The organism is Paenibacillus sp. FSL W7-1088, from assembly GCF_037969855.1.
In the GTDB taxonomy this organism is placed as follows: domain Bacteria; phylum Bacillota; class Bacilli; order Paenibacillales; family Paenibacillaceae; genus Paenibacillus.
Genome location: NZ_CP150216.1, coordinates 1,730,139 through 1,787,809 on the forward strand (window position 1 = coordinate 1,730,139; position 57,671 = coordinate 1,787,809).

Here is a 57,671-nt window from a genome sequence, read left to right on the forward strand (position 1 = left end):
AAGCCCGGAAAACTCTTGAGGAGTATGGATTGGGTAATGCTGCCGATCTGCTGTTATCTTCAAGTCGTTGGGGAATTCGCCTTGATGTATCGACAATCGATGAGTATCGCAGAACAGGAAATTCACGTGTAGGTGGAAATCCGGATCTGCCGAGCAACATGAAATGGCCTTTGACACAGGACGGGGTGCCCATGACGTTCCTTGCCCAGTTGAATCTCGTGGATTTGACGCCATATACGCCTAATGATGGGCGCGGGAGTTTGCCCGAACGGGGCATGTTATACTTCTTCATTGGTGTGGATGAACCTGCTTATCATATTGAGCATCGTGTGATTTATGAGCCGGATGCTCATAACCTGATAAGGCGAGAGCCTGATGGCGAAACCGCGCTGGGTAAGGATGATTTTGTAGCACATTCGGTAACAGTGCTGCCTAATCTCGAGTTTCCTACATATGCATACATTGATTCTCTGGCTCTGAATACAATCGCCGCCCCGCTATCTGGTGGAACGGTAGCTGTCGAAGGGGAGGAAGGTCTATATGACCGATACCTGGAATTTGAGTCCAGCTGGAATCATCCGAGTACGCAGAACTGGGGTGGCATGTTTGGATATCCTGACGGTCAGCATCCGGATGCAGAACACCAGGCGCTGTTACAGATCGTACTTGGTGAAGAGTATGCTTATGACGAGCAGGCGTGTGAGAGGAAGCTGACTGAACATTATGGCGGGGATGAGAAACGGACACAACAAGAGCTTGCGGATACCTTGCTTCTATTAAAAATTGATACGCATGACGCTATCGGTTTTCAATGGTGGGATTGTGGGGAACTGCAATTTTTCATTCGCAAGGCTGACTTGCTCGCGGGACGGTTCGATCAAACGTATTGTTCGTTATATTCAAGTTGAGTTCGTGTTTGTTATCATTAGAGCAACAAAATGTCCCAAATTCCGTCTATATGAGGGAGGAGGGACTTTTTTTGTTCGTCATTGTTGGTTTTCGAGCAAAGCTGGTTTATATATAAAGGGGGAATTTATAGTTGATTAGCGATCATATGTTCTATATAATGGGATAAAAAGGGAGTGTTACAGTTGATTCAGTCTGCATTTAAACATATTGATGTGGCAGTGACATCATTAATCCATTTATGTGACCAACTGTCGGAGCAGGACTTGGCTTTGACTCCGATTGAAGGCAAACGGCCGGTTGGAGAATTGCTTTCTCATCTATCCGTCATTTGTCGTGCAGATGTACATATTTCGGAGGGAGCTTCCGAAGAAGAAATGGCTTTGTTTTACGAGGAAAATCAGCCGAATTCACTGAGTGAGATTAGGGAAGCGTTGATTGCGAATCAGATGTACCTCTACCATCGATACAGACAGTTTAATACGGAGGAATTATTACAGGTGACTGACTCCTATTGGGGCGCGTCGTACAGTCGTCTGGAATGGCTGCTTGAGATCATGGGACATGTGTATCACCACAGGGGTCAACTGCATACGATGCTGACACTGACTGGTATTGAGCCCAAAGTAGCGTTATTTGAATAGATAGACCCAGGTCCATAATGCGAGGTTCTGCCTGAATATAGAGCTAGATTTAATAGAATACATAGAGCATGTTATCGGCAATAAGCAGCGGTTAAGCAAGGATTAGATCGACGATCCTATACGTTAATAATAGGGATTGCCGGATCAGCTACAAGTAAAGAAAACCAACGTCTCCAAATGCAACATTGTCAGTAGAAACTAAAATAGTAAGTTCGGAAAATCTTCTAGTAGGGACGTGTAAAATGAGTTTAAAAGAAAAGTTGATATTAATAAAAGAGAATGGCTACCAAGCGTCTCCCGATACATTCCAGTTGATACAAGAAATGATGGTTAACATCGGTTCTTTGGATGCCCAACTACGTGATGACCTAATTTATACAACCTTATCAAATTGGATTCCTGATAATACTTTAACAGTAAACGAACTAGAACAACTTCTAACCGTTGTTTTGGATAATAAGCATTTGCTTTTTAGGATTGGTGAAACCAATACAGACGCAGTCTTTACTCGATCGTTCTCTATGCTGGTTATCCCGCTCCTCCTCATGAGGCATAGAGAATCACCATATCTCTCAAGAGAGCATATTCATCAGATAAAAGAGAATGTTTTTTACAATGTACATAAAGAGCGAGATTATCGCGGGTATGACGAAGAAAAAGGTTGGGCGCATGCCATAGCGCATGCAGCAGATGCTTTAGACGAATTGGCCCAATGTTCCGAGCTGGATAAAAATGACCTCTTAACCATCCTCGATTTGGTTTACGAAAAGATGACCATCACTGATCGAGTTTACTCCGATGGGGAAGATGAAAGAATGGTAAAATCCATAATTAGTGTTTTAAATAGAAAAATACTTAGTCAGAATTATGTAGAGCAATGGATTCAACGTTTTGGTGATGTGGAGAAAAATCCAGAATTCCTTCCTGCCTTTAGGCAAAAAAATAATAAAAAGAACTTTTTGAAAAGTTTATACTTTCGAATCAAATTTCACAAAGTGGATGCTGATCTCTGCCCAACAATCGAGCATACTTTATATAAAATAGAAAAAGTATATTATTCCTGAAAAACAACGTTTTCTCTTCTTTCAAAGGCGATGATTTTTCGCAGATTCATCTCCTAATGGTATACTTTGATCAACAAATGATTCATGGAATGGAAAGGAATAATGCCGTGGCACAGCCAGCAACCATTCTGCTTGTGGATGATGAGCAGGATATTATTAAACTGATGGAGATTTATTTTGGCAATGAAGGATACCGGGTTCTGACAGCCAGTGATGGGATCGAGGCGCTTGAGCAATTGAAGAAAGAGCCAATTGATCTGATCATTCTGGATGTCATGATGCCGAATATGGACGGAATTGAAGCATGTATGAAAATTCGGGAAGAGCAGAAAATGCCGATCATTATGCTGTCCGCCAAAAGCATGGATATGGATAAAATCACAGGGCTGAGCATTGGTGCTGATGATTATGTGACCAAGCCGTTTAACCCGCTTGAACTTGTGGCACGGGCAAAGTCGCAGCTTCGCAGGTACCATACCTTCAATGAAGGCCGGGAGAACAAGGAACATGAGTGGGTGATTGACGATCTGGTCATTAACACCGATACGCATGAGGTCTGGCTGGATGAGCAGCCTGTTCGCTTGACTCCTCGTGAATTTGCCGTTCTGGAGCTGCTGGCGCGCCATCAAGGCTCTGTGCTGAGTATGGAGCAGATTTACAGGCAGGTCTGGAAAGAAGAGTTTATGGAGTCCAACAACACCGTCATGGTGCATATCCGCAAGATTCGTGAGAAAATCGAACTCGACAGCAAACATCCCAAGTTCATACAGACGGTATGGGGTGTTGGCTATAAGATGATCAAACCACAATAAGCACGTGCGTCTATAAGGTTTTTTGGATAAAGGGCGTAAGCAGGGAGTTCCGAGATGAATTCAAAATTAATTAACACAGTCCGGTGGAAATTTATCTACGCATTTCTGCTGAGTGGCATTTTGACGGCGGCTATCTTGTATGGGGGCAGCAAAGTTGCACACTCCATTCTGGCGGCTCAGACCTATCCTGATTATTCGATCCCTGCAAGGGGCATCAGGTGGCTGGTGAACAATATTGGGTCGGTGCCATTAATGATTATGGTTGCCATACTTGGCTTTGTGCTGTTCTTTTTCCTGTTCACGCGTAGGGTGATGCTGGTTCTGGACGAGATTACGGCGGGAATTCAGGAAGTTGCCAAAGGAGAGCTGTCTCATCGAATCGAGGTGAAGACATCGGATGAGTTTGGCGTTGTGGCTGCCAGTATTAATCAGATGGCTGAACAATTGCAACTGTCATTGCAGGAGGAGCGTAGTGCAGTTGCTGCCAAAAATGACTTGATCACGGGTATTTCTCATGATTTGAGGACTCCGCTAACCTCCATTCTCGGATTTTTGGAGTACATAGAGAAGGATCGGTACCAGGATGAAATTGAGATGCGCTATTACGTGAGCATAGCATACGAGAAATCATTGACATTAAGGAAGCTGATCGACGATTTGTTCGAATATACCCGTGTCAGTGGTGGGAGCCTGCCTTTGTCATTGACTTCCTTGAACCTGAATCCGTTTCTGATGCAGCTTGCGGAAGAATTCGCTCCGATGCTGGAAGAAGCGGGCATGACATATAAGATCATTGGTGGACATGAGCCTTTATGGATTCAGGCTGCTCCTGGCGAGCTTGTTCGTGCGTATGAGAACCTGTTCAGTAACGCGATCCGTTATGGAGCACAGGGGAAAGTGATGGAGATCGCGTTGTCACTTGAAGGTGAAGAAGCTGTGGTGCGCATCAGCAATTATGGTGAACCGATTCCGGCGCAGGATTTGCCGCATTTATTCGATCGATTTTACCGGGTGGACAAGTCCCGCTCGCGTGATACGGGCGGCACCGGACTGGGGCTGGCTATTGCCAAATCCATGATTGAATTACATCACGGGAGTATCGCTGCATATAGCGAGCAGGGCCGAACCGATTTTGTTACCCGTTTTCCGGTGACTGCTCCTCCGATGAACAGAGATACAGAGGAACGGTAACCTGGCAGAATTCTCTTCTAATTGTAAGAGAGCTTGCTTGATTCAACATGTAGGCATAATGCTGAATTAAGAAAATGATAAGAAGTTACCCACTTCCTCATTAAGAAATATTCTGTATTCTTAACCTCAATCGTACACATGAATCGCAAAATTGAGGAGGATACCGAATATGAGATTATTATTACGTACAGTCAGACTAAGATACATATATATCTGTGGAGCAAGCGCGTTACTTAGCGCAGCGCTCCTATTTGTCGTTTATCACATGTTACGTTTTGCCCACCATCATATCCTGTCAGAGACAACTGGTTTAACTCGAGTTATGTACTGGGTGATAAACCATATCGGTACAACGCCCTTCGTTATATTCATCGGGGGTGGTCTATTTGCTTTGTTTTTTTGGATTCGATCCCAGAAGATTGCAGATGACCTCAAGGTGATTGGTCGTGGAACTCATGAACTGGCCAATGGCCGAATTCCAGCACAGATAGAAGTGTTGAACGGAGGAGAGCTGCGTCAGATTGCAGCCGATCTGAATGACGTTGTGGTACGTATACAAGCGGAGCACATAAACAGTTCAGACCGGGAGTGGGTAAATAGAGAACCGAGTGGGGAAAACTGGTCCAGTCCTAGTGAGTATATGTATGGCGATGAAAGTAGCCGGGAACAAATGGTGTTAGAGAATGAGAGAAACCATAAGCAACGTAATCAAGAAGAGTGGGTTGGATCACAATCTGGTCGTATAAATGCCGATTTGCCGATTAAACTGACTCTCTACGGTGTTCGTTCTTCACTTGACACGATCATGGAAGGACGCTGCCGGGATGAATCGGAGATTCTGCACTGGGTCAAACTGGCGTATAAACAGACGTTAAGTCTGGAGCTTGCCCTGGATTCTATGGAAATGAAGCCACAGGAACATTCAGGCTCCAATCCACATGCATTTAGGAAACCTGAATGTTGAGATTCAGCATAAGGCGCGGAATTTATCACATATTTGATGCCTCTGTAGTAATCGTTATTTTGCTAGCGGTTGGCTATATCTATCTAGTTACTTACGGCGAAGGTGTGCTTCGCAATCATCCTGAGGCTATTTCAGTGGCCTCTTCCACCATCATTACCAATGCAGCTGGAACAGAAATTTCGAGATTACAAGTGCAAACCAAGGGATATATGGAGTATGCCGATTTGAAGGATATGCCGGATCTATTAAAGCAGGCGTTTCTGGCTACGGAAGATCGACGTTTCTATAACCACGATGGACTGGATTTTATCGGAATTGGCAGGGCGGTTGTGCAGGATGTTTTACATATGAACCTGAGTCAGGGAGGCAGCTCGATTACACAGCAACTAGCCAGAAATCTCTACTTGAACGGGGATAAAACGCTGGTCCGCAAGGTGAATGAAATGTCGATTGCCATGGCGATGGAAAAGAGATTTAGCAAGGATGAGCTATTGGAGCTGTATTTGAATCATATTTATATGGGACGCCAGCAATATGGGGTTAAAGCCGCGGCATGGCGATACTTCGGGATCAAGGATTTACATCAACTGGAGATCTGGCAAATGGCTACGCTGGCCGGAATTCCGAAGGGACCTTCCATATACAATCCGGTGGATCGGGAAGACCTGTCCAAAGAGAGGCGTTCTGTGGTTCTTGGCCTCATGCATGAGCAAGGAATCATCACCAAGAAACAGATGAATGAGGCGCGAAGTGTGGACTATACACCGCCTAATTTAACATCTGAATCGACTCCAGCCTCAACAGTGCCTGCCTACGTGTCTGCCTTGGATGCGGTAATCGAGGAGGCTTCCCGTCTGACAGGCAAGAGTGGAGCAGAGATTCAATCCGCAGGCTGGACCATTCGTACGGGATTGGATGATCAGGCGCAGCTGGCGATGGAGCAAGCATTCCGTGAATCTTCTCGATTCACCGATGATCGTGAGGATGAGCAAGTGCAGGCGAGCATGGTCATACTGGATCAGCATAACGGTGAAGTCAAAGCGATGATGGGCGGGCGAGACCCTGTAAAAGGAGGCATTAACCGGGCAACCACGGATGCAAGACAACCCGGTTCTGCATTTAAGCCCATTATTGTATATGGACCTGCATTGGAATCTGGTCGGTTTAAGCCAGAGAGTATACTACCTGATCAACGCATGAAATATGGGAGTTATCAACCAAGCAATTTGGGCGGGCGTTACAGAGGTACAGTTACGATGTCGCAAGCGATTGAACATTCCATCAATGCTCCAGCCGTATGGCTGCTGCATGAGACAGGGCTGGGACGGGCACATCAATTTGCAGGTCGATTGGGCATTGAACTGGGCAGGGAGGATCTCAATCTGTCGATCGCTTTGGGTGGTTTGCATGAAGGGGTGTCTCCACTGAAAATGTCTCAGGCATATTCCGTGTTTGCCAATAACGGCAAGTTCAATACGGCACATCTGATTCGTGAAATTACGGATTCACGCGGCCGGACAATCTATGCTTTTAAGCCAGAGAACAAACAGGTGATCTCCAACAGTACGGCGACGACCATGACCGGCATGCTCCAAGATGTGGTCAGTCAAGGTACCGGAAGTAGGGCACAACTGAGTCAGCATAAGGTAGCGGGGAAGACAGGAACAACGCAAGCTGCAATACCTGGTGTAAGCAAGGAGGCGAACAGGGATCTGTGGTTTGTAGGATATACCAGCAAGTGGACGGCTGCAGTCTGGATGGGATTTGATCGTACGGATGCAGAGCATTATATGAGATCCGGAAGTGGTGCCGCGGCGGATTTATTTGCGTCGGTGATGAAGCGTGCATTGCCATAGAAGAGAATGGTTTACCGTAATCCATTACTCAGGGATTTTTCAACATGGATCGCACAGTTATCGAACAAATGGATACAATGATGAAAACAAAACACCTCATATTAGATGATCACGGATCAATATTGTCTGGAAATATGGAAGACCCGTGAAGGACAGTATTTTACCCTGTCTCTAACGGGTCTTTATCGTTGTAATGATATTCATCTGCTGTTAGGGTTTTGCTCGCAAAGATTCAGGTATACGACGAATCATCTGGTTCAACACCTCGGACAATACAAGTCCGATCGCGATGGCACCGGATAACATGAGCGCTTTGGCAGCCATCTCCATGGCAGCACCGTAGTCATTTTGCACAAAATTACGCATCGCATTATAGGCCAGTCCACCGGGGACGAGCGGAATGATACCTGCCACGCTGAAGATAATGACGGGTGCGCGAAACATGCGGGAGAACAGCTGGCTTATGACACCAACCGCGATGGTCGCTGCCAAGGTAGCAGGAACAGCATCCGCGGCATATTCGAGCACAATATAGATGATCCAGCCGATCATGCCGACAAATCCACCGTGAAGCAGCATGCGCCGAGGAGCGTTAAAAATAATGCCAAAAGCGGCCGAGGCGACAAAGCTGGTCAGGGCTTGTTCAATAAAATGAAGCATAACCTGCAACTCCTCCGTCTTACGTAAAAAGTGAAAAAACAACAGCAATGCCTGTACCAATCGCAAAAGCCGTCAGAAACGCCTCGGCTCCCTTGGATAACCCGGACACGAGATGCCCGGCCATCAGGTCACGCACAGCATTAGTAATCAGCAGTCCCGGTACCAGGGGCATGACTGAGCCAATAATGATTTTGTCCCGTTCATGACCCGCGCCCATATAGACAAGCAAAAAGGCGAGCAGACCAATCACAAATGAAGCTGTCAGCTCGGCAAAAAACTTTACGAGTACCAGTCGATGGAAGGCAATGACCGCTGCATAGCCAATACCACCGCAGAGTACAGCAGGGAGAAAGTCGACCCAGCCTCCACCAAACATAATGGTAAAGCACCCACTGGATAACGCCGCCGCCGTAAGCCGTATAACCGCAGAATAGGAGGAGGGCTGTCCCTCAATTTGTTGTAACAATGCATAGGCATCCTCAACGGACAATTCCCCTTGTCCAATACGCCGGGAAACGGCATTCACTTCGGACACCTTGTGCAAATCCGTGGTTCGTTCAGAAATCCGTATCAGCTTGGCAGGCTCGGTTGCATCAACCGAGAAGAAGATGCCTGTGGGCACAACATAACTGTGCGAATGGGGAAGGCCCAGCGCGGCAGCCATGCGTTTCATCGTATCTTCCACACGATAGGTTTCACCGCCGCTTTGCAGCATGATTTTGCCTGCCAGTAGACAGATTGCAATCACGCGGGATTGTTCAGTATGATTTGTCCCAACCAGCTCCGTCTCAGACTGAGGCGCGGGTGGAGGATCATGAGGGATATATTCCAACCGGATCAAGCTCCGTTCATATGAGATAAGGCTTGGTGCCGACACCATTGTATCATATTTCACACGTTAACAAGGAAACATACCGCACGAACCACAGGTAGTCATCCAGGCTATAGAGACTATTGCTTACATTGACACCAAATTGATAACCCATTAACGCTTAAAACCCAAAAAAGGCTTCGCTCCCGCGGCCTGATGGTCAAAGGGAGGGAAGCTTCTTGGGCTAGGATCGATCGATACCAAAAACAACTACATCAACAGCGTAATGACTAACAGCTCATACAGCACGAGTGGCAGAATGGTTGGTCCAAACAAGGCACGTGGCTCGGGATATCCATGCATCGGCGTAACCTGGAGATACAAAATTCCCCGATCCGCGCTGATAATGACGCCTTCCCATACCTGACCATCGATATTCTGGACTTGCACCTTCTTGCCGACATGCTGCCGGGCTGTATGATGAAGCATATTCCGCACACTTTGCACGGATTGGAGCATTGGTTGATTGGCTTGGTATACGACCCGTGCGGATGGTGTGGATGTGGATTCAGACATGATGCACAACCCTTCCTCAAAATCATTTCTTACTTCAAGGTATGCATCTGCCTACAAAAGGTGATCACACAAATGCCATCTCAAGTCTTCCGCGCCCATTCTCATAAGCCACGCTGCCCAGTGCGCCATTCACAAAAGTTAATTGTGGCGGGATGTGGCCAAGATCCACGTCATACAAAACGGGTACATCCATATCTCCGAGAGCCGAAGACAGGGCATCGGTGAAATTGAAATCTCCTGTATCGGAATAACCAGCAGGTCGGCCAAACATGAAGCCTTTAACGCCAGCAAACCAGCCAGCCTGTCTCATCTGCCACAGATGACGGTAGATATCACCCGCATTCATCTCACAGCTTTCCAGATACCAGATCGTTCCTTCTTCTGCACAATACTGATCAAGATACGCTTCAACTGGTGCGTAAGGCGTGCCAATCAGACAGGTGATTGTATCCATGCAGCCGCCGATCAACCGACCTGAGAATGTAACCTGCGAGTCTGCTCCTTCGGGCTGCCCCAGCTGTTTCCAGTGAGAAGGAGTATCCAGATTGAACCTCGACAACTCCGGTTTCCATTCCGATTGATAGTGAGTGGAGGAAGATTGGGTAACCTGCCCTCCCTGGCCAGTCTGTAATACATCAATCCAGCGGGCGGTCACCGGATCGAGTTCATTGGATCTAAGGTCCACGTAGTTCGTACCGTGTGCCGAAGCTGTTCCGGTGATCAGGGTGTATGCGAATAAAAAGGTGCTGATATCCGAATATCCCATAACCCATTTGGGCGGCAAGGTTTTCAAAGTTTCCCAATCGAGCAGGGGCAGAATATCCATAAGGAACTCTCCACCCCACGGAGGGATAATAGCCTGAATCTCAGGGTCACGGAAAAATGCATTCATCTCGGCAGCGCGATCTTCCTTGGATGAACTTACACATTTGGCGTTATGCCGTAGAAATGGGCTTTCCTGAACACCAAAACCAAGTCGCTCCATGTTGTGCCTGCTCTCTTCAAGGTAATGATGCAAGGATTCACTTACACCGCTGGATGGCGCAGCCACACCAATGGTATTTCCCGGAGCGAGGGGTTGCGGGTAACGGATCGAACGCTTATTCATTGTGGAAACACCCTTTCTTGTGAACATATCGATTTAACGAAGATGTTTGATATTTTCATTTCATTATAGTACATGACTACTTCATGTGGCTTGTGATTATGGCTACTGACATTTCCTTTAGGGAGTCACCGGAATTTCAATGGAGAACGGTGCACGAATTTGATCAGGGTAAGAGTCTATTTCCATTGTCAGATTTCCTTTAGCTGCGGCTCCATTTTTAATGACAACCCTTGCTTCAAAAACGGAAGGGCTCCAGCCTACTTCATTAATTTCGAAAGGGTTCCCTTTATTGTCCTTGATATTGGTAAATGATAGCCCTGAAGTAGCATTTTGAGCGTTTGCGATTGAAAACTCGAGGATGAGATTTTTGCCCTGGGCCGTGCTTTTCAGGAATTTCAAACTCGATGGACCACCTTGTATTTCACCTGAAGATGGATCGATGCTGATAACCAGTTCATCCTTATCCACTGCTGAAAGGCCAGACCCTTGCAGCGTCAGCTTTTTCGGAGCGGAGAAGTACATGCTTTCGAAAAAGACAGAGCTTCCAGAGCCTGAGATGGAGGAGGAATCCGTTCGCCATGCTCGGCCTTGCTCATCTACCAACTGCAGATCACGAATTCCGAAGATTTTTTTGGTATTGTTCCGATCATATTCGATATCAAGAACAAGGCGAGTGGGATACAGAACGGCCTGTTTTACTTGAATACGCTGCCCGTCCACGGTCATTGTTTGGTTTACGGGAATGATTTTTTTCATGCCTTTCGTTAAGCTGCGATCCACTGGGAAGGTGACCTTCCACTTATTATTCGGTTCTTTACCTTGTTCCTTAAATACAACGGTCAGCTCTTGTGGTGGTAAAGACTCTGCGAATGAGACATCGATTTTATCCTCATAAATGCCACTTTCTGAAGCCGGCGTAGGAGAGAAGTAGCTAAACGCAACAGGCAGCTTTTTTCCATCCCTATCAAGCAAATCGATATCATATCGACCTTTCTCCAGATCTTTCATGCCTTTCATCGTGTAAAAAATGACCATACGTGACTCGTCTGTGATAATGCCTTCAACGGTCAAGGAAGCACCATCATGCTCATCGGTCACACCAACCTTCTGCAAGAGGGACTGATCGATGGCCATCATTAATCCTTTGTCCTGGCGAATCATGCTCACAATGCCTTCCATGCCGGGCAATTGCTCCACAAAGGACGCAAAGGCGGGGGAGACGCGGATACATCCCGTAAACACGAGGATGATCGCGGCTGCAGATATGGAGCTCATAACCCAGCGCAGCCGTGACTTGCGCTTGCGCGCAGCCTGACGGATTCCGGCCTGTACAGCCTGATATGCTTCGGCATCCGGTACAGATATGGCGTCGTATTCCGTTTTACGATCATTCAGACGCTGCTCAAGGGCTTCAAATGGCTTTATTTCATCGTTCATGATGTTATATCTCCTTTCGTTTCAAGTTGGTCCCGGAGCTGCCTAAGTGCCCGGTGCAATCGGGATTTTACGGTTCCGGTCGGGATTTTGAGAATATCAGCGACTTCTGTTAAGGAGAAACCTTCGAAATAGCTTAGAATAATAATTAGTTTGCAATCCGGATCCAGCGCAGAGACAGCTGCGGCCAGATCAGGGTCTGCGGTCTGGTCCCAGCTGCTAGGTTCATGAATTTCGGTAACGTGGCTGAACCGGCTCTTGCGTTTGCGTTCGTCCACACAGTAGTTCAGCAGAATGCGGATCAGCCAAGTGGCGAAATAGGAGGGTTCTTTTAATTTCTTGAGCTTTCGATAAGCTCTGTAGGTGCATTCCTGTATCGCTTCCAGCGCATCCTCCTCGCTGTGCAGATAGGCATAGGCGATCCGGTACAGTCGGCTCTGATGCATCTCCATTAAGGCTGCAAAAGCCTCGGCATCCCCTTTCTGTGCGGCGATGGTCAGTTGAGCAGGGGTCACATGGCTCCTCCTTTCATGGATGTTGTTGCGTATTAGACCGTGGAAAGGGCCAAACGGTTCTTGATTTTGGAAAAAAAGTTATGTATTCACGTACTGAGACTACCACCAAGAAGGAAATTGCGCAGAAACTGAAAACAACCGCCAAGCTCCCCCTTATGTTAGAGAGAGGAGTTCGGCGGCTGTTATTCATCATATGACTTGTCTGACCGTAATGAGATTCGTTTCTCCCGATTTCAATCTTCAGAATAAAGATGGAGTTTCTTCGCAGCTTCCAGACCAGGCACCGCGAAACTAGCGAGCGGCGATGGCAGATCATCCAACGGGAACCAACCGATCTCACCAATCGCTCCGCCTTCTTCGAGGTTACGAGCAATACCGCCAATAACTCGAGTTGAGTAGAGGACGGAAATCCAATGCTCCTGTTGTTCAGGTCGGATCGTCTCTGCGGTGCAGAGCAGCTTGTCGATGGCAATATCCAGATCGACTTCTTCCTTGATCTCTCGAATGACCGTCGTTTCAACGGATTCGTACGGGTCAACTTTGCCCCCAGGGATACTCCAGGTGTACTGTTCAGGCTGACGATTCCGCCAAACCAAAAGGACTTCATTACGTTCGTTGAGGATGACTGCTCCCACACCAATCCGAGGTTGGACAGGAGAGTTCTCTGTACCTTTGGTGTTAAGTAAGGACAACGCAGATCCTTCGGCAGCGACCAATCGTGAGTCTGAGTGATCTTCGTTCTGTTTAGCTCCTTGGGCATGAGTGGACTGAAACGCGAGCGGAAGTTTGGTCTGCGTTGACCATTCTTCTGCAAGAATACTCATCGAGATCAGATCATAATGCGTGCCATCCCGTAGAACGGCAGAACGCTGGCGGCCTTCCTCCCGAAATCCGGCTTTCAGATAGGCGCGTCGGGCAGTCTCATTGTATTCAATTACTTCCAGCGCAATCCGATTCAGATTCAATTCATGGAATCCATAACGAATAATCAGGGCGAGAGCATCACTGCCGTATCCTTTACCCCGATCTTTATCATCACCAATACCAATGGCCAGGCGTGCAGAGCGGTTATTCCATTCAATTCGGTAGAGAGCCGTGAATCCGATGAACCGATTATCCTCGAGAGTACGCAGCGCAAATTCAAAACCGTTGTCTCTGCGAACTGCGGATGACCCCGTCTCATCCGGCGTTAGCGGGACAGCAATATCGGTATCCAGATTACGCAAGTAATCATAACTGTCAGTGAAGCGGGAGAGCCGCATGCAGTCTTCTGGGCAAGGAGCGGCTAGCCGGATTTTGGAGCCTTGAAAAGCATTTAAATGACGTGGAGCCATGTTGCACCTCTTTTATTGGATATGAAATCATACATTTTATCTCATTATACTACGAAACAGAGAGGATACCGAAAAAGGGCAGAAGCAGGGGAGCATACCCTCCTGATTAGGAAAAGAAAAGCGACGCTAAATGCGGTTAATATAGATCCATATAATTCAATATAGATCATCTGGATATTTCCGAATGTAGCCAAAACAAAAAGCAGCCAAAGGGCTGCTCTACCATTCATTATTTCATATTCTGCAACAGGTTTTTCATTTTCTTGTAGTGCCCACTGACCCGATCAACCATGTAGTTATACATAAGCTGATTCTCCGAAAGGTTCGCCATTTCCTTGTCAATATCAACGTTATTGTTGTTATTATTCATGGAAGTTTCGTTGTTCTCGACAATCCGGTAGTTTACGATGGAGTCATTGGGATTACTGACCGGAAAGTGTTTCTCATGCGTCCGCTTCATGGCGAGCTGATCTGTTTTGCCATTCTCAATGATACGTCTGAGCTCTTCCTCAAACTCCACCGATTTCTTTTTGTAATTGGGTGTGTCTGCATTGGCAATATTTTCAGTGGTGACCTTGTGCTGCGCGTTCAGCGCTTGTAACAGGGATTCATTGCGTCTGGAAGTGTTCGTTTCAATCAACGGCTCAGTCTCCTTCAATGGAAATGCAATTGCTTTCATCATAAAAAAATGAGCTGCTGCCTGTCAAGTCAGGCAAAAGAAAAGGATAAGCGCATGCCGGAGGTTTCCATTAGGAAATCCTGCTTCATGACATCTTATCCTTGTCCCAGCCCGTATGAATCAGTCCTCACGAATCAGCTATTAAGAAGGACGATTGATGTTTTTGCCATAATAAATCTCATCCATCTCCAGCTTCAACCACTCCGTAATTTCCTGTTGCTCGACCTTGCTCAGTTTATCTTTGGTATAACCAAACAGATAGTTATCGAGATCGAATTCTTTCAGTTTGCACTTGGTGTGGAAAATGTTCTCCTGATAGACGTTCACGTCAATCATGTCGAAGCTGCTCTTGATCTCATCCGGAATGTAATTCTGGATCGAACCGATCTCATGATCAATGAACAGCTTGCGTCCACTCGTATCCCGTGTAAAACCACGTACCCGGTAGTCCATCGTCATGATATCCGTATCGAACGAGTGGATCAGATAGTTCAGTGCCTTTAGCGGCGAGATTTCACCACAGGTAGAGACGTCAATATCTGCCCGGAACGTACTGATGCCTTCGCTCGGGTGGAATTCGGGGTACGTATGAACGGTAATATGGCTTTTGTCGAGCTGCATGACGACATTATCGGGCAGGGGGCCGGGAGATTCATCGAAGGATTCCTCAGGGATCTCCACAATGGGGCCTTCCGACACAAGCATCGTCACACTTGCACCCTGGGGGACATAGTCCTGTTGGGCGACATTCAGCACATGGGCACCGATAATGTCAGACACGTTGTTCAGGATTTTGCTCAGCCGGGCAGCATTATATTGTTCATCAATATATTCAATGTAAGCTTCGCGTTCATCTTTGGTTTTCGTATAACAGATATCGTACATATTGAAACTCAGCGACTTGGTCAGGTTGTTGAATCCATGCAGTTGAATGCGCTGCTCTGGCGTTAATGTCATGGTTGCAGTTCCCCTTTGTCCCATACGACATGGTAATCGCAGTTTTACTACTACTTATACCCAACCTGCCGCCAAAAAAAACATATGTACGTCATTCTTTGCTGCTCCAGTCGTGTACAGATCAGAATGAAGGATCTTCGTAATCCCCGACATCGTTCATCCGTTCATCTTCGGCGACCGATTGAATATCCTCCGAGGTAATGCTGATGATGGTGTAATCTTCATTCTGCTGTTTTTTGACCGCTTTTTCCTTTATAAAACGGGGACTGCCATCCCCGGCATCTTCATCATACACGAGCAGAAGACCGTCGCTTTTACGCAGCAGCAAATCATCCCGCGCAGTGAACTGCCACGGCCCGATATACGGCTGATGACTAATCGCACCATAATAGTCCACACCTTGCAGAATGGAGCGATAATACTCCTGTTTGTCTTCCTTCCATTGTTCCTCAGGATTCTGAAAAGCGGTAATGATCGACAGCTTCAGATCCGGGAACGTCTTCTTCAGCTCAAGCACCACTTCACAGGCCCACAGGTCTACACCGTATTGGCCTGGTGTCAGCACCCATTCCAGCCCGTCTTCGACCAGTGGTGTAAGACGGGAGGCGATCGCCTTTTTGATGAAAGGAATTCCCTCATGCTTCTGTCCAAAAATCTGTAGTTCATGTGCACGATAACCGGTAATAAGCAAGTTTTTCAACATCGCTTCCTCCTTTCAGACGTGGTCAGGCCATCGGCCAGTTCCGGCACCGCGGCTTGTCCAGTATCGGCTGAAATCGTTGAGTCAGCGATGCCTGTTCTTTGAATCATCCCGTTAGTTCGCTGATGGAGCATCCGTGCGGAATGGATAGAGGAACTGTTTTGGAATATCGGTCTCAAATCTCATCAGCTCACCCGACGTTGGGTGGATGAACGAGAGTACCCGTGCATGCAGCCCCAGACGACCCAGTGTTTTGGTGTGAGCACCGTATTTTTTGTCGCCTGCGATGGGATGGCCCAGATCTTCCATATGCACACGAATCTGGTTTTTGCGTCCCGTTTCCAGACGGACTTCCAGCAGGGAGAATTCACGGTTCGATTGTAGACGTTTGTAGTGAGTAATGGCATGTTGTCCATCATTCGGGCGAGAACTGGAATACATTTTGAGCGTCTTGGTTTCTTTCAACCATGAGGAAATGGTGCCCTCTTCTTTTGCAACGGCGCCTTCCACAAGGGCAACATACACACGTTCCTGTACATTTTCTTTCCAGTTGTCCTGCAGCTTCTGCTGCACTTCTTCGCTCTTGGCGAACATCATGACACCTGACGTGTCGCGGTCCAGACGATGGACAATAAATATCCGGTTCAGCGCGTTGGTACGGCGAACATGCTCGGTCAACTGGCGATAAGCTGTAAGATCATCACTTTTGTCAGCGGCAATGGACAACAGTCCGGCTTCCTTGCGAATGACAATGATATCATCGTCTTCATGCAGAATGTTAATGCCCGTCAGCGAAGGAGCGGCAACAGCACCTTCTTTGCTAATCGTTACGATCTGCCCCGGCGTAAGCTCCAGATTAAACTTGGTCACCACTTTCTGATCAACGGATACCTGTCCGCGACCCAGAATGGATTTGACCGCATTACGGCCGGACTTCAAATGTTTCAGCAGGAAGCTGAGCAGCTCATCAGGTTCAGTAACCTTGTACGGACGTGGTGGTTCTTGCTTGCGATAATAGGAATTGCCCGAGCGTTTGGCTGCTTTGGGTTTGGGTGCTCCGGCTTTCTTGGGAGCCGCCGAGGTTTTGGCAGCTGCTGGCTTTTTCGCCGCTCCTGTATTGCGTGATGCGGATGGTCCTGATGATTTGGCGGAAGTAAAAGTGGACCGACCCGACCGCGCTGTGGACGAACCTGCGGATGTTTTCCCTTTGGCAGATGTATTGCCTGTTGGGCGTTTACGTTTATTCATAAATAGTAATCTCCTTCTGAACAGCCTGTACCGCTTGTGTGCATACGATCCGTTCATTTCGTTATGCAGTTCAATATACCATTAACCGGGGGCAAATAAAAATAGGTGGACTGAAACTGTTACCCATCCAATCCAAAGAGAGTCGAGATTCATAGAATAACGTATCCCATAGCATTGGAGGTGTTACTCATGGGTGTGTTTCTCGATATGAGAACTTCGATGAACTCGGGAACTGTAGGACAGCCCGGTTTGTCTCTGGGCCCATCACCAGAAGCGTTCGGCTCCATTGGTCTGCAGACCCTTGGTGTCCCAAACCCCATAATCACCTTGAATGGCACGGTTGGCGTTACCGGAGAAGTGGGAGATACGTTCGTTGTTGAGCTTGTACGGGGCAGTGTTTACGATCCGTTCTTTGTAATCTATCGCGCCGAAGGTACCATAGGTCAGAACGGTGGCGCTGAATTTCATTCGTTCACTGCACAGGATTTGTCCGCACCGCCTGCACTGGAAAGTGTGTATACCTCGTTCATTTCCGGGGTGTCCACATCTGTACGGACCGGACCTGAGGTGTTCTATGGTATTGCAGCCACCAATTGGTTCCTATGAACAAAAGGTTCAACAGAAAGAGTGTTTACGTTACGGCATCTTATGATTAGCAGAACAAAATCCCGGCTCCAAGGAGTCCGGGATTTTGGTTGTAGTATCTACTTTTAAAGGCTAGTTGGCGCGGCCTTTCAAAATAATGTTGTTGGCTTTGCCGAAGTCGATGGCGACTTTGCCTGCAAGTGCCGCTGTACGCTCCGCAAGGACAACCGCGTTCACGCCACAGGAGAAGAGAGCTACATCGAAGGTATCCTGATTCGTTTGAATCCACTCCAGTGTTTCCTGCATCTGATCCCAGCTGTCGAAGGGCAGCGCAGCTGTAATATTCAGGTGATACGGCTCCTGAACGAGTGTGGCTCGCAGCTGTTCAATCTCACGGGTAACGAGCAGTATCCGCTTGCCGGCAAGCATATTCCAGAAGCGGGGCACCTGCGCGAGTTCCCGATTGACACAGGCATGGCAAGTCAGCGCCGGAGAGATACCGAAATGTGCGAACACCGTATCGGTCAGCTGTCTTTTGAGATGCTCCGGGGCTTTGATGGTACTGTCCCCGTGAGGAAGAACACCTACGATATTCGCCCGCTGTAAGGAAGACGCAACCTCATCCCGGAGCTGCAGGTTGGGCAGACGCAGTCCTTTTTGCCCCAGATTAGCCTTGATGGCCCATCGCTCCTGCAAAACCTGTTCCGTGCTCCAGACCGTTTCCTGGGACATGACGATATTCTCCCCATCGCCTACACGGACCAGAGAGAAAGGACGTTGCTCTCTCACGGCGGCTTCAAGTTGATCCAACACACCATCCATTTCAAGATAGATTGCATTCATTCTGGTATAAAGCCTCCTTTGAAATTCAATTGCTCTATTCTATGTTGCGGCTTCGGCAACGTTTTGTGTGTTCGACCCGCAGGGCGCCCTTCTGGTGCATATCAAACTACTTCTTGAAGCATGTGAGGGGCTTAATGGGCTTATGTAAAATGCTCATTTATAGGAGAACCCGTGCAGGTGTCCGGACCGATTCTAGTATTTTTTCATACGGTATAGAGTCGGCTGGATTGGCGAGAGCTTCTGTATAGAGCTTCAGGCAGACAGGGATTTTTTTGTGTGGGAATGACTGTAAACGCTATGAAAACATTCTGAATTAAGTGAAAGAAAATCACAGACTTGATGAGGAGGAAGGGTATGTCCAGAAGAGTGGTTATTGAGATTAACTTCAACAATTATGGAATGGACCCGCAGCGCTTGACGAGAGAATGGTTGGAGCGGCGGATGGACATTTTTCGTAGATTCACCCTGAATTGCCTTAAAGCCCAGACGAATCAGGATTTCCTGGCTGTATTGAAGTTGTCCAAGGAATCGGGGGAACTCATAAAGGAGATTCTCTCGGAACAGGAGCCGCTACCTGCCAACATCCGGTTTGGGACGCATATCGAGAGTGTGCGGGCCATTCTGGCTTTTGCCGAGGAAGCAGAGGATATCTATATAGCCCGCCTGGATTCAGATGATCTGTATCACAAGACGTTTGTTCAACAGCTCTATGATGTGCAGCCACAGCCAGGAACGATGGCACTCATCAACCAGAATGGATATCTGTGGGACAGCGTGAATCATGAGATGGCGCCAGCTTTTCATCGTTCCCCGCAGTTCTATGTCTACCTATATAAAACGGCAGAGTATGCTGCGGGATATCGGGTGAAGCTGCCGGGCCGGGGAACACATGGCAATGTCATTGAGCTACCGCATGAACTGCTGGCTCCGCGCAATTACGTGAATATCGTGCATTCCAGCAATACATCCATCAAAAAAGTACCGCCCAAAGATCGGTTGAGCCGGGAAGAGATGGCTGCGGTATTACGCGAATTCATGATTTGAACAAGGAGGGATTCACCATGATTAAAGGACGAACGATTCTGATCACCGGAGGCACGGGCTCCTGGGGGCAAAAGCTGACCGAGGTACTGCTGGAGCAGAATCCAGCCGAAATTCGGATTCTCTCGCGTAATGAGTACGCCCAGATAACGATGCAGCGGGATTTCGCTCATGATGCACGTTTGCGTTTTGTCATCGGGGATATTCGCGACTATCGGGCAGTGGAGGAAGCCTGTCGCGGGGTGGATGTTCTTTTTCATCTGGCAGCACTGAAGCATGTTCCGGTATGCGAGGATCAGCCGGATGAAGCGTTCAAGACCAACGTCATCGGCACGCAGAACATTATTCGCGCTGCGATTCACATGCAGGTTGCCAAAGTCATTGACGTCTCCACCGACAAGGCGGTAGATCCGATTAACGTTTACGGCATGACCAAGGCTTTGGGTGAAAAGATGATGATTCGTGCTAATGGGCTGAGCGAGTCCACCCGTTTTGTATGTATTCGCGGGGGCAATGTGCTCGGGACCAGCGGCAGTGTTGTTCCATTGTTCCGTCGTCAGATTGATGAAGGCAAGAGCCTGACCATTACGGACAAAGGAATGACCCGCTTTTTCCTGACGCGGACGGAGGCCATTCATTTGTTGCTGAAGGCAGCTGAGGCAGCGGTGGGCGGTGAGACTTTTGTAATGAAAATGAAGGCCTGCAAGATGACAGATCTGGCTTCGGTCATGCTGGAACAGGCAGGTCGTCCTGCTCACGACTATACAGTAACCGGGATTCGACCGGGCGAAAAATTGCATGAAGTACTCATTTCTCCATTCGAGGCACCACGTACCTACAAATATGACGAGCAATATTATGTGATTTTGCCACAAGAACCGGAGAAAAGCCTGACAGATCGGTATAGTGGTCTGCCTGGTGTGACCTTTTCCGAGTATCGTTCGGACAGCGCGATGATGAACCGGTCAGCGATTGCCCAATTTTTGCGTGCAGGTGGCTTTATCGATTAATAGAAGGGAGGCGGACCGTTTGGAGGTGGAAGGAATGGTAGAGGGCAGCAAGTACGAAGGAAATAACAAAACACAGGAACGTACCACGCTTCAAAACATAAACAACCGCTCCCTGAAAGGCGCCGTCATTGGTCTCGGTTATGTCGGTTTACCTATGGCGGTGGAGATGGCGCAGGCTGGGTATCAGGTGCAAGGAATTGACATCGATGGAGCGAAGGTGGCTAAGCTGCGTGCCGGGAAATCGTATGTGATCGGCATTGAAGATAAGGTGGTGCAATCCCTTGCTCAGGCCGGGTTGTTCATCGCAGGCACGGATTTCGCAGCAGTGGCGCAGGCCGATGTCATTGTTATCTGTGTGCCTACGCCTTTAACTGCGGAGCACCAGCCGGACATTTCATTTATCGCTGCAGTGGTGGATGGCATAACGCCTTATCTTCAGGAGGGCTGCCTGGTCATATTGGAGAGTACCACGTATCCCGGCACCACCGAGGAGCGTGTAAAGCAGCCGATCGAAGCCGCGAAAGGGTGGAAAGTAGGGCAGCAGTTTCATGTCTGTTATTCTCCAGAGCGGGTAGATCCCGGAAGTGTGCATTATGGGGTGAAAAATACACCCAAGATCATTGGCGGCTCCACCCCGTCCTGTCTATCTTATGGAAAAGCATTCTATGGTTCGTTCCTGAACGAAATCGTTCCCGTTAGTTCAACGACAGTGGCAGAGACGGCAAAATTGTTCGAAAATACGTTTCGCAGCGTGAACATCGCGCTTGTGAACGAACTGACACCCGCTTGTGAGCAAATGGGCGTAAACATCTGGGAGGTGCTGGACGCTGCGGCAACCAAGCCGTTCGGTTATATGCCGTTCTATCCAGGTCCGGGCATTGGTGGACACTGCATTCCAATTGACCCGATCTATCTGTCCTGGGCCGCAGGCCGTCAGGGGTCGGAACTGAAATTCATTTCGCTTGCGGATGCAACCAATCGGGAAATGCCGGAAAGAGTGGTCAAGCGTGCCGCCGAGCTGCTCGAACAGAACGGTTCATCGTTGCAGCGAGCCCGAATTGTGCTGGCGGGTATGGCGTACAAAAAAGATATCGACGATCTGCGTGAATCGCCAGCGCTGGATGTCTATAGACTGCTTTGTGAAGCGGGGGCAGATGTGGTTTTTACCGATCCGATGGTGCCTGTATTCCGCAGGGATGATGGCACGGTTGCTCATGCTCAACCAGCATCACCAGCATTGTGGGCAGGGGCTGATCTGGTCATGATTACGACGGATCATACGGGCTTCGATTATCAGGAGATGGCGGATCATGCCAAGCTCATCTTCGACACACGTAATGCTACAGCCGGATGTGTCGGTGGAAATATCGTGGTGCTTGGACAGCCGATTCGACCGGAAGTGAACGTGCTGCAGGGTATGAAGGGAATACATGAGTTGCAAATTCACGAAAACATGCGAGTGTCTCAGAAGGTGGATGGGGATAGGCAGGGACATACCAATCCTATCGGTGCAGACCGACAAGCACACAGTGAACCACACCTCAAACACTCGCACGAAAATTGCGGAGGCAGCCATGGCGAATCATGACCGGGTCAACGAGCGTTATTATGGCGAGATCAATTCGGAGGAATCACATGAAGCCACACGTACCCGCATTCACTGGATGTGCCGGGAAGCGACAGGCAAACGAATTCTGGATATTGGATGCAGCCAGGGAGTTACCTCCATTTTGCTGGGGCGGGAAGGCTTTCGGGTGACCGGAATTGATCTGGAAGAAGAGAGTATACAGTACGCCCGCGAGGAACTGGCGAAGGAATCCAGACCCGTGCGGAACAATGTGGATTTTCGCCTGCTGGACATTACGCAATGGAAAACAAGAACCACCTTTGATACCGTATTGCTTGGTGAAGTGCTGGAGCATTTTGCCCATCCGGAGACGTTATTGCTGCAAATTCACCGACTGCTGCAGGAGGAGGGAACTCTTGTTGTGACCGTGCCGTATGGTTATCATCCCTTTTACGATCACAAGCAGACGTTCTATGCCGGGAATCTGGCGATGTGCTTGCTGCCGTATTTTGAAGTATTGAAGCTGGAAGTTCATCATAAATATCTATGTTGTGTGGCACGCAAAAGACGGAAAACGCAGCTGTATATGTCACCAACCCTGAACCAACTGACGGAATGGATGGAGCTGGATCACGTACAGTTTGCCGCTGTGGAGAAGAATCACCTTCGCCTGATGAATCAGCGCAAGAAAGCGTTGGACAATGCGGTGGAGCAGGTTAAACGTCTGCGCCGTCAGGAGACTGGGGAAGTGTAGCAGATGAGGCTGAGAAGAAAAAAACGCAATACGCGTAAGACAGGAAGGGGCTTAAACCGTGATCACTATCAGTCTGTGTATGATTGTGAAGAACGAACAACGCACACTTGCGCGCTGTCTCGACTCGGTCGCCGGCATCGCGGACGAGATCATTATTGTAGATACCGGTTCATCCGATCGTACGATGGAGATCGCTGCGCAATATACCGACCGGGTCTATACGTATGCGTGGAAAGATGATTTCGCCGCAGCGCGGAATTATTCATTCGATCGGGCCACACAGGAATATATCCTGTGGCTGGATGCGGATGATGTGCTGCTGCCTGCGGAACGGGCGAAGCTGGAAAGGTTGAAGCAGCAGCTGCCGTCCGGGGGAGAGACGGCGGCTGTGATCTTGAGCTATACGCTGGCCGAGGGGCCGGAGGGAAGTCCGCTCGTGACGGACCGACGGTTGCGCCTCGTCAAGCGGGAAGCGGGCTGCCGCTGGCATGGCCGGCTGCACGAGCAGTTAGGCTTCCCGCAGAGCGGTGTCATTACGGCAGACATTGCCGTCACGCACCGCCGCGAAGCGGGCCATCATTCGGCGCGAAACGTGCGCATACTGCGCAAATGGATCGCCGAAGAGGGCGCAGCCCAGGGACGCCTGCTGTTCTATTATGCAGGCGAATGTTACGACCGCCAGCGTTATGCGGCGGCGGTTCGGGCGTACGCGAAGCTGCTGCTGGAGCCGAGCGGTTATCGCGAGGATCGGCTCATCGCCTGCGCGCGGCTGGCGGAATGTTACGAACGGCTTGGCGATCCGGGCCGGAAGCTGGGGGCATTGTTACAGTCATTTCAATTCGACCTGCCGCATGCCGACTTCTGCTGCGCTATCGCTGCCTGCTTCCAGGAGCGGCAGGAGATTGTGTCCGCCATCTACTGGTATATGCAGGCGCTCGATGTCAGCAGCCGCGATCCGGGTCTGCGTCCGGTGCCAGCGGCATGCCGCACTTGGCTGCCCCACGCCCGACTCTCCCTTTGTTACGCTCACATGGGGAACTGGGAGCACGCGCTTCTGCATAACAGCAAAGCAAGAGAGTATCTGCCCAATGATCCCGGTCTGCTTGCCAATCGACAGAAGCTTGAAGCGGTGATGAGTAAGGGGAACAGTGAGCCGGAAGAAAGAGAGAAAGGGTAAGAGTAATTATAAGAATCATAGTAAGAGTAAGAGTAAGGGTGGTGTTGCTCCGCTCTAGAGGTGGAATAAGAGCAGCCCCGCTTGCCTTGAGATTCGGCGAGCGGGGCTGCTTATTTGTGTTTTTATTTTTCGGGTGCCAGGCAGCGAACGTACTGGTCCTTCATACGCAGGCTTTGGCATGCCCAGCCCCAACCGTCATAGATTTCTTCATCGATGTTTAGCGTAATGGTTTCATCTACATATTCATTCCCGTTTTCGATCCGGAGCGTGTGTTCATCTTCCCATTCCAGATGGTTATGTCCATGATACTCGGCGCGATAAATGGTTTTTACGGTGGATTCATTCGGATCATTTGTTTTCTTCACATCCACCCAGATGGTGACTCCACCTGCCGCACCACCATAAGGCACGCCGTAAATCTCGGCGGTATATTCTACGTTCCGTGAAGGCATGGAGTAGCTCAGATCTCCTTGTTGGGAACGATCAAACGTGGAGAAGTACGGGCGAAGCCAGAAATACAGCAATACGGCGGCGAACAGAGCCAGAATCAGTATCGAAAATGCGGTGAATATCGGATGTCGGTGTATCCACGATTTTGGTGATGAGATGTTTGAAGAGTCACTAGCATGTGCATGTTGTTTCGACATCAATAAAACGGCCCTCCTTTAATGGCAGTGGGATCAAACGATATACGGTAATGGATATGTAGGTATACAAATGTCTTTTCTGTAAGCTAATCATTAATTGATGGTAACATATTGTAGATATAATTAATAACAAATAAGTTAAAATAATCCTTAACCAAGCAAGAGCTTAATTAATTGGAGAAAGAGTGTCTTGTTAGCAAATTCAGGACTTGAAGAAGCAGTTGGAGGTAGTAGTTTGATGAGGAATGTTTAACTTGGATAATGGTGGTTGATGCTGCAATTAAGTATGCCAAGCATGGTATAATAGAAAGAAACGGAGTTGATGGTCAGATGTCTGATTTGCTCGATCCTCGAAACGATTTTGTTTTCAAGCGTATTTTTGGCAGTGAAGAAAATAAAGATGTACTGCTGGTTTTCTTGAACCGAACGTTTGCAGAATCGGGGGAACAGCCGCTGACGGAGATTGTACTCCTTAATCCGTATACCGATAAAGATGCTCCGCTGGATAAACAGTCCATATTTGATATTTGGGCGAAAACAGCTGAAGGTAAATTGATCAACATTGAGATGCAGTTATTTAATAAATACGATATTGAAAAACGGACCCTATACTATTGGAGCAAGCGTTATTCCAGTCAGTTGCAGGAAGGCCAAACGTACAAGGAACTGAAAAAGTGTGTGACAATTAATATTTTAAATTACTCGTTTATCGAAAATGAGCGTTATCATAATGTATTTCATCTGAGGGAAGACCATACTGGACTTGAATTGAGTGATGATCTCGAAGTTCATTTTATGGAGCTGTCCAAGCTGGATGATCAATCCGTTCCGATGGAAGGTGGTCTGATTAACTGGCTTTTGTTCCTGAAAGGTGCTGACAAATCCAATTGGGAGGTGTTGCAAATGAATGAACCTACATTGAAGAAAGCGATGGATACGCTTGAGTTTCTGAGTCAGGATCGTGAAGCACGTCGTTTGTATGAAGAGCGGCAGAAGTATTTGCACGATGAAGCCTCGATGATTGAGTGGGCTACGGAGAAGGGCATTGCTAAAGGTATAGTGGAAGGCGAACAAAAGAAGGCGATCGAAATTGCAAAAAATATGCTTTCATTCGGCATCGAAGTTTCGGTCATTGCCAAAACAAGTGGTCTAACCGAGTCTGAGGTTGAGGCATTGAAAGATTAGCAACGCAACCCACAGAAAAAAACTCGCTCCCACAAACAATGAGAGGTGCTGCAAATGAATGAACCTACATTGAAGAAAGCGATGGATACGCTTGAGTTTCTGAGTCAGGATCGTGAAGCACGTCGCTTGGATGAAGAGCGGCAAAAGTATTTGCATGATGAAGCCTCGATGATTGAGTGGGCTACGGAAAAGGGATTAGCGGAAGGTGAAAAAAGAAAGGCGATTGAAATAGCTAAAAATATGCTTTCATTCGGCATCGAAGTATCTGTCATCGCCAAAACAAGTGGTCTAACCGAGTCTGAAGTTGAGGCGCTAAAAGATTAGCAAATGCACTTTAAATCCAAACAATCGTCTTGTTCCCAAAAGGGCAGGCGGTTGTTTTTTTATTTGACCTAGAATGTTCAATCACACCAGATTCTATTTGTAATCTTTCTGATCACTTAGGTTATACCGCTGTTACACAGTTGCCGAAGATCGTTTTACATGAAAACGCGGTTGCTCATTCGGGTCTGGGCCGTTAAACTAAAGGGAGCGGCGTTTGCTTGACGGACAAGTCATGAGAACGCCATTTTGTTGTCAAGGATGCGGTATAAGCCGCTTTCGGATGTCTGAATCGGATCGGACCAAGCTGGTGGAAGAACACCGGTGATAAGTAAGGAGTCTTTACATGAGTGTGCAAACACCTACATTAGAAGAAGCGCAGGGTCTCCTGCAAAAATATTATGGCTACCCCGACTTTCGTGAGGGACAGAAAAAAATCGTAGCCAGCCTGCTCGAACGCGAAGATACACTGGGCATTATGCCAACCGGAGGCGGGAAATCGATCTGTTATCAGATCCCCGCTTTGTTATATTCGGGTCTGACGCTTGTCGTCTCCCCGCTGATCTCATTAATGAAGGACCAGGTCGATGCGTTGACGACCGCCGGAATTGCTGCCGCGTATATTAATAGTACACTTAGCGGCAAAGAAGTGAATGATCGCATCCGCGCGGCGCAGCGCGGTGAGCTGAAGCTGCTCTATGTCGCGCCTGAGCGACTGGAGCTGGACTGGTTCCGCGAGGAGATGGGCTACTTGCCTATCTCGTGCGTTGCTGTGGATGAGGCCCACTGTGTGTCACAGTGGGGGCATGATTTTCGGACGAGCTACCTGGCGGTAGCGCCGTTTGTGGACAGTTTGCCGGAGCGGCCGGTGGTTGCGGCCTTCACGGCGACAGCGACGCCCGAGGTCATGGGCGATATTCTGCGGCTACTGCGTTTGCAGGACCCGCAGACGTATGTGACCGGACTTGGGCGGGATAATCTGGCTTTTAGCGTGCTGCGCGGCGAGAGCAAGAAGGACTTTGTCCTGAATTACGCGCGCGAGCATGCCAGCGAGCCGGGTATTGTATACGCCGCGACCCGTAAGGACGTGGACGATCTGCATCAGCGTTTATTGCAGGCAGGCTTGCCAGCAGGACGCTACCATGCCGGGATGACGGACGATGAACGAGCCCAGAGCCAGGAAGCTTTTTTGTACGATGATATCCGGGTAATGGTGGCGACCAATGCGTTCGGGATGGGGATTGATAAATCCAACGTGCGTTATGTCTTGCATTACAGCATGCCGAAGAACATGGAAGCGTATGTGCAGGAAGCCGGTCGTGCGGGACGGGACGGAGAGCCGAGCCAGTGCATTTTGTTATTCGGGGCACAGGACATTATCACCCAGAAGTTCCTGATCGAGCAGAACCCGATGGAGGGCGACCGCAAGCAGAACGACTACAGGAAGCTGCAACAGATGGTGGATTATTGTTATACGACGCGTTGTCTGCGCAGTGCACAGCTGGATTATTTCGGTGAGGTGCATGAGGATAAGCCGTGCGGTATATGCAGTTCATGTACGGACGATCGCGAGCTGGTGGATATGACGATTGATGCGCAGAAAATATTCAGCTGCATTCACCGGATGCGTGAACGGTATGGGGTATCGCTGGTCGCTTCGGTGCTCAAAGGCTCCCGTGCCAAAAAAGTGCTCGATTACGGCTTCAACTCCCTGCCAACCTATGGCGTGATGGGTAATCGTACGGAACGTGAGATCGCGGAGATCATCAACGTCATGGTATCGGAAGGGTATCTGATGCTGTCCGAGGGGCAGTATCCAGTTGTTCGTTTGCAGCCACTGGCGGTGGAAGTGCTCAAAGGTCAGCGTGAAGTGATGCAGCGGGTGGTCCGCAAGACGGCGGCGACGGCTTCGGGTACGAACTATGGCGGACGTCGTGGACGCGATGCAATGCCATCTGCGGTTAACGAGACGGTATTTGAGCAGCTTCGTCTGATCCGTCGTGATCTGGCGGCGAAAGAACATGTGCCGTCGTACATTATTTTCAATGACGCGACCTTGCGCGAGATGAGTGTGGTATGTCCACAGACAGAACGTGACATGCTGGATATTAAAGGGGTCGGTGAGGTTAAGTACCGCAAGTATGGATTGCCTTTCCTCGAGTTTTTCCAGAAGCAAACGGGCGAAGACGTGGATACGGATGACGATGCGTTTTACGAGTATGATTGAGTGTGGATTTTGCATTGTGAATTGATGAATTCGCGCTTTCCAATATTTGAAGTTCATGTGCGCAAAGCTAAATGTTCGAAAAGATGATAGATATGTATTTAGAGGGGATCTTAGTACCTGCCGAAAGCCGGAGTACAATTGAGTGTCAGGAGCGGAACATGGAGCGGAAAAGCTAACGAATCTGTGACGTCTTATTAAGGGATTTGAAGTACCCACAGTAATCTAAGGAATCTGACACACGCTATATTGGTATAAACAGCCCTTTACAGCGTATTTGTCAGGTGATTTTGGTCAATAACGTGTCTGATATTCCTTACAAAATAAAAGGAGGACCCGAACGGCCAAATAAGTCGTCCACGGTTCCTTAGAAAATGGTCTGGACAATTCTCCAGATTATCCAGACTGGACTTCAAGGTGGCTTGGACCCTGGTATTCTTTTAACGTATCTCTTGGCTGAGTTTGAAAACACACCCTAGTAAGAGCTCGAAGGTTCGTCCATGATACGGGGGAGTGTCTGGCACAGGTTCGAGGCTAAAGCCTTAAGTCTCAAGGCAGTAATATGGGATAACGAATTGTGGATGGAATGCGAATGAGGTCTTTTACAGGTTGAAGTTGAGTTTGAAGTTGATTATGGTGTCTCTGCATTGTGGACAAAAAACGGCGGATTGTCTTTCAAAGGATGGACAGTGCGTTAGAAATGGCCGACAGCATCGTATACAGCATGTAGTTTGATTAAATGGATTTTTATACTGTATGTTGTGCTTTGGGTTTGGCGGGGTGTATATGTCTTTTTGAAAAGAGTGTCCACTCTTTGAAAGACAAAAGTTAGATATGTCCATGAGACGTGGAATGGCAATCCATAGAGGTTTGCATGAACAGCATCCGGGTCAGGATGGCTGTAGAGCTTTACTTTTACCAAAAAAATATGGTCTGGGTGTCCAGGCAAAGGTTGTGAACCATGAAGGTTATTCTTTCTACATTAAATGCAAAGTACATCCATACCTCTTTGGCCTTGCGTTGTCTGAAGGCGTACAGTGAGAAGGATTTTGATATTGACCTGGCGGAGTATACGATCAAGGACCCGGTGATGAATATTGTGTCTGATCTGTACCAGCGCGGCGCGGACGTGATTGGTTTCTCGTGTTACATTTGGAACATTGAAGAGACGATCAAGGTCATTGATAATCTGAAGAAGGTTATGCCTGACGTGAAAATTTTGCTGGGCGGGCCGGAAGTGTCCTACGACACGGAATATTGGATGAACCGGATTCCCAATGTTGATTTCATCGTAATGGGTGAAGGGGAAGAGACGCTGCATCAGCTTTTGACGGAGCTGGAAGGAAGCAAGAAGTTCCACTTTGTCTATGGACTGGCGTATCGCAAGGGGGAAGAAGTCATTCTCATGCCAGGACGGCCAAAGGCAGATCTGAACGATCTGCCGTCACCGCATCGATTTGAAGAGGATATCCCGGAGCTTGGGAAACGGGTTGTTTATTTTGAGACCAGCCGTGGATGTCCGTTCAGTTGTCAGTTCTGTCTGTCCAGTATTGAGGTCGGCGTGCGGTATTACGATATTGAGCGGACGAAGTCGGACATTCTGTACCTGATTGAGAAGGGTGCGAAGCTGATCAAGTTTGTGGACCGGACGTTTAACATCAAGCGGGATTATGCGCTCGAAATGTTCAAATTCCTGATCGAGAATCATCAGGGGACGGTGTTCCAGTTTGAAATTACGGCGGATATCATGCGTCCCGAGGTACTCGACTATCTGGCAGAGAATGCGCCGCCGGGTACATTCCGCTTCGAAATTGGGGTACAGTCCACGAATGATCCGACGAATGAACTGGTGAAACGCCGCCAGAACTTTACGAAGCTGAGTCGTACGGTGAACAAGGTCAAAGCCAGCGGCAAAATCGACCAGCATTTGGATCTCATCGCCGGACTGCCGGAGGAAGATTACAATACGTTCCGCAAAACGTTTAACGATGTATTTGCCCTGGGGCCTGAAGAGCTTCAGCTCGGATTTCTCAAAATGCTGCGTGGTACGGGGCTTCGTCTGGATGCGGAGAAGTATAACTACACGTATATGGATCACGCGCCGTATGAGATTCTGGGCAGTGACGTGCTGCCGTTCAGCGACATCGTGCGCTTGAAGCGGCTGGAAGATGTACTTGAGAAATACTGGAACGCACACCGAATGGACCATACGCTGAAGTATCTGATGGAGCAGGAGTTCGATTCGCCATTTGACTTCTTCCAGGCATTCGGGGATTATTGGGAGGGTCAGGGTTGGCAGAAGATTGGTCATCAGCTGGAGGATCTGTTTACTCGTTTGCACAGCTTCCTGGAGTCGCGGAATACGCCGCATATGGATGTTGTGCTTGGCCTGATGAAGCTGGACTATTTCCTCGGCCACAAGTACAAACCACGCAAAATCTGGTGGGAAGATCCGCTCCAGAAGGACCAGTGGGCGGGTTATATGAAAACGCTGGCTGAACGTCCGGAAGACGTTCGCCTGCCGCGTGTTGCCGGTGCCGCTGGCTCGGCATGGCTGGAAAGCAGCGGCACGAGTGCGATTGCCGCTGTGGGAAATGCGGCTGCTGCCGGGGAAGACTCTGCCGTAGATGCGGCGGGTGTGACCGGCAGCGATGGTGCGGCGTCGCTCTCTGCAGGCGACGCAACAGGGTCCGCCGCGGATGGAGCGGCGGACGGGGTGGACGGCAACGCTTCGCGTGCGTTGCCGATGACCTCAGCCATGACCGCACAGACGGTCATGGGTGCCCGTGCTTTCGCCGACCTCGGTCTCGGCGAAAAGGAACTGCAGAAGCACACCGTACTGGATGTGCTTCCGTTCCGGCTTGAGCGTGTGCTAGCTGGCGCCAGCCCGCTTGCCGCGAAAGGCCGGACGCTGCTGGTCGTTGTATACCAGCAGCATGAAGGGCAGCAGGCGCAGTATTACACGCTGCCGCTGGGAGAAGAAGCCGCTGCCATGTAGGTTGCAGCGGCATTGGGGAGCTGCATGGCCGATGGCTGCATGCAGTGGGGGAAGCACCATGGCTTTGCCGTTCTGGTGCAACAACAGTGAGCACCGCGGTTATGGATGCGGTCCAATCCCGTGAGGTGCTGCCCCATTGGGAGCAGCACCTCACCCTTACGCGGCTTGCCACTGCACAAGCCGCGCTCCGCTTCACCTTTTATCTAAACATATATGTTCCGAAAGCATCGGAAGGTCGTCTGATTCCCTAGTGGATGAAGAAGGGCCTTCCTTTTTGTTTTTCAGGTATAACAACTTCAAGCAAAGGAGAGCTTCAGATGACTAATAAGGCTACAACCAAGGAAACGATAACTATAACAGTAGGTTCCACTGATTCACTGCACATTCGCATCCCATACAACCTCGCATATATTCAGTGCATTCGCCAGATTACGGCCAGACGTTGGGAGCCCCAACTGAAAGTGTGGATCATCCCTTACACTATTGATGCTGTACAGGAGTTCATAAGCTAGTTCGATCCAAATGACGTTCATATTACCCCGGAGTTATGGATTGAGAGCGAAGATCTACAGCGCTGGAAAGCGAGTAGAGGAAACAATAACTCATGGAGCAAAGAACCATTGCAGAAGGCACTAAAGTTACGAGGATACAGCCGCAAAACAATTAAAGCGTATTGTAATCAGGTCGAACGTTTTCTGAAACATACTCCTTTTGAAAAAACGGATGTCACGACATCTAATTTACAGACGTATTGTCTAGACTTGCTTGAGCGAGGGATATCCCATTTAAGCGTGAATCAGACAATTAGCGCGCTACGTTTCTATTGTAAACATGTACTTCATCACCCTACGGATATCCAGTATATTCGTCCCAAAAAGCAGACCAAGCTTCCACAAGTATTGTCGGAAAAGGAAGTCGCTCAATTGCTCAAATCCGTAACCAATCCTAAACATAAGGCCATATTGTTTCTAACCTATTCTTCTGGACTTCGTGTAAGTGAAGTTGTGCGTTTGCGGTGCAGCGATCTTGATATTGAAAGGCAAACACTCATCTTGAGACAGGGGGAGGGGCAAAAGGATCGGAGAACGATCCTATCGAGTCTAGCGTGGGGTATGGTGCAGAAATACGTCACTGAATATAGACCAACTCGATGGCTCTTTCCAGGGCAATCTTCTGATCGGCATCTTACGGAGCGGAGTGTGCAGAAGGTTCTTGAAGAAGCCAGACAACGTGCAGGCATTGTGAAGAAGGTTAGTATTCATGTCTTAAGACACTCTTTCGCCACGCATTTACTGGAAAACGGAACAGACCTGCGCTATATCCAAGAGCTGCTTGGTCACACGAGTGCACGAACAACACAGCGATATACGCATGTTAGTACGAAGAATATTCAGCGTATTCAGAGCCCGCTGGATCGTTTGGATCTGGGAGATTGAGTGTTGCTATAAATCTACCTTTTTCACCAAATTTTTCTTCGCAAATACTGCACCATAGGTTATCATATACGTAGTTCACATATCATGCAGGGTGTGTGGTATTTACGAAGTACATAAATTAGATGTTATAGGAAATCAGCGCAATATGTTAAAAATCAACTAGCAGACAATATTAAATGTCTCTAAAAGGGGGATCAATAGTGCAAGGGTATAATGTGCTCATGATTTACAGCAAAGATATGGATAAATTACTTATGTGCAAGCGATCAAGGAATCCATATAAGGGTTTAAGTAATCTTGTTGGCGGTAAAATTGAACACGGAGAATCCGGCATTATGGCGGCATATAGAGAATTATTTGAAGAGACTGGCATATCTAATAAAGATATTATTCTACATCATTTAATGGACTTCAAATACTATATTCAAGAATGTTACGTGGAAGTTTATTTTGGCGAGTTAAATTATCATGTAGACGTCTACGGGGATGAAAATGAATTATACTGGTCCGATTTAAATAAGGATTTTTTCGATATGTCATTGTTTGCAGGTGAGGGTAATATTGGGCATATGATTGAACAAGTTAAGATGAGTAAGGATAAGATTCTTAAAGAAATTACTCTATAAGTTAACAAGGAATAAAAGACCTTTTGCATGTGAATCGAAGAAGGCGCTGACATCCTATAACACAAGTTTCACGCAGTGGACAATCGTCCTTGGTTGGAAGATGTCAATACAATAGAAGTAAATCACCAACACAGACTTCATCCTAAGATAAGAGCTATATAAGGATGAAGCCCGTCGTGAACCTTTGAACGTTATATGCAATTCCTGAGAAATATGTACAAGTTAACACAATAGCCGTGTTAAAATAAATTTAGCTAGATAGCTAACTAGAAAGGGTGCTAATTTTTGAGTAGAAAAGATTATTATTATGACAATAACGCTCCTAAGCCAAATTCTATTATTGCAGCAGCTTCGGCCATTGTGACTAATAGTGAAAATCAAATATTACTTCATAGAAGAAGAGACAATAATTCTTGGTCTCTACTTGGAGGAGCAATGGAGTATGGAGAAAATATTGAGAGAACTGTGATAAGAGAAGTGAAAGAGGAGTCTGGTTTAGAAGTTCGAGTAGAAAAACTTATTGGCATATATTCAGATCCCAATCATATAATCGAGTATTCAAATGGAGAGATCAGACAACAATTTTCAATTTGTTTTCATTGCATTTTAGAATCAGGTGAAATTAGTGTTAGCAATGAGTCTTACGAAGTTAGATTTTTTGAAAAAGAAGAAGTGTTTAAAGTGAATATGCATCCAGCACAAAAAATTAGGTTAGAGGATTTCTTCTCGAACTCTTCAAAATCAATGATTAGGTAGGGATTGGAATTGGAAAAAAATAAAAATGAATTGCTCGTATATATTGTTGTTTTACTTTTAGGGGTTATTGCTATTGTAAGTGGCCAATTCTTAGGAAACACTATCAATGGTATTTTCACTAGTATTGGAACATCTATACTTGCCTCGGCTATCATATATTTTTTGTTGAATCATTTCGTAGGTAGTCCTATTCTTCCTATAGTTTCGAGTTTGCAAAAGTTGGATTTGAGTTTGAAAGAGTCGGTGGAACTCTTAAATCAAACATCCAAAGTAGGTTTGATAGGGATATGGAGCAGAAGGATGTCAATAGATAACGAGATATGGATAAAGAAAATTAAAGAATCTAAGTCGACTATAGATATTTTAGGATATGCTGTTCATTTCCTTCCAGAGCATTATGAGTTCAATGAGCTGATTGAAACTAAAAACAAAGAAGGATGTCGTATAAGAATTTTATTAGGTAAGCCTGATGGCTACTACATAAAAGCAAGAAACGAAGAAGAGAAGAACGAAGGATCTATTTCTGACCGAATTAAAACAACGTTGGCCAGATTAAGTCCTTTACTAGAACAAGGATTTATAGAAATTAGACTACATGATGCACCACTCTACAATTCAATTTATAAATTCGATTCAGAAATGTTAGTGACTCCTCATCTTTATGGATTGAGAGGAGCTGCTGCTCCCTTAATGAATTTAAAGGAGATTGATAAAGGGATTTTTGAAATATACAATAAGCATTTTGAAGATATATGGTCTATTTCGGAAGATTATTCGCTATCAAAACAAGATTAAGAGATATTGATTTTGAAATAAGGACTTAGCGAAGAGTAGAATAAACTCTAGGCTGAGTCCTTATGTCAATGAAATATACTTCATGATAAATAAACCATTCAATTTATAACTTATTGAACCCAGGAACAGCATATAACATAATATTCATGCTGCGGACCTACGTCCTTGATCCGGCATTCGCCGGACACCCAGCACACGCTGGGTCGTGAATACAGGGACGTTATGAGATAGTGATGTAGAGGGGGATTATTCTAAATGATTCGAAATACAGTAAGAGCATTGATTATTCAGAAAGACAATCTTTTATTAATAAAGAAAAAGAGAGCAAATATAGGTGTTTATTATGTACTACCTGGAGGAGCTCAAGAAGAGAATGAAACATTGGAACAGGCTTTAAGTCGCGAGTGTATGGAAGAACTGGGTATCGAAATATCGAGTAGTAGGTTAGTTTGTGTAAGAGAATACATATCGCGCAATCATGAATACTCTTTCATAATGAAGGAGGTTCATTCTATTGATTTTATTTATGAGTGCAGCACTCATTTCCTAAATAATGAATTAAGAAGCCTACAAGCTGATGTTGGACAGGTTGGGATTGAATGGTTACCCATTAATGAAATTAAGAGGACAGTGTATAGGCTAGAAGAATCTTTAGAACATTGTAAATTTCCTAGAACAACTAATGAATTCTTTAAAGAATATTTTTCGGATCAAGTAATAAAACCATATTCTAGCGTAATATTTGAAAGTAATCCATAGAAAACATCATCATCTCATAACAACATATTCACGCATCGGGCATTCGCCCTCGGTCGCTAGGGAGGGATTTCGGGGGAGCTGAATCAGGCGACAACCCTGCACTGGCTAAGTCCGTCGACCCGCGCTTACGCGCTTAAGCCAGTGAGGGTTCGTGAATACACAACGTTATGTGAAACCTATGCAAAAGCAATTTACAATTATATATAATCTGATTCTAACAAAAAAAAATAACTTAAGAGGTGTTTTTATGAGTAAGCACAGTGACAATATTTTCTGTGAGTATACGATTAATTCATGGGAAGACTGCAGAAAGTTATTTAGAAGCATTGAAAAGTGGGTATTTAGGGGACAATCAAATAGTCAATGGTCATTACAAACTACATTAGAAAGAGGAGCTAAAATCAATAACTCTAATATTAGAGATATTCCAATGATTGAAAGAAAAATTATTGAAAAATTTCAACGTAGAGCTTTTCATTACTTGGAAAAGCCTCCAGAAGTAGAGAATGTTTTAGAGTGGTTATCTTTAATACAACATCATGGAGGACCAACGAGATTATTAGACTTTTCCTATTCATACTTTGTGGCTTTGTTTTTTTCAATTGATCAGGCATTGCAAGAATCTACTGTCTTCTGCCTAAATAAAAAGTTAATCAATGCGAAGGGTCTTGAAACAGAAAAATGGAGAGGTTTAGAGGATGAGAAGTATTTTGGGACAAGAAAATATTGTAATGAAAAATTAATTGAACAAACTTCAAGCCCACTTGTAATGTTAATTGAGCCCTTTAATATACATGAGCGACTCTCCAGTCAGCAAGGTCTATTCGCTATTCCATTTGAAGGACATCAAGCATTTGAATACAATCTGTCCTTAACTGTAAATAGATTTAGAAAGGAATTACCAATAAGTAAGATAATTGATAATCATGATGAAGATTTAATAGAGTTATTGAATCAGGAATGTGCATTGCTTAAAGTGAATATTCCAAAAGATTTTCATAATGAAATTAGAAGAGAATTAAAGTTAATGAATATATCTAGTGAAACTATTTATCCAGGAATTGATGGCTTTACAAAATCATTATATGGTGAATTTGATATAAATTATCGATCTTAACCTTGTAGTAATTCTAGATGGCATAGTAATTACATAACACGGTGTTAACGCATCGGGCATTCGCCCTCGATCTGGCAGAGGGAATTCGGAGAAGAGAGCAGCCAGACACATCCGCATCGACTTAGCGCATCGCGCCCGGCCACGTTGTGGCCTTAAGTCGGTGGGACGTCGTGAACACGTGAACGTTATGTGAAAAACCGAATCATTTGAAAATCTGTATAAACTTTAAAAAAAGTGTTCACAGCTACTAAATAATTATTTTAAGAAATGTGGTAGAAACATATGTCAAGAAAAAATAACAACCCTGGGAAAAAAGTAAGTGAAAATTGGAAGGTTCTATTGAGAAACACTATACTAACAGCCCTGACAACAAGTCTAATTACTACAATTTTATCCTTTTCATTATGGAACTGGCAGTTTGATAAAACTAAAGAACAAGAAAAATGGGATAAGAAGTTTGGGATATTTTCAAGACTTACAGATGACCTTGCTATGCATCATACTTTGCTAAGTGCAAAACTAAAATTTAATCTTGAACTTCATTCAAGAACAAAAGGAAAAAAATTTGCTTCTATGGAAGAAAAAAGAAGAATAGAAGATGAGTTGGAAGAGTATTTGCCATATGAATATGAAGGCTTAGTTGAGTATGATAAAAATAAACCTAAATTAATCGGTTCTTTTTTTATTGCAGAAGCTACATTCGGAGATAAGACAGATAAAGCAATACTGGATTATCTAAACAACATAATTAACAAAAGACCTCAAGAACATATTGATACATATCTTGCAAGATTGAACAAAAAAGAAGCAACAATCAATATACAGGACTTAGTAGATAGTATATATATTGATGCTGATATATTAAGACAGAATATACTTGAACAAATGAAGAATGAGTTAGGGTTGTAATATTTTCTTAGGAGATGAAAACGAAATGAATATATTTTCCGAGGATGTCAGGCTAATCACATAACATAATATTCACGCTGCGGGCATACGCCCTGGGTCCGGCATTCGCCAGACACTCAGCTACTCTGAGTCGTGAATACAGAAACGTTATAGGAAATCTGTAAGAACTATCAATTAAAAGATATAGAAGAATATTAAATGATTATTGGAGGGAAGAAAATGATTTCAAAAATTGATGTTTTATTTGAAGAACTTTTTGGATTCAAGCCTAAAAAAGTGGAGAAGCATATGAGAAAATTTCAGCCGCTGTTATGAAATTGCTATACAAAGAGAGCAAGGTAACGCATGATGAAAAACTTAGAGGAGAGTTTAGTAACACATTATATCAAATAGATGTGATGCTAGAAGATAAATCCAAAAAAAGAATGAGCGAGGCAAAGGATTATACTGTAAAGGGAGCAAAAGTGGGTAGAGGAGATATTCAAAAGTTAAGTGGAGCTTTAGTGGACCTAAATGAAGTAACAGGTGGAGCATTCTTTTCTGCAACGGATTATACAAAGCCAGCTATGGAATATGCAGAAGCAAGTTCGAAGATGTTTGGGAAGGATATACAATTGTATAATTTAAGGCCGTCAACAGAGTTAGATGAAGAAGGAAGAATAACGAAGATTCTTATAACTATAAGTATCTTTACGCCCAAAGATAATGAGATTGTCTATACACCAATTTTTTCGGAGAATGGAAAAGAGAAGATTGATCAATTGATAAAAGAAGGAAAATTAGTAGAAGGTAAAGTTCAAGTTCTTATAGAAAATTTTTATGATGAGAATAGAAATGTTATTACTTCGTTAAGTGAATTAGCATCCACTAATATACATAAAGGCTTTGAGGATATGGCACAAGGTTCTTTTTACTTGAAAGGGCAATTTCTTGAGATTTCTGGTCATTTGATTGAATTGTTAGGATTATCATATTGTGTTCCATTTTTAAAGACTGATGAAACAATTGAAGTTAATCCTTATGGAAAGCATAAATTATTAATTAGAAATCAAGACGGAAGTATTAATAAATTGATTACTGATGAAGAGATTAAAAAAAGCATAAAGGGCATCAACTGAATATATTATAAACTTTTAAAGCACCGACATCCTATAACATAATATTCACGCTGCAGACATTCGTCCTTGGTACGGCATTCGCCAGACACCCGACATACGTCGGGTCGTGAATACGGGATCGTTATACGCAATTTCTGGATTTTGTTTTTTTTGTAGTTCAAAGGAGTGCAATTAAGTGATAAATAAGATTTTAGTCGAGAACATGAAAAGTAAATATGTAAAAGAAGCTCATCCAATCATTTATGTTGATGGAAAGCCTTTGGATCATATTTTGAATGAATTATATCCTGATGATTTGTTTTTGGGGTTAATTCCAACGATAGTTGACTGGATGAGTGTTGATGAGGAGTCCAACATAGTTGAGAACACATTTAACGCAACAGACGAAGTTAAGATAGTACCAATCTTAATGTGCCCAGATGACTGTGATCTATCATGCAGTTTAATTGTAGCTGAAGTTGAAACTACTCTTGATCAAGTTAGATGGAACCGGATTGGGATTGATCTAAATAACCCTAAAGATCTGATTAATCGGAATGAATTCTTAGAAACAGGAGTTAAATGGTTAGACAAAGTTCCAAAAATGACTTTTCTTAATGAAGATTATAAAACACTAGAGAAGATATACAAAAAGAGCTAATGTGAATGAGATTCGAAGATGTCAGGTACTGCGTATAACATTATATCCACGCTTCGGGCCTGACGGCCCTCGGTCCGCGAGAAGCAAACTGCAGGGAAGCGAGATCAGCGGACACATCATCCGACCGACTAACCGCATCGCGGCCGTCACTGGCGGGGCTTAAGTCGGTGGGACGTCGTGAATGCGGGAACGTTAAACGAAATCATTGCAGAATGTAAAAACTCTTATTAGTATTTATTGAATACATACAGTAGAAAGTAGGGATTTAATTTTGTATGGAGTAGTCCTTCATTTTGATTTAGAAACAGAACGAATCATAAAAACGCTTTGGAAGGAATTAAGCGATAGCGGTATATCTAACTATGCTTATGAGATTGAGAATAGAAAGCCTCATCTAACACTAGCAGATTATTCAGATCTAAAGGAATCGGAGTATAGCGAATTGTTTGATGGTTACTATAATTCGGCTCCAAAAATTCGTCTTAGCTACAACACATTAGGAACCTTTATGAACAGCGGAGCCTTATTCTTATCCCCAAATCCGACCGAGGAACTTATAAACTTTCACTCTAATTATCATAACCACTTCAAGAAATATAATGCTTTTTCCAATCTGATGTATCACCCTGAAAGATGGATACCCCATTGTACGATTGCCAACCACTTAGATGATCAAAAACTTTTAGAAGCATTACATTTCACTACAAAAAGATTAGAGAGTATGCAAACTGAAGTACAAGAAATATCATTGATCAAAATTATATACCAGAATAATAAAAGAGTGATTGAAACTGTAATTAGTAAGGCACTTATATAAGATCTTTGTAAGTTAATCGGTGAAGACAATGACATCATCTAACATATTATTCACGCTGCGGGTATACGCCCTTGGTCCGGCATAAGCCGGACACCCGACATGCGTCGGGTCGTGAATACAGGAATGTTATACGAAAATTCAGAAAAGAAAAAAGCAGTTAGGGTTTTCTAACTACCATATCTTTAAAATCGATATTCAATTGCAATGTCGATAAAAAATCCACACCTAAGATTCCATCGAAACCATAAGGTTCTTTTGTTTGTCCAAGCTGAATGACGAAATCATTTAATGTATGGTGGTTTAAGGTCAACGAGTGAACGGGCTGTTGAAATGAAAGTTCACTTTGACCTCCAATTCCATACATTCGAACGGCACGACCTTGTATAGGATCAATGGTTAGGCCAGTAGGCTCGATTAAATCAATATCAAAGATGGTAGTTGCACATCCTGTATCCAATAATACATTGGGAAGCAAGACAGATTGATTTTGATAAGTGAATAAAACTTCAATAATAGGAAGGCCATTAACTAATCTTATTCTCATCGAAGACCTCTAATTCCAATGAATTCTTGTTCTTGAACTTCGATGTTCTCATTGGCAGTATGAAAGATATAGTACTCACGTGAAGGTTCAGAAGAATGATGTTTTTTGTAAGCATCCCAAGCAAGCTTAGTATCTTCATAATCATTAATGACAGAGAATTCTTCAATATTACGCATGTTATTAGCTGAGTAGGCTGAAATTGCTTCAACAAGAACCCAACGATCAGGAAACTGAACTCTAGCCTCAGACCATTTCATATCCTTTCCTCCTTTGATTCTTTGCTTTTAATTGTACGTAGAATAGAGGAGAAGGGCAATAAAGAAGTTAAAGTGTAGTCAAAGGCGTCTGAATCTTCGTATAACATAATATTCACGCTGCGGGCATACGCCCTGGATTCGGCATCCGCCGAACACTCGACGTGCGTCGGGTCGTGAATACAGGAACGTTATCGGAAATACTCAGAACTACAAGCATAATAAAAGGAGAAATGAGAGATGGAAATATATATATCCAATAATGATGATGCTCTGAACAAGTATTCTCAATTTACGGAACTATTCAAAAATAATAGGTTTTTGATCGATCAGGATCATGATTTTATCAAAGATTATCTTTCCAGTCTTGTAACAAAAACATATGAAGTGATGAATGGTCAAAAATTTTATAGAGCAAGGGTTAATGGATTGAGTCCGTTTAATGAGGATAAGGATTTAGGAGCTCCGCCTGACGGAAAAGCTTCTTATGGTAGGGTAAATCCAAAAGGTATTTCTTATCTCTATGTAGCAGAAGCTAAGGAAACTGTCATTGCAGAAGTCCAACCATGGCTAAATGCAAGTGTCACAATAGCTGAATGTACTGCATTAGAAACATTAAAGGTAGTAGAGTGTTAAGCAGAAAAGCAGACGCTCATTAAGCCTCTCGTGTTTATAAACATGACGGATTGTAATATGATTTGCGACACCTACTGGAAATAAAAAAATGGCCCATAGCCTGATTCGTGTAGAATGAAAATTACCACACCAGAATTCACACAAGGAGAATCAGTTCATGAGTTATTCACATCTTAGCATAATCGAACGCAGCAAGCTAGAAATCCTACATCGACAATTTAGCAACCTTCATTGAACGGAAAACACGCCTGTACACCGTGATTCAAATGCCTATTCGTACGGCTCTATCGATGGAGATTGCCTTTGGTGTAGCCGCTGCTCAGTATCTTGCTGTAGCTTTTCAAACTGCTACAACAGACCGTGAGAAGGAATGTGCCTGCTACACGAACTTGGAGGAAACGCACGACGTACAGATCTATTTTGCCGACCTTCTCTTCCTGGCAACGAGGTTCAAATTAGGATGCAAACGGCTTACTTTGTGAGTTTTTTCCCAAGGGCACAGACTTTACTCAAATATTAGATGCAGCATTGGATCGTTCGCTTCATTTAATCAACCATCGCCCTCGGAAATGTCTGGGCTGGAAAACAGCTCACGAATCTTTCACAGAGGAACTGTCGCACTTGGTTTGACAATCTATCACGTAAAAACGGTAGGTGAAATTAATGCAAATAAGATGAATATGGATAATATTTACGATTTAATCCGGTTCGAGGAAACAAAACAACTGGTGGCGTATGCAGGATCTGTAAGTATCAAAAACCCGACATAAATTGCGGGCTTTTGATACTTTATTGTTGGGAGATGAAAGGCGCTACCCAGTAAATTCCTGGACCCATGTGTTGTTATAATAAGCAATACCGATATGAGTATAACTATTATTCAGTATATTTGCTTTGTGGCCAGGGCTATTCATCCACTCCTTCATAACCTGGGTAGGGGAGGTTTGCCCTTTTGCGATGTTTTCTCCAGCGGTATTATATGTGATCCCGAATTCCTTCATCATATCGAAGGGGGATCCATGTGTTGGCGAATTATGATCAAAGTAACTGTTGTTGTACATGTCCTGTGCCTTGACCATAGCCACATTTGACAATTCTTCATTCCTACTCAAGGAACTTAATCCTGTTTTGGCCCTTTCTTGATTGACTAGATCCATAACCTGCTGCTCAAAATCGGTTTTATCCGTAGTATTTTTTTTACCTTCCTGTACTTGTCCTGTTGGCTCCTTATTTTCAGGATTTCCTGCAGGTGCCTGGTTTACTGGATTTCCATCCGGTGTTCGAACCAGATCCAACAAATCTAATGGAATTCCATTTTGGGCTTCTTTTGTTGTAATAGATCTCTCTTGCCACGATGTAGCTGTTGATGATGCCTGTGTGAGGACAGAGTTTGGTGCAGCATGATCATGAATTGAAATTTGTTTTTGCTCAGGAGTCACTTGTTTTTGCATCATATTGTTATGGGACGAACAGCCTGCCACCAATAATAATATTATTAAAACGAAAAACTTTGCCATTTGACGACCTCCTAGATCCGTTAGTTAATGAAGTTCCCGGATTTATGTTTTCCTGTATGCCATTTACTTATTCCTAATATGCTTCTCTCCTTATCCAGTACTTTTTTATGATCGATACCGTTTAGATAGCCTTGTCTTTTTTTGTGTCTCGAGGAAAGCGTGTTGCGAATGGTTATGGATAAAGAAAGCCATATCGGGTCATAAATGCATCACGGGATGAATGATATCTATTTCAATGGGATTCCTGATGATTGGAGTATTTCGATGGATAATTGGGAGAATCTATTTCAAACTAATAGACAATTTTATAGAATATAAACCATATGCTGCATCATATAAAACAAACTGAAAGCAAATATTTGATAATTCGATGAAGCCAGAAACTGCGTTTAACACAGTATTCAAGCTGTAGGGCTATCGTCCCTTGATTGAAAGATGTATAATCATGGAAGAAATCTCAGTCAACAAACGCCCCAGCCTAAGATAAGAGCTATCTAAGGCCGGGGCGTTTCGTGAATACAAGAAAGTTATGAGAAATCATCGTAAATAAATTACAAGATAGGAACTGTATAATGCTACGCATTATATACAGTTATGGCTAAGTGCTTGAAATATTCGTTTTAACTAATCTTATGAGGTGGTTATTATGCAAATAAGAAAAGCAACGATTAATGATGCAGAAGGCATTGCAAAAGTTTATGTGGATAGTTGGAGAACAACTTACAAAGGTATTATTCCAGATGAATTCTTATATAATCTATCATATAAAAAAAAGAACTGAATTATGGATTAAAAATATTGAAAGAGAAGATAATTTTGTAGTTATAGCAGAAAACCCAGAAGGAGAAATTATTGGATTTGCAGATTCTTGGAAGAGAGAAACAAATATAGTAGCCAATTCTAGTGATTTAACATCTATATACATACTTAAGGAATATCATGGAAGAGGTTTAGGGAAAGAATTACTTAAACAACTGTTTCTACAATTTAAATTTTTAGGCTATCAAAAGATATTTGTTGAAGTTCTAGAAGATAATAAGACACGATATTTCTATGAACATTATGGAGCTAAATTATGTAAATCAATTCAAATAATAATCGGAGGAAAAGTTCTAAATGAATTAATTTATGAATGGGATAACATTGATGAGGTTTTAGCGAAATTCAGTAGAACGGAAGCGGACTCAGGCGACAACCACTGAGAGGCTAGGTCCTGACGGACCCAGTCGCTACGTTCCTTTGAGCCTCTCGGATTCGTGAATACAGAAACGTTATCTGAAATCAGGACAAATATATAATATCAAAATCTAGGAGTGTGATTCGACTTGGAGAACTCAAATTTAAAAGATCTTATTGAAAAATACCTGAGCGCATATAACACGTTTAACATTGATGGAATGATAGGAGTTTTAAATGAAAATATTCATTTTCGAAACTTTTCTAAAGGTGAAGTGAATTCGGAAACAAAGGGGATTCAGGAATTTCGCACATTAGCAGAGCAGTCAATTCAGGTATTTTCTCAAAGGCGTCAAGTAATAAAGAACATTACTTTTGCAGGAGATAAAGCAGAGGTTGACATTGATTATGAGGGAGTATTGTCCAGTGATCTCCCTAATGGAATGAAAGCAGGAGAAACATTAAAACTTCAAGGGAAATCAATATTTCAAATGAAAGATAAGAAGTTAATACTGATTGAAGATCATAGTTGAAACATTATTGAAAGTTATTCATAGATTACCCTGAAAATTAGATAACAATATATTCACGCATCGGGCATACGCCCTCGGTCCAGCAGAAGCATTTCAGGGAAGCGGAGAAAGCCGGACACACCTGACATGCGTCAGGCATCGTGAATACAGAAACGTTAGCCAAAAGAATTTCTTAGTTTAGGAGGAGTCTATATGATATTAGAAAAAGTTATAAATAGAATTGTAATACAAAGTGAATATAAGGATTTAGTTGATAAGTATATAGATCATATACTTGCCGAATTTAAAGGTAAGATTCATAGCATTTATATGTGTGGCTCGATTCCAAAAGGAACGGCTAAACCTTTTAAGTCAGATGCAGACTTTACTATTGTATGTGTAAATCCCAAAGATATTGATTACGAAAGATTGTCAAATATTAAAGACAGGCTTTTGAAAGAATATCCAGTAGTAACTAAGATTGATACGATAATTTGCTCGATTGACGATGTATTAAGTAAACCGAATGAGTGGGGTTTTTGGGTTAAGATCATTTGTGTTTGCCTATATGGTCATGACATTGGTGAAAAAGTACCACCGATCATTATTTCTCCAGAGTTCATTTTAGACTTAAATACAGAGACCAAGGAGGAAGTAAATCGTATACATCGTTTACTTTCTAATGCTAGTGATAACACAATGAAAACTAGGTATATTAAAGGGTATTCGAAGAGATTAATTCGTGCATTATACTCTTTGGTTTTAGAAGATACAGGGGTATGGCAAGATGACATGATTAAGATGAAGAATGCCATATTAAACTATTGTGAGATTGACTCTGCTTTAGTTGATTATCTGTATGCTTGTTACTTGGATAGTAATGTACTTGTTGAAGAGTTTCTGGGAATTGCAGATGAAGTAAATAGCTATTTGGAGAACGCTTTAAATGCAATGGCTGCTTCCAGAACTTCCTTCGACTAAAAAATATTGACGATCCGGGTCACTCTGAGAAGCGAATGACCAAATTCAGCCCCTAAGCCCGTCGGGACGTCACTGCATTAGGTGTTCGGCAAGCCTCACAACTATAAGCAGCGACTCTAAGGGGCCAGGACATCGTCAATACAAAACGTTATAAGAAATCGGGATAATTGCTTAAATTCAGGTGCTATAATAAAACAAAAAAATAGATATGAGATAGGTGACGAAGCATTAAATTACTATTTATTTGTAGTCGAAACAAATGGCGCAGCTTAACAGCAGAGAAGATTTTTGATGGATACAATGGATATCAAGTGCGATCTGCTGGAACAGAAGAGGGAGCTAGAATTAGAGTCACTGAAGGACACGTTGGATGGGCAGAAATGATTTTTGTAATGGAGAAAAAACATGTAAGAAGACTTAAAGATAAATTCTCAAATAAACTAATAAACAAACGTTTGGTATGCTTAAATATATCGGATGATTATGAATATATGGATGAAGAATTAATAGAGATATTGAAATCTAGACTATCGGAATACGTTGAAGTACCAGAATAATAGTTAAGAACAAAAGCAACTGAGTACGAAAAAAGAGCATTTTGTAAGTAGCTCAAGGGGGCCCCCGACATCTTATAACATAATATTCAGGCAGCGGCTCCGATGGAGCCTTGGTCTTCGAGAAGGGATTCGGAGAAGCATTTCAGCAGACAACTCCTTTGGGGTTCATGAATACAGGAACGTTAACTGAAAACCCCAAGAACTAAAAACATTGATAAAATAGGAGATTCTATGAAGCGTACAATTATGATTAGCGATATTCATGGATGTATCGATCAGTTAGATCAGATATTGCAACTTACCGAATACAACTCTACTAAGGATAAGTTGATTTTGCTAGGTGATTATGTAGATAGAGGGCCTAACAGTAAAGAAGTAGTTGATAAAGTAATCCAACTAGTAATGAATCATAACGCAATTGCCTTACGAGGTAATCATGACCAACGATTAGTTGATTTGATAAACAGTGATAGCGTAACGGTAAGATCAAAGTTTCTAGAACACGGAGGGAAACAAACGCTCCAAAGTTATTGTGATATAAATAATGAAGAAATATCTGATGAGATCCTGAACCAGGCGATAGAATTTATAAAAACTCATTATTATCATCACATTGACTATATAAGTAAACTACCTTTTTATCACGAAGACAAAGATCACATTTATGTTCACGCCGGTTTGAATCCCAATTTTATTGATTGGAAGAACCAGCCTGAACATGACTTTATGTATATTAAGGATGAATTTATTCGAGCTAGCTTTGATCTAAACAAAAAAATTATTTTTGGGCATACAAAAACAATAGACATCCATGGCACATCAGATATTTGGTTTAGTGATGACAAGATAGGAATCGATGGCGGATGCGCATATGGGATGCAATTAAATTGTTTGATTTTCCAAGAAGGATCCTATATTACAGAACAGATAAAGGTTTTGAAGTGATATGAATAATTTGGAAGATATTACCTAACACCATATTCATGCTTCGAGTCATTCGGCCCTTGGTCCGGCAGGAGTTAGATGAGGATTCGGAGAAGTAATTGGCAGCAGCAGGGAAGTGGAATCAGCCGGACACCTCCAACTCCCTACCACATCGCGGCCGTCATTCGGGCTTAAGGGAGTTGGACGTCGTGAACACACGAAGATTATCTGACATAAACCTATTACATTTTAGGAGCAAATAATGAATATCACTTTCTCGAAATGGGTGCAATATTATCGAAGAAATAATCAAAATCTCAAATATATTCATTGGGATGACAACTATAAATTAACAACTAATGAAAGAGAAATAATCATTAAGTCAATTCAACAGTTTCAATTAGGAGAAAACTCTGAAGGTAAATATCTAATTAAACGTGCGCAAGAATATGTACATCAGACACAAGATCAGGATTACTATGAAGCACTTATAGAATTCATTAAAGAAGAACAGAGGCACGCTAGAGATCTAGGCAGATTTATGAAGGTACAGGGAATCCCACTTCTTCGTAGACATTGGGTGGACAATGTATTTAGAAGATTACGTCGATATGCGAGTCTAGAGCAATCAGTCATTGTTCTATTAACTGCTGAGATCATTGCTAAGTTGTACTATAAAGCCTTGCAAAAATCTACAAAGTCAGAAGTATTAATAGATTTATGTAATCAGATTTTAAGTGATGAAGAGAAACATGTTCAGTTTCAATCCGAAACACTTCAACAATTTGCTCAAAATAGAAGCGCTCTCTTTAACAGAATAGTTTATATCCTTCGTAGAATCCTTTTTGAAGGAACGCTAATTATAGTGTGGTATCAACATAAGTCTGTATTTAAAGCTGGAGGATATAAACTCAAAAGTTATTACTATGAATGCCGTCATGAGTTTAACTTAACAAAGAAGATTATAGCTAATTCATAGTAGAGGTTGGGACGTCGTGAATACAGTAACGTTATATGTAATAGCCGCAAAGAAATAATAAAAAAATTTAATTCCTTTGGAGGTAAGTTGAGATGGAGAGCAAAAAAATTGATAGTAAAGAATTCCCGATATTGGAATTTGATGAATCGCGAGTTGCAATAATAGAAGCAACTAATTTTATCAATCCAAAAGAAGAATTTGAATACTGTGTCATAACATTTTTTAGAGATGTAATTGAAAAGATGAAAACGGAGGGAAAGTTGAAAGAAGTTGCATGTCTACATTGCGAGACTGTAGATTTGCCAATATATGAAACATATTATCAAGGAAAAAAAGTACATATTACTTTGGGGTATTTAGGAGCTGCAGGTTCAGCAGGATTCTTAGAAGAACTGATAGCCTATGGTTTTCAGAAATTTATAGTGTGTGGTGGTGCAGGTGTATTACAAAAAGACATTGCTGTTGGACATGTAATAGTACCAGATTCTGCAGTGAGAGATGAAGGGGTATCATACCATTACATTAAGCCATCAAGAGAAATTGAATGTAATCTAGAGGTATTAAAAATCATAGAGGACGATTTTAATATACATAATATAAGGTATATAAAGGCCAAAACTTGGACGACAGATTCATTTTACAGAGAGACTAAAGAAAAGGTTGAGTTGCGGAAAGCAGAAGGGTGTGTAACTGTAGAAATGGAAGCAGCAGCATTTATGGCTGTTTCACAATTTAGAAATGTGAAATTAGGTATTATCTTGTATGGCGGTGATGATTTAAGTGGTGTTGAATGGGATAGTCGAAGTTGGAATAGCAGATCAGAAATAAGATTAAACCTTGTTCAAATATCATTGCGGATATGCAGTGCTTTATAAATGGAATAGCTATAATCCATTGATTAATTATTAAAAGGGAAATGCTAATAGACAACCAAGAGTTAAATGTAAATATGAAGGTGGATACAATATATAACAACGTATTCACGCTGTTGGCCCCTAACGTGGCTTAAGTCGGTGGGGCGTCGGGAATACACCAACGTTATCTGAAACCGGCAAGATTGAAAGGAGAAAAACATGATACTTGGATTGTATGAAGCACATTTACCAGTGAGCAACTTACAGCAATCAATCGAATTTTATTCTAAATTAGGATTAGAGCTGGCCTGGAGAGATGAAGATACAGCTTTCTTCTGGATTGAAAAAGACAAGAGTTGGGTGGGTCTATGGCAAGGCGAAGAGTATATGACTTCTTATCATCCATCATTGAGGCATATAGCATTTCGAGTGAGTTATGAAGATCTTCGAGACAGTGTGAAATGGCTTCAAACAATTGAAATAGAGCCAGTTCCATTTGGAAAAAGAGATTCAATAAATCCATTTGTCAGGCCTAATCAGGGAAATGCCTCAGTCTACTTCAATGATCCAGATGGAAACAGTTTAGAATTAATGTGTTTTGTAAGTGTCCCTGAAAACTTAAAGAATATATCCAATAAATTATCAATAGAAGAGTGGGAAGACCTTTTGAAAGAGATGAATTAAAGAACTTATTTATTGGGATGTTTCAAAAGAAGTGCCGGCATCAGATGACATCATGCACAGGAGGAAGCGCCACGGCTATGCAATCGTGGCGCTTTTTGGCGTGCATCACACAGCGTAGCAATGGTGGATGCACGCAAATTTTGGCATCACGGTGCAGCGATCGTGATGCACCAAGTGCTGCCATCACGGAAGTGTGCTCGTGATGGCAGCATGAGCACCGCGCTAATGCACGCGGTGCAACCCCGTGAGGAGCTGCCCCATCAGGCGCAGCACCTCATCCTCACACGGCTTGCATTGCATAAGCCGCGTCCCGTTTTACCTTTTACAAGTAAAGCATCATTTAAATCGGAGAAAACAACATGATATAATCAAAGCAAAACGGATCAAGGCATGAGAGTTAGAGAGCATGGATGATTTTACGAAGAAACGCATTCAAAAGATTATGGACCATTACACTGAAAATGCGTGGGCTGAGCATGTGAAAAATAAAGATCGGTTACAAAATCAGAGGTAACCATGTGACGTTGATTGAAGAATGACAAGCCTTTCAAAGCGGATCGATGGGTACAGATGCCGGTAGCACAGTTCAGATTGGATGAGAAGGCAAGGAAAGTGTATTGGCAGGACAGTAAAGGCAAGTGGCATTTCATCGATGATATCGAACAGAACGAAGATTTTGAAACACAGCTCAAGATCGTGGACGAAGGTCATAATGGAATGTTCTGGGGTTAATTTGAAGAAAAATAATACACTAAGACATAAAAGGCTTAATCGTGAAGGCAGACTTCGTGCAGCAAAATCATGGTTACGTACGTATAACGGAAAAAACATTGTCAAGCAAAATATAACTCCCTTTTACTCAGATTACTGGGGGGATATGGGATTAAGAATGATAGAGACATCGAATTTCGTTAAAGAGATTCAAACAAGGTTTGAAATGGAGGCCACAGAATGGACCTAAAGACGTACCTGGCAGAGCATTTCCCAAACCTGACCTTAGAACCGCCTCTTTTCTATAATTGGCATACTTCAATGCGATTCGAACTTGGCAATCCTCTGATGTTTGGAATAAATAAGGAGCATTACATGGAACGAGTGTATCATCGATCGCTTGAATTATTTAAGGCTCTTCATGATCAAGAAGATGAGGTTCTATTAATAAATCAAGCTTATTTTGCAGATAAGCCTAAACACAAAGTGAAGAAATTGAACCTGTACAGGAAATATATCAAGAAGAAAGAGCCGATTAGAGCCTTGAGACTTGAGATACTTCCAGATTTGGATTGTGAACCGGATGAAACCCCAGATCCAAGGAACAACATGTACAGGTACTGGACAAAATGTAGAATTGAGGACTTAAAATATGGTCAGTTAATCAAAGCGATATGTAATCATGATGCTGGCATTAAGCCAATGATCTATCATAGGGTGTATTTCATTAATATAAGTAAGAAAACGATATTTCATATCTATGATGATAGAGGTTGCGATGTTATTTCAGCATCAAGAGAAGCGCTAACGGATATCTATAAAGAATATAACGATTGGATTCTAGATTATGATCGAGAACGTATTAACAACGTATTTCTGGGATAGTGCGAGTATTGATCTACGTGATTGATTATTGAAAATATTTCCATCTAATAAATCGGTCTAAGTCATATTTAATTGACGCCAAAATATTACAATATTATGATATGATCATTGCTAAACATAAATTTTGGCTCCAAATGAAGAGAGCGAGGTGAGGTGCTGTAATGCCAAAATTAAAAGATATCGCAGAACGTGTAGGCGTATCCATATCAACGGTCTCGCGTGCGATCAGCAATGATACCAATCGACCGGTCAATGAAGGGACAAAGCGAAAAATTAGGGAAGCTGCTCTTGAGTTGGGATACATTTTGGATGAATCCTCCAAAGCTATTGGCAAAGAGAATACCTCAGCCAAACGGATAGCTTGTATCGTGCCACAGATTTTGATGGATGATCATCCGTACTTTTCACAGGTACTGACTGGTTTTCACGTTAAAATGACGGAACTGGGGCTGCCTCCAGCAATTGTCCGCACTTGCGAAGAACTTAGTGACGCCGAACGGATAAAGATGATGCTTCAGGAAACGGGTACTCAAGGTATAGTCGCAATCAGCTGGTACGATGAAAAATTGTTTGAGATGCTTGAGCAAGAGAATATCACTGTATTGGGTGTAAGTCTCAATGACGAAAGGCTTACTGTACCGGTCGTTGACTGTGACCGAATATTTTCTGCCCGCACAGCAGTCCGTCATTTGATCGAGCAAGGCCATACCCGGATTGGGTTTATCGGTGGCCCCGCATATTCGGAACAAATAGAGAGCGAAGAAAGGTATGTCGGTTATAAATTTGCCATGCTGGAAGCAAACCTGAATCTGAATGAACATTGGATTATCAACACCAACTGGAATGTGAATCTCAGCTACAGCAGACTGACGGATCTCCTGACCGAGACGCCCAAGTCTGATTGGCCAACGGCAATTTTTTGTGCAAGTGATATGCTCGCTATTCCTGCCATGCGGGCAGTTGTTGAACAAAATGGCCGTATTCCTCAAGATATAGCATTCGTGGGCATGGATAATATTTCTATGGCGCAGTATACGACACCACCTCTGACGTCCGTGCAAGTTCCAAAATATGAAATCGGCAAAGTGGCAGCGCAACTAATTAACGATTATCTGGAAGGACGTTATTCATCTCTCCATAAAGTTTTGTTGCCCAGCACCCTTATTGTGAGGGAATCATCTGTTTATGATCGTACAAATCGTACAAATGACTAGTTAGTTGTGTGATATTATATTACATATGAATCCAGATAACTTTAATATAAAACCTGCGAGAAATGCATCCGCGTGGGTTTTTCTTGTCTTTTTAGCCAAAAATGATCCAAATAAAACCAAAAAAATGTTTGACAACCGTCTGTGGGCTATATTATGATGTATGAAATTAAGCATTTGGCTTTATTTTCTATGTTTTTGGATTTAGCCAGCAGCTAAGATTATATCTTAAACCACATTTTTGATTGCGTTTCCACACCCCTTTAAATCAATGTTTATATAAAATAAACAAGAATCCTCTAAAACTCTTACAACCTATTATCCAAACTGATTCCTTTCAATTTACATAAAATATACTCCAAACTAGAACCGAATATATATCCAAATATATATCCAAAAAAAACAAATCCTTTTGCGTTAGATGATGAAGTCATCTATTAACGCTATTCACTCACTTTGTGTAACAACTTCTAACATATAAGTACTTTAAATCAAATCTTAGAAATCAAAAAAGAAAGGTGGGAACTGCTTCGAGCGGCGTAAGCGCTGGTGGTAACACAAAGACATTTTGCCAGGCAGAATTGTAGTGACAATTCCAGGGGGGGATGTTCATGGCCAATACAACTGTACAACCTGCAATGAATGCAGTACATGAAAAGAAGAAAAGAAGACGTCAAAAGTGGAACCCGATTTTACGAAATTGGCAGCTTTATTTGTTAATCTCGCCAGTTGTTGCTTATTACCTTGTCTTTCAGTACTTGCCGATGTATGGCATTCAAATCGCATTTAAGGATTTCATTGCAACGAAGGGAATCTGGGGAAGTCCCTGGGTCGGTTTTGAACATTTTGAACGTTTTTTTCACAGTTATTTCTTCTGGAGATTAATTAAAAATACGCTTGGACTTGGGTTGTACAGCTTGGCGGTAGGTTTTCCAGTCCCTATCATTTTGGCGCTTCTGATGAATGAGGTAAGGGCGGAAAAGTTTAAAAAATTTGTTCAGACCATAACCTATGCGCCGCACTTCCTATCAACCGTCGTGGTCGTAGGTATGATGATGATGTTTTTATCGCCGCGATACGGAATCATTAATCACTTCATTGGTATGTTTGGCGGTAATCCCATTAATTTCATGTCTGAGCCATCCTGGTTCAAGACCTTATTTGTGATGTCGGATGTATGGCAGACCATGGGCTGGAGCTCGATTATTTATTTGGCGGCATTAGCCGGCGTGGACTCTCAGCTTCATGAAGCAGCGCGAGTGGATGGGGCAACCCGGTTGCAGCGGATATGGCATATTAATATACCGAGTATTATGCCGACAATTATCATTTTGTTCATTTTAAATATCGGAAGCATCATGGGTATTGGTTTCGAGAAAGTCCTGCTGATGCAGAACACACTGAATTTAGAAACCTCGGACATTATCTCTACCTACGTTTACCGGAGCGGGATACAAGATGCTGAATACAGCTTCTCGGCGGCGATTGGTCTGTTTAACTCCATAATCAATTTCATCTTATTAGTTACTGTTAACCAGATCTCAAAACGTATGAGTGAAACGAGCCTATGGTAAGGGAGTTGCTGATGCATGCTTGTTGAATCGAGAGGAGATCGTATTTTTAATGGGATTAACCACCTTTTGTTAATTATCATTACGCTCATTGTAATCTACCCGCTTGTTTTTGTGTTAAGTGCTTCGTTCAGTGATCCGCAGGCCGTCCTGCGTGGTGAAATGTTCCTATGGCCCAAGGGGATCAATCTCCATTCTTACGAGAAGATTTTTCAGAACAAAGATATCCTCAGAGGTTATTCCAATACACTGATTTATACGTTAGTGGGGACACTGATTAATCTCGTCATGACGATTCTGGCGGCATATCCGCTATCCCGGAAGGATTTTATAGGCCGCAATGCCATCATGGCCCTGTTTGTTTTCACGATGTTCTTCAGTGGCGGATTAATTCCAACCTATATGCTGATCAAAAACCTTGGCATGTTAAACACATTGTGGGTCATGATCATTCCGAATGCCGTTTCGATCTGGAACATCATCATTATGCGGACATTCTTCCAGCAATCGATTCCAAATGAGTTGCATGAGGCGGCGACGATTGATGGCTGCTCCAATATTCAAACGTTAACCCGGATTATCCTGCCTTTATCCATGCCCATTATAGCGGTGACGATTCTGTTCTATGCTGTTGGGCACTGGAACGCCTTCTTTAACGCAATGTTGTATCTGTCAGACAAGAACAAATTTCCACTTCAACTCATTTTGCGGGAGATTCTGATTCAAGGCCAGACGAACGATATGGTCAAAATGTCAACCGAGTCTGCGATTAAGCAGCAAAGGGAAGTGGAGGGCATTAAATATGCTGTACTCGTCGTTGCCAATATACCGGTGCTCCTGCTTTATCCTTTCCTGCAAAGATATTTTGTTAAAGGCGTAATGATTGGTGCCATTAAGGGATGAATCCTTGTATGGCTAACGATGGGACAAAGGGAGGAATAAGAATGACGCTCAAAAAGTGGGGGAGTATCGCTCTGGTTTGTATGATGTCCGTTTCGATGCTTGCCGGGTGCAATTCTACGGATACTGATCCGGGAAGTACCAAAGATAAAGGAGCTGCCAATGGCAAAGTCAATGCGAGCGGATTTCCGATCGTAAATGACACCATTACAGTGAGCGGATTTGCCGGGAAGTTTTTTGCCAATGCGGACTGGAATGATCTCAGACTCTGGAAAGAGTATGAGAAAATGTCCAATGTTCATATCCAGTGGGATACGGTGCAGAAGGATAATTTGAAGGAAAAACGCAATCTCCTTCTGGCAGGCGGCGCTTACCCGGAGCTGTTCTACGCCTCGGCGTTTTCCAGATCGGATCTGCTGAAATACGGCAAGCAAGGTGCATTCATTCCTCTGAATGATCTGATCGACCAATACGCGCCTAACTTTAAGGCTCTGATGAAGAAATATCCGGTTATTGGCAAAGGGATTACGATGCCGGATGGTAACATATATGGGCTGCCAACCTTGTATGATCCGGAATTCAAGTCGGTTCTGTACGGAACACCTTGGGTGAAGAAAGAGTGGCTTGATAAATTAGGTTTGCAGGAACCGCAGACATTAGATGACTTCTATAATATGTTGAAAGCATTTAAAGAAAAGGACCCGAACGGCAACGGGCAAAAGGACGAGATTGCTTGGGGCGGTGTGGGAACGAATGGTGTGGTGAACTACCTGAGAGGTTCATTTGGGTTGAATAATCATGGCACCTCCAACATTAACATTGATACAGACCCTCAGACAGATAAAGTACGCTTTATTCCAACCGATCCCCAATACAAGGAGCTGCTGCAGTTCGTGAATAAGCTCTACAAGGACGGATTGCTCGAGCAGGACATTGTATCTGTTAAGAGTACCGAAGTGGATGCTAAAGGTATGGAAGGCCTGATCGGAGTCGTTGATAATGTCGATCCGGTTGCGATATACAATCAGCAAGGTTATGTTGGCATGCCCGTACTGAAGGGTCCTCATGGCGATCAGACATACAACGCCTATGGTTCTCCACTCGGTAATATCGGGATGTTCGTACTGACAGATAAAGCCCAAAATCCAGAGGCCATGATCCGTTGGATGGATTATTTCTACAGCGATGAAGGCATCAAGACGTTCTTCATGGGCTGGAAAGATGAGACGTATAAAGAAGACGCAGACGGTAACGTAGACTATGTCGACAATATCAAAAACAACCCGGATGGCCTTAATCTGGACCAGGCGGTAGGTCAATACCTGATCTGGCCGGGTGGATACTACCCTGGTTTTGTGAAGCAGAAATACTTCAAGGGTGCTGAAGGTCTGCCAACTTCGGTTGATAATGCGAAAAAAGCAGAGTCTCACATCTTACCACAAGATCAAATTTGGCCTCCATTTAATTTCACACAGGAAGAGCAGCGAGATCTGACCACTTTCCAGACAGATATTGAAACGTATGTAGATGAAATGCGTGACAAATTCATTACTGGAAATGAATCCTTTGACAATTGGGATCAGTATGTGGCAGCTCTCCAAAAGATGGGCGTAGAACGATATGTAGCCATCTATCAGTCAGCAGCAGACCGTTATACCCAAGCGGATTAAAAGGTTCATCCGTAATTTCAGATCATAAAGGAGTGAACAAATATGAGTCAACTGAAAGCAGTCCTGATTGGAGCGGGTGCGAGGGGAGCGGGTGGCTATGCACCCTATGCACTTGATTATCCGCATGAGCTTACCTTCGTTGCAGTTGCGGAAGCCGATCCAGTGAGGAGAGCAAGATTTGCTGAGAAGCACGAGATTCCGCCGGAACACTGTTATGAGACTTGGGAGCCCCTGTTGGCTGAACCTAAGCTGGCTGATATTGCGGTTATTTGTACACAGGACAGAATGCATTATGGCCCAACGATGCAGGCTTTAGATAAG

General features: G+C 44.0%; 62 protein-coding genes and 2 pseudogenes (2 of these 64 cut by a window edge). 47 read left to right on the forward strand and 17 right to left on the reverse strand.

The window, feature by feature from the left end; genetic code table 11:
- The 7 genes from MKY42_RS07755 to MKY42_RS07785 form a co-directional block, all read left to right on the forward strand.
- Positions 1-908, forward strand: partial view of a YwqG family protein gene (locus MKY42_RS07755; RefSeq protein ID WP_090894561.1) — the 3' portion only. 37 nt of this gene lie to the left of the window's left edge; the window shows 908 of its 945 coding nt (coding positions 38-945); the start codon falls outside the window, past its left edge; the stop codon is at positions 906-908.
- 174 nt (positions 909-1,082) lie between these two features.
- Entirely contained in the window at positions 1,083-1,550 is a 468-nt protein-coding gene (locus MKY42_RS07760) for a DinB family protein (RefSeq protein ID WP_256221930.1), read from the forward strand.
- Between the two features lie 242 nt (positions 1,551-1,792).
- Positions 1,793-2,614 carry a DUF2785 domain-containing protein gene (locus MKY42_RS07765; protein ID WP_090894565.1) on the forward strand — a complete coding sequence of 274 codons (822 nt, stop codon included), beginning with the start codon at positions 1,793-1,795 and terminating at the stop codon, positions 2,612-2,614.
- 89 nt (positions 2,615-2,703) lie between these two features.
- Positions 2,704-3,426 carry a response regulator transcription factor gene (locus MKY42_RS07770; protein ID WP_339850192.1) on the forward strand — a complete coding sequence of 241 codons (723 nt, stop codon included), beginning with the start codon at positions 2,704-2,706 and terminating at the stop codon, positions 3,424-3,426.
- Between the two features lie 54 nt (positions 3,427-3,480).
- The gene (locus MKY42_RS07775) at positions 3,481-4,617 is read left to right on the forward strand and encodes a HAMP domain-containing sensor histidine kinase (RefSeq protein WP_179265471.1); all 1,137 of its coding nucleotides are present in this window, start codon (positions 3,481-3,483) and stop codon (positions 4,615-4,617) included.
- 169 nt (positions 4,618-4,786) lie between these two features.
- Entirely contained in the window at positions 4,787-5,581 is a 795-nt protein-coding gene (locus MKY42_RS07780; RefSeq protein ID WP_179265470.1) for a hypothetical protein, read from the forward strand.
- Positions 5,575-7,437: a PBP1A family penicillin-binding protein gene (locus tag MKY42_RS07785; protein ID WP_179265469.1), complete on the forward strand. Its 1,863-nt coding sequence runs from the start codon at positions 5,575-5,577 to the stop codon at positions 7,435-7,437. The genes MKY42_RS07780 and MKY42_RS07785 overlap by 7 nt, the downstream gene beginning before the upstream one ends.
- A gap of 210 nt (positions 7,438-7,647) precedes the next feature.
- Here the strand turns inward: MKY42_RS07785 and MKY42_RS07790 are convergent, their stop codons facing one another.
- The 12 genes and pseudogenes from MKY42_RS07790 to MKY42_RS07845 all read right to left on the reverse strand — a co-directional run bounded on the left by MKY42_RS07790 (position 7,648) and on the right by MKY42_RS07845 (position 17,459).
- Positions 7,648-8,097 (reverse strand): threonine/serine exporter family protein, encoded by a 450-nt coding sequence (locus MKY42_RS07790; RefSeq protein WP_090894573.1) that lies wholly within the window; start codon positions 8,095-8,097, stop codon positions 7,648-7,650.
- A 19-nt stretch (positions 8,098-8,116) separates the two neighbouring features.
- A complete protein-coding gene (locus MKY42_RS07795; RefSeq protein WP_339852790.1) occupies positions 8,117-8,929 on the reverse strand; it encodes a threonine/serine exporter family protein in 813 nt (270 codons plus the stop codon).
- A 249-nt stretch (positions 8,930-9,178) separates the two neighbouring features.
- Positions 9,179-9,484 carry a hypothetical protein gene (locus tag MKY42_RS07800; RefSeq protein ID WP_076291774.1) on the reverse strand — a complete coding sequence of 102 codons (306 nt, stop codon included), beginning with the start codon at positions 9,482-9,484 and terminating at the stop codon, positions 9,179-9,181.
- A gap of 64 nt (positions 9,485-9,548) precedes the next feature.
- Positions 9,549-10,592 carry a S66 peptidase family protein gene (locus MKY42_RS07805; RefSeq protein WP_179265466.1) on the reverse strand — a complete coding sequence of 348 codons (1,044 nt, stop codon included), beginning with the start codon at positions 10,590-10,592 and terminating at the stop codon, positions 9,549-9,551.
- A gap of 117 nt (positions 10,593-10,709) precedes the next feature.
- Positions 10,710-12,029: a DUF4179 domain-containing protein gene (locus MKY42_RS07810; RefSeq protein WP_339850201.1), complete on the reverse strand. Its 1,320-nt coding sequence runs from the start codon at positions 12,027-12,029 to the stop codon at positions 10,710-10,712.
- Positions 12,026-12,541 carry a sigma-70 family RNA polymerase sigma factor gene (locus tag MKY42_RS07815; RefSeq protein ID WP_179265464.1) on the reverse strand — a complete coding sequence of 172 codons (516 nt, stop codon included), beginning with the start codon at positions 12,539-12,541 and terminating at the stop codon, positions 12,026-12,028. The genes MKY42_RS07810 and MKY42_RS07815 overlap by 4 nt, the downstream gene beginning before the upstream one ends.
- 233 nt (positions 12,542-12,774) lie before the next feature.
- Positions 12,775-13,182 (reverse strand): NUDIX domain-containing protein, encoded by a 408-nt coding sequence (locus MKY42_RS07820; protein WP_256222192.1) that lies wholly within the window; start codon positions 13,180-13,182, stop codon positions 12,775-12,777.
- 201 nt (positions 13,183-13,383) lie between these two features.
- A pseudogene (locus tag MKY42_RS07825) lies at positions 13,384-13,875 on the reverse strand (GNAT family protein); the annotation flags it as partial.
- Between the two features lie 229 nt (positions 13,876-14,104).
- On the reverse strand, positions 14,105-14,515 hold the full coding sequence (gene flgB / locus MKY42_RS07830; protein ID WP_090901961.1) for a flagellar basal body rod protein FlgB: 411 nt from the start codon (positions 14,513-14,515) through the stop codon (positions 14,105-14,107).
- A gap of 180 nt (positions 14,516-14,695) precedes the next feature.
- Positions 14,696-15,511 carry an adenosylmethionine decarboxylase gene (gene speD / locus MKY42_RS07835; RefSeq protein WP_090894585.1) on the reverse strand — a complete coding sequence of 272 codons (816 nt, stop codon included), beginning with the start codon at positions 15,509-15,511 and terminating at the stop codon, positions 14,696-14,698.
- Positions 15,512-15,632: 121 nt separating this feature from the next.
- Entirely contained in the window at positions 15,633-16,214 is a 582-nt protein-coding gene (locus tag MKY42_RS07840) for a DUF1273 domain-containing protein (protein WP_339850207.1), read from the reverse strand.
- A 111-nt stretch (positions 16,215-16,325) separates the two neighbouring features.
- On the reverse strand, positions 16,326-17,459 hold the full coding sequence (locus MKY42_RS07845) for an RluA family pseudouridine synthase (RefSeq protein ID WP_179265461.1): 1,134 nt from the start codon (positions 17,457-17,459) through the stop codon (positions 16,326-16,328).
- 189 nt (positions 17,460-17,648) lie between these two features.
- Here MKY42_RS07845 and MKY42_RS07850 point away from each other — a divergent pair, with 189 nt between their 5' ends.
- Positions 17,649-18,065 (forward strand): hypothetical protein, encoded by a 417-nt coding sequence (locus MKY42_RS07850; RefSeq protein WP_090894590.1) that lies wholly within the window; start codon positions 17,649-17,651, stop codon positions 18,063-18,065.
- 111 nt (positions 18,066-18,176) lie between these two features.
- Here the strand turns inward: MKY42_RS07850 and MKY42_RS07855 are convergent, their stop codons facing one another.
- On the reverse strand, positions 18,177-18,887 hold the full coding sequence (locus tag MKY42_RS07855) for a GT-D fold domain-containing glycosyltransferase (protein WP_339850210.1): 711 nt from the start codon (positions 18,885-18,887) through the stop codon (positions 18,177-18,179).
- A gap of 354 nt (positions 18,888-19,241) precedes the next feature.
- On the opposite strand from MKY42_RS07855, the gene MKY42_RS07860 reads away from it, so the two are divergent.
- The 5 genes from MKY42_RS07860 (at position 19,242) to MKY42_RS07880 (ending at position 24,436) form a co-directional block, all read left to right on the forward strand.
- Entirely contained in the window at positions 19,242-19,931 is a 690-nt protein-coding gene (locus tag MKY42_RS07860; protein WP_339850213.1) for a glycosyltransferase, read from the forward strand.
- A 17-nt stretch (positions 19,932-19,948) separates the two neighbouring features.
- Positions 19,949-20,938, forward strand: coding sequence for a polysaccharide biosynthesis protein (locus tag MKY42_RS07865; protein ID WP_339850216.1), 990 nt, complete (start codon positions 19,949-19,951; stop codon positions 20,936-20,938).
- Between the two features lie 25 nt (positions 20,939-20,963).
- Positions 20,964-22,526 (forward strand): nucleotide sugar dehydrogenase, encoded by a 1,563-nt coding sequence (locus tag MKY42_RS07870; protein WP_256222193.1) that lies wholly within the window; start codon positions 20,964-20,966, stop codon positions 22,524-22,526.
- The gene (locus MKY42_RS07875) at positions 22,513-23,259 is read left to right on the forward strand and encodes a methyltransferase domain-containing protein (protein WP_090894598.1); all 747 of its coding nucleotides are present in this window, start codon (positions 22,513-22,515) and stop codon (positions 23,257-23,259) included. Before MKY42_RS07870 ends, MKY42_RS07875 begins: the two co-directional genes overlap by 14 nt.
- Before the next feature lie 79 nt (positions 23,260-23,338).
- A complete protein-coding gene (locus MKY42_RS07880) occupies positions 23,339-24,436 on the forward strand; it encodes a glycosyltransferase family 2 protein (RefSeq protein WP_339850225.1) in 1,098 nt (365 codons plus the stop codon).
- A gap of 122 nt (positions 24,437-24,558) precedes the next feature.
- On the opposite strand, the gene MKY42_RS07885 is transcribed toward MKY42_RS07880, so the two are convergent.
- Positions 24,559-25,083, reverse strand: coding sequence for a DUF5412 family protein (locus MKY42_RS07885; protein ID WP_090894603.1), 525 nt, complete (start codon positions 25,081-25,083; stop codon positions 24,559-24,561).
- Between the two features lie 330 nt (positions 25,084-25,413).
- Here MKY42_RS07885 and MKY42_RS07890 point away from each other — a divergent pair, with 330 nt between their 5' ends.
- From MKY42_RS07890 to MKY42_RS07965, 16 genes are all read left to right on the forward strand, one after another.
- Complete coding sequence (locus MKY42_RS07890) at positions 25,414-26,268, forward strand: Rpn family recombination-promoting nuclease/putative transposase (RefSeq protein WP_090901965.1); 855 nt, start codon at positions 25,414-25,416, stop codon at positions 26,266-26,268.
- Between the two features lie 54 nt (positions 26,269-26,322).
- Positions 26,323-26,592, forward strand: coding sequence for an Rpn family recombination-promoting nuclease/putative transposase (locus tag MKY42_RS07895; protein WP_090894605.1), 270 nt, complete (start codon positions 26,323-26,325; stop codon positions 26,590-26,592).
- Positions 26,593-26,935: 343 nt separating this feature from the next.
- Positions 26,936-28,816, forward strand: a complete 1,881-nt coding sequence (gene recQ, locus MKY42_RS07900; RefSeq protein WP_090894607.1) for a DNA helicase RecQ — start codon at positions 26,936-26,938, stop codon at positions 28,814-28,816.
- Between the two features lie 958 nt (positions 28,817-29,774).
- Complete coding sequence (locus MKY42_RS07905) at positions 29,775-31,811, forward strand: B12-binding domain-containing radical SAM protein (protein ID WP_339850231.1); 2,037 nt, start codon at positions 29,775-29,777, stop codon at positions 31,809-31,811.
- 44 nt (positions 31,812-31,855) lie between these two features.
- Positions 31,856-32,062, forward strand: coding sequence for a hypothetical protein (locus MKY42_RS07910; RefSeq protein ID WP_339850233.1), 207 nt, complete (start codon positions 31,856-31,858; stop codon positions 32,060-32,062).
- Positions 32,063-32,128: 66 nt separating this feature from the next.
- Positions 32,129-32,323, forward strand: coding sequence for a hypothetical protein (locus tag MKY42_RS07915; RefSeq protein ID WP_090894611.1), 195 nt, complete (start codon positions 32,129-32,131; stop codon positions 32,321-32,323).
- Between the two features lie 108 nt (positions 32,324-32,431).
- Entirely contained in the window at positions 32,432-33,247 is an 816-nt protein-coding gene (locus MKY42_RS07920; RefSeq protein ID WP_256221933.1) for a tyrosine-type recombinase/integrase, read from the forward strand.
- Between the two features lie 200 nt (positions 33,248-33,447).
- Positions 33,448-33,873 carry an NUDIX domain-containing protein gene (locus tag MKY42_RS07925; RefSeq protein ID WP_090894616.1) on the forward strand — a complete coding sequence of 142 codons (426 nt, stop codon included), beginning with the start codon at positions 33,448-33,450 and terminating at the stop codon, positions 33,871-33,873.
- 285 nt (positions 33,874-34,158) lie between these two features.
- Positions 34,159-34,629, forward strand: a complete 471-nt coding sequence (locus MKY42_RS07930) for an NUDIX domain-containing protein (RefSeq protein ID WP_090894620.1) — start codon at positions 34,159-34,161, stop codon at positions 34,627-34,629.
- Positions 34,630-34,638: 9 nt separating this feature from the next.
- Positions 34,639-35,424 carry a DUF5919 domain-containing protein gene (locus tag MKY42_RS07935; RefSeq protein ID WP_090894623.1) on the forward strand — a complete coding sequence of 262 codons (786 nt, stop codon included), beginning with the start codon at positions 34,639-34,641 and terminating at the stop codon, positions 35,422-35,424.
- Positions 35,425-35,679: 255 nt separating this feature from the next.
- Positions 35,680-36,183: an NUDIX domain-containing protein gene (locus MKY42_RS07940; protein WP_090894626.1), complete on the forward strand. Its 504-nt coding sequence runs from the start codon at positions 35,680-35,682 to the stop codon at positions 36,181-36,183.
- Positions 36,184-36,334: 151 nt separating this feature from the next.
- Positions 36,335-37,300: an FRG domain-containing protein gene (locus MKY42_RS07945; protein WP_143067003.1), complete on the forward strand. Its 966-nt coding sequence runs from the start codon at positions 36,335-36,337 to the stop codon at positions 37,298-37,300.
- A 282-nt stretch (positions 37,301-37,582) separates the two neighbouring features.
- Complete coding sequence (locus tag MKY42_RS07950; protein WP_339850243.1) at positions 37,583-38,209, forward strand: hypothetical protein; 627 nt, start codon at positions 37,583-37,585, stop codon at positions 38,207-38,209.
- 311 nt (positions 38,210-38,520) lie between these two features.
- Complete coding sequence (locus MKY42_RS07955) at positions 38,521-39,327, forward strand: restriction endonuclease (protein ID WP_090894633.1); 807 nt, start codon at positions 38,521-38,523, stop codon at positions 39,325-39,327.
- Between the two features lie 202 nt (positions 39,328-39,529).
- Complete coding sequence (locus MKY42_RS07960) at positions 39,530-39,967, forward strand: hypothetical protein (protein ID WP_339850247.1); 438 nt, start codon at positions 39,530-39,532, stop codon at positions 39,965-39,967.
- Between the two features lie 271 nt (positions 39,968-40,238).
- Positions 40,239-40,784: a 2'-5' RNA ligase family protein gene (locus MKY42_RS07965; RefSeq protein ID WP_177185638.1), complete on the forward strand. Its 546-nt coding sequence runs from the start codon at positions 40,239-40,241 to the stop codon at positions 40,782-40,784.
- Positions 40,785-40,941: 157 nt separating this feature from the next.
- On the opposite strand, the gene MKY42_RS07970 is transcribed toward MKY42_RS07965, so the two are convergent.
- Positions 40,942-41,328 (reverse strand): aspartyl protease family protein, encoded by a 387-nt coding sequence (locus MKY42_RS07970; RefSeq protein ID WP_090894639.1) that lies wholly within the window; start codon positions 41,326-41,328, stop codon positions 40,942-40,944.
- Positions 41,325-41,585 carry a hypothetical protein gene (locus tag MKY42_RS07975; RefSeq protein WP_339850253.1) on the reverse strand — a complete coding sequence of 87 codons (261 nt, stop codon included), beginning with the start codon at positions 41,583-41,585 and terminating at the stop codon, positions 41,325-41,327. The genes MKY42_RS07970 and MKY42_RS07975 overlap by 4 nt, the downstream gene beginning before the upstream one ends.
- Positions 41,586-41,822: 237 nt before the next feature.
- Between MKY42_RS07975 and MKY42_RS07980 the strand changes: the two genes are divergently transcribed.
- The 3 genes from MKY42_RS07980 to MKY42_RS07990 all read left to right on the forward strand — a co-directional run bounded on the left by MKY42_RS07980 (position 41,823) and on the right by MKY42_RS07990 (position 42,988).
- Positions 41,823-42,218: an RES domain-containing protein gene (locus tag MKY42_RS07980; RefSeq protein WP_090894643.1), complete on the forward strand. Its 396-nt coding sequence runs from the start codon at positions 41,823-41,825 to the stop codon at positions 42,216-42,218.
- A gap of 257 nt (positions 42,219-42,475) precedes the next feature.
- A complete protein-coding gene (locus MKY42_RS07985; protein WP_339850258.1) occupies positions 42,476-42,700 on the forward strand; it encodes a hypothetical protein in 225 nt (74 codons plus the stop codon).
- Positions 42,701-42,787: 87 nt separating this feature from the next.
- Entirely contained in the window at positions 42,788-42,988 is a 201-nt protein-coding gene (locus MKY42_RS07990; RefSeq protein WP_339850261.1) for a hypothetical protein, read from the forward strand.
- 42 nt (positions 42,989-43,030) lie between these two features.
- Here MKY42_RS07990 and MKY42_RS07995 read toward each other — a convergent pair whose 3' ends face one another.
- Positions 43,031-43,735 (reverse strand): CAP domain-containing protein, encoded by a 705-nt coding sequence (locus MKY42_RS07995; protein WP_090894645.1) that lies wholly within the window; start codon positions 43,733-43,735, stop codon positions 43,031-43,033.
- A gap of 646 nt (positions 43,736-44,381) precedes the next feature.
- On the opposite strand from MKY42_RS07995, the pseudogene MKY42_RS08000 reads away from it, so the two are divergent.
- The 15 genes and pseudogenes from MKY42_RS08000 to MKY42_RS08070 form a co-directional block, all read left to right on the forward strand.
- A pseudogene (locus MKY42_RS08000) lies at positions 44,382-44,937 on the forward strand (GNAT family N-acetyltransferase).
- Between the two features lie 123 nt (positions 44,938-45,060).
- Entirely contained in the window at positions 45,061-45,444 is a 384-nt protein-coding gene (locus MKY42_RS08005) for a nuclear transport factor 2 family protein (protein ID WP_179265451.1), read from the forward strand.
- Positions 45,445-45,636: 192 nt separating this feature from the next.
- Positions 45,637-46,404 carry a nucleotidyltransferase domain-containing protein gene (locus MKY42_RS08010; RefSeq protein ID WP_179265450.1) on the forward strand — a complete coding sequence of 256 codons (768 nt, stop codon included), beginning with the start codon at positions 45,637-45,639 and terminating at the stop codon, positions 46,402-46,404.
- A gap of 227 nt (positions 46,405-46,631) precedes the next feature.
- Positions 46,632-46,961 (forward strand): protein tyrosine phosphatase, encoded by a 330-nt coding sequence (locus MKY42_RS08015; RefSeq protein ID WP_090894651.1) that lies wholly within the window; start codon positions 46,632-46,634, stop codon positions 46,959-46,961.
- A 231-nt stretch (positions 46,962-47,192) separates the two neighbouring features.
- On the forward strand, positions 47,193-47,906 hold the full coding sequence (locus MKY42_RS08020; protein ID WP_090894654.1) for a metallophosphoesterase family protein: 714 nt from the start codon (positions 47,193-47,195) through the stop codon (positions 47,904-47,906).
- Positions 47,907-48,147: 241 nt separating this feature from the next.
- Positions 48,148-48,864: a ferritin-like domain-containing protein gene (locus MKY42_RS08025; RefSeq protein WP_090894657.1), complete on the forward strand. Its 717-nt coding sequence runs from the start codon at positions 48,148-48,150 to the stop codon at positions 48,862-48,864.
- A 92-nt stretch (positions 48,865-48,956) separates the two neighbouring features.
- Positions 48,957-49,739, forward strand: coding sequence for a nucleoside phosphorylase (locus MKY42_RS08030; RefSeq protein ID WP_179265448.1), 783 nt, complete (start codon positions 48,957-48,959; stop codon positions 49,737-49,739).
- A gap of 198 nt (positions 49,740-49,937) precedes the next feature.
- Positions 49,938-50,402, forward strand: a complete 465-nt coding sequence (locus tag MKY42_RS08035) for a VOC family protein (protein ID WP_111621536.1) — start codon at positions 49,938-49,940, stop codon at positions 50,400-50,402.
- A gap of 528 nt (positions 50,403-50,930) precedes the next feature.
- Positions 50,931-51,134: a DUF3024 domain-containing protein gene (locus MKY42_RS08040; RefSeq protein WP_256221936.1), complete on the forward strand. Its 204-nt coding sequence runs from the start codon at positions 50,931-50,933 to the stop codon at positions 51,132-51,134.
- 219 nt (positions 51,135-51,353) lie between these two features.
- On the forward strand, positions 51,354-51,998 hold the full coding sequence (locus tag MKY42_RS08045; RefSeq protein WP_339850275.1) for a DUF3885 domain-containing protein: 645 nt from the start codon (positions 51,354-51,356) through the stop codon (positions 51,996-51,998).
- A gap of 161 nt (positions 51,999-52,159) precedes the next feature.
- A complete protein-coding gene (locus tag MKY42_RS08050; RefSeq protein WP_090894670.1) occupies positions 52,160-53,212 on the forward strand; it encodes a LacI family DNA-binding transcriptional regulator in 1,053 nt (350 codons plus the stop codon).
- Positions 53,213-53,820: 608 nt separating this feature from the next.
- Positions 53,821-54,783, forward strand: a complete 963-nt coding sequence (locus MKY42_RS08055) for an ABC transporter permease subunit (protein ID WP_090894672.1) — start codon at positions 53,821-53,823, stop codon at positions 54,781-54,783.
- Positions 54,784-54,798: 15 nt separating this feature from the next.
- Positions 54,799-55,683: a carbohydrate ABC transporter permease gene (locus MKY42_RS08060; protein ID WP_090894674.1), complete on the forward strand. Its 885-nt coding sequence runs from the start codon at positions 54,799-54,801 to the stop codon at positions 55,681-55,683.
- A gap of 41 nt (positions 55,684-55,724) precedes the next feature.
- On the forward strand, positions 55,725-57,350 hold the full coding sequence (locus MKY42_RS08065) for an extracellular solute-binding protein (RefSeq protein WP_179265445.1): 1,626 nt from the start codon (positions 55,725-55,727) through the stop codon (positions 57,348-57,350).
- 42 nt (positions 57,351-57,392) lie between these two features.
- Positions 57,393-57,671, forward strand: the start of a protein-coding gene (locus MKY42_RS08070) for a Gfo/Idh/MocA family oxidoreductase (protein WP_339850282.1). Its footprint extends 993 nt past the window's final position; the window shows 279 of its 1,272 coding nt (coding positions 1-279); it begins with the start codon at positions 57,393-57,395; the stop codon falls past the right edge of the window.

Coding starts and splice junctions, on each gene's coding strand:
- MKY42_RS07960 (WP_339850247.1), top strand. CDS start 39,530: ATGAAAAGTAAATATGTAAAAGAAGCTCATCCAATCATTTATGTTGAT.
- MKY42_RS07990 (WP_339850261.1), top strand. CDS start 42,788: ATGTCTGGGCTGGAAAACAGCTCACGAATCTTTCACAGAGGAACTGTC.
- MKY42_RS07810 (WP_339850201.1), bottom strand. CDS start 12,029: ATGAACGATGAAATAAAGCCATTTGAAGCCCTTGAGCAGCGTCTGAAT.
- MKY42_RS07775 (WP_179265471.1), top strand. CDS start 3,481: ATGAATTCAAAATTAATTAACACAGTCCGGTGGAAATTTATCTACGCA.
- MKY42_RS08050 (WP_090894670.1), top strand. CDS start 52,160: ATGCCAAAATTAAAAGATATCGCAGAACGTGTAGGCGTATCCATATCA.
- MKY42_RS07855 (WP_339850210.1), bottom strand. CDS start 18,887: ATGAATGCAATCTATCTTGAAATGGATGGTGTGTTGGATCAACTTGAA.
- MKY42_RS07780 (WP_179265470.1), top strand. CDS start 4,787: ATGAGATTATTATTACGTACAGTCAGACTAAGATACATATATATCTGT.
- MKY42_RS07845 (WP_179265461.1), bottom strand. CDS start 17,459: ATGAATAAACGTAAACGCCCAACAGGCAATACATCTGCCAAAGGGAAA.
- MKY42_RS07785 (WP_179265469.1), top strand. CDS start 5,575: ATGTTGAGATTCAGCATAAGGCGCGGAATTTATCACATATTTGATGCC.
- MKY42_RS07955 (WP_090894633.1), top strand. CDS start 38,521: ATGAAATTGCTATACAAAGAGAGCAAGGTAACGCATGATGAAAAACTT.
- MKY42_RS07895 (WP_090894605.1), top strand. CDS start 26,323: ATGAATGAACCTACATTGAAGAAAGCGATGGATACGCTTGAGTTTCTG.
- MKY42_RS07865 (WP_339850216.1), top strand. CDS start 19,949: ATGATTAAAGGACGAACGATTCTGATCACCGGAGGCACGGGCTCCTGG.
- MKY42_RS08065 (WP_179265445.1), top strand. CDS start 55,725: ATGACGCTCAAAAAGTGGGGGAGTATCGCTCTGGTTTGTATGATGTCC.
- MKY42_RS07890 (WP_090901965.1), top strand. CDS start 25,414: ATGTCTGATTTGCTCGATCCTCGAAACGATTTTGTTTTCAAGCGTATT.
- MKY42_RS07915 (WP_090894611.1), top strand. CDS start 32,129: ATGACTAATAAGGCTACAACCAAGGAAACGATAACTATAACAGTAGGT.
- MKY42_RS08045 (WP_339850275.1), top strand. CDS start 51,354: ATGGACCTAAAGACGTACCTGGCAGAGCATTTCCCAAACCTGACCTTA.
- MKY42_RS07840 (WP_339850207.1), bottom strand. CDS start 16,214: ATGTTGAAAAACTTGCTTATTACCGGTTATCGTGCACATGAACTACAG.
- MKY42_RS07970 (WP_090894639.1), bottom strand. CDS start 41,328: ATGAGAATAAGATTAGTTAATGGCCTTCCTATTATTGAAGTTTTATTC.
- MKY42_RS07765 (WP_090894565.1), top strand. CDS start 1,793: ATGAGTTTAAAAGAAAAGTTGATATTAATAAAAGAGAATGGCTACCAA.
- MKY42_RS07950 (WP_339850243.1), top strand. CDS start 37,583: ATGTCAAGAAAAAATAACAACCCTGGGAAAAAAGTAAGTGAAAATTGG.
- MKY42_RS07940 (WP_090894626.1), top strand. CDS start 35,680: ATGATTCGAAATACAGTAAGAGCATTGATTATTCAGAAAGACAATCTT.
- MKY42_RS08020 (WP_090894654.1), top strand. CDS start 47,193: ATGAAGCGTACAATTATGATTAGCGATATTCATGGATGTATCGATCAG.
- recQ (WP_090894607.1), top strand. CDS start 26,936: ATGAGTGTGCAAACACCTACATTAGAAGAAGCGCAGGGTCTCCTGCAA.
- MKY42_RS07880 (WP_339850225.1), top strand. CDS start 23,339: ATGATTGTGAAGAACGAACAACGCACACTTGCGCGCTGTCTCGACTCG.
- MKY42_RS07850 (WP_090894590.1), top strand. CDS start 17,649: ATGGGTGTGTTTCTCGATATGAGAACTTCGATGAACTCGGGAACTGTA.
- MKY42_RS08030 (WP_179265448.1), top strand. CDS start 48,957: ATGGAGAGCAAAAAAATTGATAGTAAAGAATTCCCGATATTGGAATTT.
- MKY42_RS08035 (WP_111621536.1), top strand. CDS start 49,938: ATGATACTTGGATTGTATGAAGCACATTTACCAGTGAGCAACTTACAG.
- MKY42_RS07790 (WP_090894573.1), bottom strand. CDS start 8,097: ATGCTTCATTTTATTGAACAAGCCCTGACCAGCTTTGTCGCCTCGGCC.
- MKY42_RS07770 (WP_339850192.1), top strand. CDS start 2,704: ATGGAAAGGAATAATGCCGTGGCACAGCCAGCAACCATTCTGCTTGTG.
- MKY42_RS07995 (WP_090894645.1), bottom strand. CDS start 43,735: ATGGCAAAGTTTTTCGTTTTAATAATATTATTATTGGTGGCAGGCTGT.
- MKY42_RS07885 (WP_090894603.1), bottom strand. CDS start 25,083: ATGTCGAAACAACATGCACATGCTAGTGACTCTTCAAACATCTCATCA.
- MKY42_RS08060 (WP_090894674.1), top strand. CDS start 54,799: ATGCTTGTTGAATCGAGAGGAGATCGTATTTTTAATGGGATTAACCAC.
- MKY42_RS07905 (WP_339850231.1), top strand. CDS start 29,775: ATGAAGGTTATTCTTTCTACATTAAATGCAAAGTACATCCATACCTCT.
- MKY42_RS07805 (WP_179265466.1), bottom strand. CDS start 10,592: ATGAATAAGCGTTCGATCCGTTACCCGCAACCCCTCGCTCCGGGAAAT.
- MKY42_RS07875 (WP_090894598.1), top strand. CDS start 22,513: ATGGCGAATCATGACCGGGTCAACGAGCGTTATTATGGCGAGATCAAT.
- MKY42_RS07975 (WP_339850253.1), bottom strand. CDS start 41,585: ATGAAATGGTCTGAGGCTAGAGTTCAGTTTCCTGATCGTTGGGTTCTT.
- MKY42_RS07800 (WP_076291774.1), bottom strand. CDS start 9,484: ATGTCTGAATCCACATCCACACCATCCGCACGGGTCGTATACCAAGCC.
- MKY42_RS07980 (WP_090894643.1), top strand. CDS start 41,823: ATGGAAATATATATATCCAATAATGATGATGCTCTGAACAAGTATTCT.
- MKY42_RS07860 (WP_339850213.1), top strand. CDS start 19,242: ATGTCCAGAAGAGTGGTTATTGAGATTAACTTCAACAATTATGGAATG.
- MKY42_RS08055 (WP_090894672.1), top strand. CDS start 53,821: ATGGCCAATACAACTGTACAACCTGCAATGAATGCAGTACATGAAAAG.
- MKY42_RS08010 (WP_179265450.1), top strand. CDS start 45,637: ATGATATTAGAAAAAGTTATAAATAGAATTGTAATACAAAGTGAATAT.
- MKY42_RS08025 (WP_090894657.1), top strand. CDS start 48,148: ATGAATATCACTTTCTCGAAATGGGTGCAATATTATCGAAGAAATAAT.
- speD (WP_090894585.1), bottom strand. CDS start 15,511: ATGACATTAACGCCAGAGCAGCGCATTCAACTGCATGGATTCAACAAC.